This is a genomic window from Deinococcus sp. KSM4-11, assembly GCF_004801415.1.
Lineage (GTDB): Bacteria > Deinococcota > Deinococci > Deinococcales > Deinococcaceae > Deinococcus.
In genome coordinates, this window is record NZ_SSNX01000005.1 from 164,704 (window position 1) to 221,348 (window position 56,645).

The following is a 56,645-nucleotide window of genomic DNA, read 5'->3' on the forward strand; positions in this document are numbered from 1 at the left end:
GCGCAGGGCGTCAAGGGCGGCAACGTCAAGTCCTATAACCTCTACACCGACGCCGCCCTGGCCGTCCAGACGCGCCAGGCCGACTCCATGATCGTCGCCCGGCCGGTGGCCCTCCAGTTCCTCAAGACCTACCCCGACCTGATGATCACCGGCATGCTGAATAAGATCGACACCGGCCTCGCCATCCGCAAGGACTGCACCGACGTGCAGAACCGCGTGAACGCCGCCATCATCCAGATCCGGGGGAGCGGCGAGATGGACGCCCTGGTCGCCAAGTGGTTCAAGTAAGCCAGGAGTGAAGGGCGGGGCGGCGGGATTCGCCCGCCGCCCCGCCGGAAGCTCCGGCCCGCTCCCTTCGCCCGACCCCTGGTGACGCATGGATTTCAACCTGATCTGGCAGAACATCCCGTACCTGCTCCAGGGCGCGGCCATGACCCTCAAGATCACGGCGCTGGCGCTGGTGTTCGGGGTGCTGCTCGGCACCCTGGTGGCGCTGGCCCGGCTCTCGCCGCTGCGCTGGCTGGCTGGACTGGCACTGGCGTACATCGAGCTGATCCGGGGCACGCCCATGCTGGTGCAGATCTTCCTGATCTTCTTCGGCCTGCCGCAACTGCTGCAGCATCCCATCAACGAGTTCGCGGCGGGCGTGATCGCGTTCTCCATCAATTCCAGCGCGTACGTGGCGGAAATCGTCCGCAGCGGCATCCAGAGCATCGCACGCGGGCAGACCGAGGCGAGCCTGTCGCTGGGCTTCACACCCACGGACACGCTGCGCTACATCGTGCTGCCGCAGGCCTTCCGGCGGGTCGTGCCACCGCTGGTAAACGAGGCGATCAGCCTGCTGAAAAACTCGTCGCTGCTCTCCGCGATTGCCATCGTGGAACTCACGCGGGCGGCGCAGCTCGTGTCCAGCCGCACCTTCCGGCCCTTCGAGATGTTCCTGGCGATCAGCGTGATGTACCTGATCATGACCCTGACCCTGAGCTTCATTGCCAACCGTATCGAGAACCGGTGGCGGGTGGCATGACCCGACCCGCCGACCCCCACGCCGCTGACCCACAACTCCAGCCGCGCATCGGCCCCCGCCTGCGGGCCGCCCGCAAGGCCCGGGGTCTGACACTGGAACAGCTCGTCGCGCTGACCGGCCTGGACAAGTCCTTCCTGAGCCGCATGGAACGCGACCTGACCAGCGCGTCCGTGGCCTCGCTGGTGAACGTCTGCGCCGCGCTGGGCATCCGGCCCGGCACGCTGTTCGATCCGCCCACCGCCCATCTGATCCGCGCCGCCGACGCGCCGCCCGTGAACTTCGGCGGGCACGACGTGCACGAGGTGCTGCTCTCGCAGGGCCTGGGCGGCGAGCTGATGGTGCTGCGCAGCACCATCGACCCCGGCGGCTACGGCGGCGAGGAACTGTACACCCTGGACGCCGACGTGTCCTTCGTGACGGTGCTCAGCGGCCAGCTGGAAGTGATGGTCGAGGACGCCCACTACTTTCTCGGGGCGGGCGACAGCCTGACGCTCTCGTCGCGCATTCCGCACAACTGGCGCAACCCCACCCGGACGGCCACCGAGGTCATCTGGATCACCAGTCCCCACCCATGATGGAGGCCCCATGACCCCAGCCGACAGCCCGGCCACCGATCCGATCATCCAGATCAGCGGCCTGAACAAGTGGTTCGGCGCGCTGCACGTCCTCAGGGATGTGAACCTGACCGTGGCGGCGGGGCAGAAGGTCGTGGTGCTCGGCCCGTCCGGCAGCGGCAAGAGCACCCTGATCCGCTGCATCAACAAACTGGAGGCCTTCCAGCAGGGCGAGATCACCGTGGACGGCCATCACCTGAGCACCCTGAGGCGCCTGGAACCCGTCCGGCGCGAGGTCGGCATGGTGTTCCAGCAGTTAAACCTGTTTCCACACATGACCGTGCTGCGCAACGTGATGCTCGCGCCCATCAAACTGCGCGGGCTGAGCGAAGCCGAGGCCAGGGACCGCGCCATGACACTGCTGCGCCGCGTGGGCATCGAGGAGCAGGCCGACAAGCATGCCGCGCAGCTCTCGGGGGGGCAGCAGCAGCGGGTCGCCATTGCCCGCGCCCTGGCGATGGAGCCCAAGATCATGCTCTTCGACGAGCCCACCAGTGCCCTCGACCCCGAGATGGTGGGCGAGGTGCTGGACGTGATGCGGGGCCTCGCGACCGGCGGCATGACCATGCTGGTCGTCACGCACGAGATGGGCTTCGCCCGCGACGTCGCGGACCGCGTGCTGTTCATGGACCGGGGCGAGGTGCTGGAGGACGCCCCGCCCGCCGAGTTCTTCCGCCAGCCGAAGCTGGAACGCACCCGCACCTTCCTGCAACGGGTGGCGCACCACTGAGGGCCGATCCCGCCCACGAGGTTTACGTCATGCCCCATTACGAACCCGCCGATTCCTTCGAGACGCCGCGCTTCACCGGCGTGCGCACCTTCATGCGCCTGCCGCACGTGACCGACCTGGACGGCGTGGATTTCGCGGTGATCGGCACGCCCTTCGACACGGGCGCGTCCTACCGCGTGGGCGCGCGTTTCGGCCCGGCCGCGATCCGCGCCGCCAGCGCCCTCCAGCGGCCCTTCAACGCCGCGCAGAAGATCCGCGTGTTCGACCACCTGTCCGGCGTGGACTACGGCGACCTGCCGACCGTGCCCGGCCAGATCGAGGCGTCGTACGGGCGGATCGTGGCCGCGCTGACGCCCATCGTGCAGGCCGGGGTCACGCCGGTGCTGCTGGGCGGGGACCACAGCGTCACGCTGGCGCATCTGCGGGCGGTCTCGGCCGTGCACGGGCCGCTCGCACTGGTGCACTTCGACTCGCACAGCGATACGTGGGACAGCTACTTCGGCTTCCAGTACAACCACGGCACGTCCTTCAAGCGCGCGGCCGAGGAGGGCATCCTCGATCCGGCGGCCAGCATCCAGATCGGCATGCGCGGCCCGCTGTATGCCCCTGAGGATCTGGAGGTAGCCCGAAATCTGGGCTTCGAGGTCATCGACGGCTACGAGCTGCCCGCCTTCACGCCCGAAGCCCTGGCGCAGCGCGTGCGGGCGCGGGTGGGGACGCGCCCGGTGTTCCTGACCTTCGACGTGGATTTCGTCGATCCGGCCTTCGCGCCCGGCACCGGCACACCGGAAGTCGGCGGCCCGACCAGCCGGCAGGCGCTCGACTATCTGCGGGCGCTGCACAGTGCGGGTTCGGGCGGCCTGAACCTCGTCGGCTGCGACGTGGTCGAAGTCCTGCCCGCCTACGACCACGGCGAGGTCACGGCGCTGCTGGCCGCCACCGTCGCCTATGAACTCATCACGTTGCTCGCGCTGAACAAACGGGATGGCCGCGCATGACCCCTGTCCTGAAAAGCGTCCAGACTACCCTCACCGAGGGCGTGATCGAACTGGGTGTGGGCCACCCCACGCTGGACATGCTGCCGCTGACGTTCATGCAGCAGGCCGCCGCGCACCGGTTCGCGCAGGGCGATCCGTCGTTCCTGCAATACGGCGCCGAGTGGGGCGACGGCTTCCTGCGCACCGAACTGGCCGCGTTCCTGACCGGCCAGTACGCCTTTCCCGTCGACCCGGAGGAACTGTTCATCTCCGGCGGGGTGTCGCAGGCGCTCGACCTGATCTGCGCCATGTTCACGCAGCCGGGCGACGCGATCATCGTCGAAGACCCCACGTACTTCCTGGCGCTGGACATCTTCCGCAACCACCGCCTGAGGATCGTGGCCGCGCCCGTGGACGCACACGGCCTGGAGGTGGACGCCCTGGCTGCGCTGGTGGCCGCGCACCGCCCGCGCCTGGTGTACACCATCCCTACCCACCAGAACCCGACCGGCGCGACCCTGAGTGCTGAACGTCGTCTACAGCTCGTGAATCTCGCGCAGGAGCACGACTTCCTGGTCGTCGCCGACGAGGTCTATCACCTCCTGACCTACGGCGATCTGCCCCCGCCGTCGCTGGCGGCGCATGTGGGCACCGGGCAGGTCATCAGCCTGGGGTCGTTCAGCAAGATCCTCGCGCCTGGCACGCGTCTGGGCTGGATCAGCGCGCGGGCCGATCGGCTGGAGGTGCTCGCCCGCAACGGCATGGTCGCCAGCGGCGGGGGGTTCAGTCCGCTGGGCAGCGCCCTGATCCGCAGCATGATCGAACTGGGCCTGCTGCCCCGGTACATTCAGGGCCTGCGCGACACCTTCCGCGTCCGCGCCGCTGCCCTGACGGACGCGCTGCGGGCCCTGCCGGTCACGTTCCTGCCGCCGCAGGGCGGGTATTTCGTGTGGCTCACGCTGCCCGGCGGCCTGGACAGTGCCGCGCTGCTGGACGGCGCCGTTCCGCAGGGCGTGCGCTTCCAGCCGGGCAATCGCTTCAGCCCGGAGCACACGCAGGCCGACAAGATCCGGCTGTGCTTCGCGTACTACGCCGAGGACGACCTGCGCGAGGGCGTCCGGCGGCTCGGTCAGGCGCTCAGGGCCGGCGTCTGACAAGCTGTGCTCAGCCATGACGACTGACCTGCCCTACCTGAACCTCCGCGAGATGGAGGTGGCCGCCGCCAGCGTCCTCTCCCCGGCCGCGCTCGCGTACTACGTGGGCGGCGCGAATGACGAGGTCACGCTGCGCGCCAACCGCGAGGGGTACGCGGCCCTGCGCCTGCGGCCCCGCATGCTGGTGGACGTCACGGCCATCGACCTCCGGACGACCGTGCTGGGCCTGCCGCTGGACTTTCCGGTCGGGATCGCTCCGTGCGCCCTGCACGGCCTGGTCCATCCGGACGCCGAGGTCGCCACCGCCCGCGCCGCCGCCAGCGTGGGCAGCGTCATGACCCTGAGTACCATGAGCCACCGTCCCCTGGAGGACGTCGCGCAGGCCGCCCCGGAGCGGCTGTGGTTCCAGCTGTACCTGTACCACGACCGCGAGGTGAGCCGCGCCCTGATCCAGCGTGCCCAGGCCAGTGGCGCCCGCGCCCTGGTGCTCACCGTGGACGCCCCCTACCTGGGCCGCCGCGAGGCGATCCTCCGCACGCCCGTGCATATCGCGCCCGGCACGGTGCTGCCGAATGTCGGCCCGCGCACCCCCGGCAGCGAGGGAGTAGACGACCTGAGCTACTTCAACACGCTCCTCGACAAGGGCCTGTCCTGGGCAGATCTGGCGTGGCTGCGCGCCCAGACCACGCTGCCCATCGTCCTCAAGGGCCTGCTGACCGCTGAGGACGCCGCCCTGGCCGTGGAGCACGGGTGTCACGTGTGGGTGAGCAACCATGGGGGCCGTCAGCTGGACACCGCCGTGACCGCGCTGGAGGCCCTGCCGGAGATCGTGGACGCCGTGGCAGGCCGCGCCGAGATCTACCTCGACGGTGGCGTGACGCGCGGCACCGATGTCCTCAAGTCGCTGGCGCTGGGCGCGAAGGCCGTGTTCATCGCGCGGCCCGCGCTGTATGGGCTGGCGCTGGGAGGCGAGGCCGGCGTGCGGCACACGCTGGAACTGCTGCGCGGGGAACTGCGGCTGGCGATGGCCCTGTGCGGCAAGGTCCAGATCAGCGACCTGGGGCCGGACCTGATCTTCCCGCACTGACCCGCTCAGGGATGAACGGCCTCGGCGTCCGCCGTCCCGGTCGCCTCGCGCTGCCAGCGGTGGATCAGTTCCAGCGCCTGCAGGGGCGTCAGGCGCGACACGTCCAGCGTGGCGAGTTCCTGCACCAGCCGGCGGTCGTCGCCGCCCGCGTTCAGGGCGGTGAGCAGCCGTCCCGCGCGGGTCGTGACGTTCCCCGGCAGCCCGGCCAGCCGCGCGACCTCCACGCCGTAACTGTGCCGCGCCGCGCCGGGCACGACCTGGTGGTAGAAGGTCAGGCCCACGCCGCCATCCGTGCGGGCATCCTCCTCGGCGGCCACGTGCAGGTTCACCACGCCCGGCAGCTCGGATTCCAGCCGGGTCAGCTCGAAGTAGTGCGTGGCGAACAGCGTGTGCGCCCGGGTCACGTGCAGGTGCTCCAGCGCCGCCTGCGCGATGGCGAGACCGTCCAGCGTGCTGGTGCCGCGCCCGACCTCGTCGAGGATGACCAAGCTGCGCGCGGTCGCGCCGTGCAGGATGGCGGCCAGCTCGCTCATCTCGACCATGAACGTCGAGCGCCCACCGGCGAGGTCGTCGCTCGCCCCGATGCGAGTATGGATGGCGTCGTACACGGGCATGCTGGCGTGGTCGGCGGGTACGAACGAGCCGATCTGGTGCAGCAGCGCGCAGATGGCCACGGTGCGCAGGTAGGTGCTCTTGCCCGCCATGTTCGGCCCGGTCAGCAGCAGCAGGAAACGGCCGCCGTCCAGCGCCGCGTCGTTCGGCACGAATTTCCCGCCGGTCGACCGCTCGACGACCGGATGCCGCGCCTGCGTCAGCGCCAGCTCGGTCTCCGGCACCGTCTGTGGCCGCCTCCACGAGCAGTCCACCGCCAGTTCCGCCAGCGCAGCGAGCACGTCCAGTTCCGAGAGCGCCCCGGCGGCCTCCGCGAGCGCCTCGGCATGCGCGGCCAGCGAGTCGCGCAGTTCCGTGAACACCTCGACCTCCAGCCGCGAGGCCGCCGCGTCCAGCCGGGCGATCTCGCGCTCGCGCTCGCGCAGATCCGGGCGGGTGAAGCGGGCGCGATCCTTGAGCGTGGCCACCTGTCGGTAGTCGGGCGGCACCTTGCCCAGATGCGGCCCGGTCACTTCCAGGTAATACCCGAACACCGAGTTGAAGCCCACCTTCAGCGACCCGATGCCGGTGCGTTTGCGCTCGCTCGTTTCCAGTTCCGCCAGCCACGCCCGGTGCGACAGGGCGCTGCCCCGAACCTCGTCCAGTTCGGCGGAAAAGCCGTCGCGGATCAGGCCGCCGTCGCCCAGCCGCAGCGGCGGATCGTCCACCAGCGCGGCGCGGATGCGCGTCACCACGTCGGGCAGCCCGTCCAGCCGCGCCCGGATGCCGCCCAGCAGGCCGCCCTGCCCGTCCAGCAGCCGGGTCGCCTCGGGCAGCAGTTCCAGTGTGCGGGCCAGCGCCGCCACCTCGCGCGGCGTGGCCCGGCGGGTCGCCACGCGCGCCGCAAGCCGCTCCAGATCGTGGGCGCGGTACAGCAGCGAGCGCACTCCGCCCCGCAGGTCGGCCGCGCGGGTCAGGGCCTCCACGCCGTCCTGCCGGGCACGGATGCTCAGCTCGTCGAGCAGAGGCGCCCGCAGCCACGCCCGCAATCTCCTCCGGCCACCCGCCGTGCGCGTCTGGCACAGGATGTCCATCAGAGTCATGCCCTGCGGCGACTGCGGCGTGAACACCTCCAGCGCCCGCAGCGCCGAATCTGCGAGCCGCATGTGCGCGCCCGGCTCGAAGCGCACCACGCGGCGCACCATGCCCAGCTGCCCCTGGAGGGTCACGCGGGCGTACCCGGCCACCGCTCCGCAGGCCCGCACCAGCGCCGGGGTGGACAGCGTTCCCGGCACCTCGCCCAGGGTCGTGCCCAGCTCCGTGCGGCAGCCGTCCTCGTCGAAGTTCGCTGGTGAGAGCATCACGGGAAAGCGGGCCTGGAAGTCGGCGAGCAGCGCCGCGTTTCCCGCCAGTTCGGGCGCCAGCAGCACCTCGCGTGCTCGCCAGCGCGACAGCTCGTCGTACAGCGCCAGCCGGGTGTGAAAGGCCGCGCAGCGGAACTCCCCGGTGCTCACGTCCAGCAGGGCCAGCGCGTAGCCGTCGCCGGTCGCCACGGCCGCCAGGTAGTTCTCGTCCACGCCCAAGTGCCGTTCCTCGGTCACGGTGCCCGGCGTGAGCAGCTGCGTGACCTTGCGGTCGACCAGCCCGGTGCCCGCCTCCTCGACCTGATCGGCCACGGCCACGCAGACGCCCGCTGCCAGCAGCTTCTCCACGTTCCCGTCCAGCGCCCGCAGGGGAATTCCGGCCATCGGCGTGCTGAAGTCCTTGCTGCTCTTGTGAGTCAGGGTCAGTCCCAGCAGCCGCGCGGCCCGCTCGGCGTCCTCCCCGAAGGTCTCGTAGAAATCGCCCACCTGAAACAGCAGCAGCGCGTGCGGGAGCTGAGAAGCCACCTCGTCGCGCATGGCCACGTACTGCTCCAGCATGGGCGGCAGGGCCCCGCTGCCGGTGCCTTTCAGGACGCTCTGCGCTCGCTGGGGCCGCATAGGCGAGAAGGATAGCGCACGCGTTACGCCACCAGCGGAATACGCTGGACATTCAGGGCCACGAACCGCGACACGTCGGCCCGCTAGGAGCCGCCATGACGCACGAGTCTTTCCAGCGCGTTGTCCCCATGCTGACCTATGAACACGGCGCCGCCGCGATGGACTGGCTGATTCAGGCGTTTGGCTTCACGGAGGGAACGCGCCTGCTGGGCGATGCCGGGCGACTCCTGCACGGCGAGGTGCTGGCCGGCGGCAGCCGCATCATGCTCGCGGACGGCCCGGACGGATATCAGTCGCCCGCCACCCTGCGCGAACGGTACGGCCCGGCGCAGCAGTGGCTGGACGTCCCCTGGATCGTCAATGGCGTCCTGGTCTATGTGCCGGATCTCGACGGACACGCCCGGCGTGCCGCGCAGGCCGGCGCGGTGATCCTCTCGGGCATCGAGGAGGGCCCGCCCGGTCGCCGGTACCGCGCCGCCGACGTGGAGGGCCAGCGCTGGTATTTCTTCGAGGAGCTGCCCGCCACGTCCTGAGCGTCCGTGAACCCCAGCCCAGCCGGCAGCGCTCAGATGCTCCGCACGGCTCCCCGCGCGGCGCTGGTCGTCATGCTGGCGTAGGCGCGCAGGGCGGCCGTGATCTTGCGCGCCCTGGGCTCCGCCGGATGCCAGCCGTCCTCGTCGCGTTTCTGACGGCGGGCGGCGAGTTCGGCGTCGCTGACCGCGAGGTGGATCGTGCGGCCCGGAATGTCGATCTCGATGGTGTCGCCCGTGTGCACCAGGCCGATCGTGCCGCCCTCGGCCGCTTCCGGCGACACGTGCCCGATGGACAGGCCCGACGAGCCGCCGCTGAAGCGCCCGTCGGTCACCAGGGCACAGGCCTTGCCGAGGCCCCTCGACTTCAGGTAGCTGGTGGGGTAGAGCATCTCCTGCATGCCGGGGCCGCCGCGTGGCCCCTCGTAGCGGATCAGGACGACGTCGCCTTCCTTCACGTCGCCGCCCAGGATGCCGTCGACGGCCGCGTCCTGGGATTCGAACACGCGGGCCGTGCCGGTGAAGGTCAGGTTGCTGTCGTCCACGCCCGCCGTCTTGACGATGCAGCCGTCCTCCGCGAGGTTGCCGTACAGCACGGCCAGCCCGCCGTCCTGCGAGAACGCGTGCTCGGCCGTGCGGATCACGCCCTTCTCGCGGTCGGTGTCCAGCGCTGTGTACCGCCGCGCCTGCGAGAACGCCAGCTGCGTGGGAATGCCGCCGGGCGCGGCGCGGTAGAAGGTGTGCGTCTGCTCGTCCTCCGTGCGCGACACGTCCCAGCGTCCCAGCGCCTCCTCCAGGCTGTCGGCGTGGACGGACTTCACGTTCCGGTTCAGCAGGTCCGCTTTCTCCAGTTGCCCCAGGATTGCCATGATGCCTCCGGCGCGGTGCACGTCCTCCATGTGGACGTCGCTTTTCGCGGGCGCGACCTTACACAGCACCGGCACCCGGCGCGACAGGCGGTCGATGTCCGCCATGGTGAAGTCCACGCCCGCCTCGTGCGCGGCGGCCAGCAGGTGCAGCACGGTGTTGGTGGAGCCGCCCATGGCGATGTCCAGCGTCATGGCGTTCTCGAAGGCTTCGAAGGTGGCGATGTTTCGCGGCAGGACGCCCTCGTCGTCGCCCTCGTAGTGGCGCTTGGCCAGATCCACGATCAGGTGCCCAGCCCGCTTGAACAGGTGCTGCCGGTCGGCGTGCGTGGCGAGCACCGAGCCGTTCCCCGGCAGCGACAGCCCCAGCGCCTCGGTCAGGCAGTTCATGGAGTTCGCCGTGAACATCCCCGAGCACGACCCGCAGGTGGGGCACGCGCTCCGCTCCACGGCCAGCACCTCCTCGTCGCTCACGGCGTCGTCGGCGGCCATGACCATCGCGTCCACCAGATCCAGGGAATGCTGCGTGTCTTTCAGCAGGATTTTCCCCGCTTCCATCGGTCCGCCCGACACGAACACGACCGGGATGTTCAGGCGTAGGGCGGCCATCAGCATGCCCGGCGTGATCTTGTCGCAGTTGCTGATGCACACCATCGCGTCGGCGCAGTGGGCGTTCACCATGTACTCCACGCTGTCCGCGATGAGCTCCCGGCTGGGCAGCGAGTACAGCATGCCGTCGTGGCCCATGGCGATCCCGTCATCGACGGCGATGGTGTTGAATTCCTTCGCCACGCCGCCCGCCGCCTCAATCTCCCGCGCGACCAGTTGCCCCAGATCCTTCAGGTGGACATGGCCCGGCACGAACTGCGTGAACGAGTTCACCACCGCGATGATCGGCTTCTGGAAGTCCCCTTCCTGCATTCCCGTCGCGCGCCACAGGGCGCGGGCACCCGCCATGTTGCGGCCTTCAGTCGTCGTTCTCGAGCGGTAAGTCGGCATAACGTCCCGATTGTGCCCCAGCCTGAACGGCGCGTGATCCAGGCGTAGAGACAAACGGCGGCCCCTTTCCCTGAACCGAGTTCCAGCTCCCAGACGCCGCGCCCGCCCGGCGCCTACCATCCGGGCATGTCGTACGATCCCCGCATGGCCTACGATCCTTCCCGCCTCCTGTCCGACGGCGACGTGCAGGCCCGCAAAGCGCCGGGCTGGTGGGGTGACGACGGCCGGCTATGGCGGGAGTACACCTTCGACACCTACAAGTCGGGCGTGGAGTTCGCCGTGAAGGTTGCCGCACAGGCCGAGGCGCAGAACCACCACCCGGACATCCTGATCGGGTACCGCAAGGTGAAGGTCAGCTACTTCACGCACGATGCGGGCGGCATTACCGATCTGGATATCGCGGGTTCGGCCGCCGTGAACGCCCTGTACGGCGAATGAGTGCCGACCTCCCCGAAGCCCACCCGGACTGGGACGGCCTGATTCCCGAACGGCGGCACGAACTCCTGCTGACCGTCGGCCCGGATGATCTGGACGAACTCGACCACGTCAATAACGTCGTGTACCTCGCGTGGTGCGAGCTGGTCGCCCGCGCGCACGCCTCGCGCCTGGGCCTGGACACACCCGCCCTGGCCACGCTGGGAGCCGTGCCGGTCGCGCGTCAGCACCGCATCACGTACCACGTGCCCGCCGTGCTGGGCGACCGCGCCCGGGTGCGCACCCTCCTGACCGAGAGCGCCGGATTGCGCTCCGTGCGCCTCTACACCATTGACCGCGCGAACGACGACGATCCACCCGAAGGGGTGCGGCTGGCCGAATGCCGCACCGACTGGGTCTGGGTCGATCCGGCGTCCGGGCGGCCCAAACGCACACCAGGCGAGGTGCTTCAGCGCTTCGGCTTCGCGGCCCGCTGAGCCCTCAGGTGGTGGCCGTACCGGCCGGGAGCAGGATGGCCCGTGCCGGAGCCCCGTCCGCGCCGTGCAGGGGGAGGGGCAGGCACACCAGGGTGTAGTCGCCCCCCGGCACGGCACTCAGGTTCAGGCCCTCCAGGATGAAGGTTCCGGTCTCGCGGCACACGGCATGGGCGTCCAGGGTCTTGCTCTCCAGCGGATCGACGCTGGGCGAGTCCGTGCCAATCAGACGCACGCCGCGCCGGGCCAACCCGACGACCAGGGCAGGGGAGAGGGCCACGAAGTCGCCGGGAAAGGTCATCCAGTGCGCGGGCTGGCCAGTATGGAGCAGCAGCCGGGGGGGAAGCACGTCTGGAAGGTCATCCAGAACGTGGGCGGGCACGAGGCCGTCTTCCGCCGCGCCACGGACGTCGATCACGCGGCACGGCCCGATCCACACGTCCAGCGGGAGCTCATGCAGCCGGGCGCCCGCCGCGTCGTAATGCCAGGGGGCGTCCACGTGCGTGCCGGTGTGGGTGCTGGTCCTCAGGATGCCGGTGTTTACGGTGTCGCCGCCTGCCATCCGCAGGCCCGGCTCCACCACGAAAGGAGCGTCGCCGGGCCAGTTCGGGTGTCCGGGCGTCAGCGTGCGGGAGATATCGAGAGGGAACGATGGCGTCATGTGTCCATCATCGCCGGTGGACGCCTCGTGAGGGAAACCGCGCTGCTCAATAAAAATCGTCTTATCTCAAGCAGATTGAGCTCAGGATGATGCACTCGGTTCAGGAATTCGTCGGCTTCTTCCTGCTCCATACGTGATCCAGCATATTGCGCGTGTCCTGACCGTCACCCACAATACCTTCATGAGATTGCGGACGCTGGGTGGGCTGTCCGTGGAGGGCATGACCTTCAGGCGCGAGAAGGTGCTGCTCCTCCTGGCCTATCTGTGTGTCGAGGGCCCCCAGGCGCGCCGACGGCTGGCGGAACTGTTCTGGCCGGACGCCGCGAACCCCATGAACTCGCTCGCGCAGCACCTCGTGCACCTGCGGAGCCTGCCGGGCGCCCTGCGCGAGGACGGCGGGCGCGTCAGCTCCGGCATCACCTGCGACGCCTGCCTGCTTCGCGAGGCCGTACGCGACGGCCGCCCCGCCGACGCTGTCCAGCAGTACGGGGGGGCCTTCCTGGACGCCCTGACCATCCCGCTCGGCCCGGATCTGGAGGAATGGCTGTTCGATACCCGTGAGGCCCTGGCCCGCGAAACGCGCGGAGCCCTGATCGCCCTCGCGGGCAACGCGGCCGCGCACGGAAACGCCCCGCAGGCCGCCGACCTCGCCGCCCGCGCCCTGCTGCTCGATGGAGCGCCCCCCGCCGACGAGCTGGAACTCCCGAAACTGTGGTACCTGCTGTCGCTGACTGGGCATCCGCTCTCCGCGCAGATGGAACGCGAGGCCCGCGACCTGGGCCTGCCCCTGCAACCCCCGCCCACCACACCTACCACCCCGTTCGTGGGTCGTGAAGCCCAGCTGGAGGCCCTCGCGCACCTGCCGCCCGGTCATATCGCCTGGGTCAGCGGCCACGCCGGGATGGGCAAGACCGCCCTGCTGGACGCCCTGGCCCGCACCGGCGGCTGGACGGCCCTGCACGGTCGTCCGGACGCACCGTACCGCACCCTGGAACCCCTGACGCGCACCCCGCCCGGCAGCACCCTGATGGCGCTGGGCCTGCTGAGAGACCGGCACCTGCGCGTCGCCATCGATGCATGGGACACCGTAGACGCTGCCACGCAGCACGTCATCGAGGAAGCGGCCCGGCAGCGGCCCGGCGCGGCGATCGTGATCACGGCCCGCCTGCACCCCCCCTTCGAGGTGGATCTGCACCTTCAACTGGACGTGCTGAGCGCTGCCGACCTGCGTGAACATCCGGGCGTGTACGACCTCACCGAGGGGCACCCCACCCTGGTCGCCGCCGCCCTGCGTGGCCAGCCGCTCGATGTGCGGCAGGGGGCCCGCGTGCGTGCCCTGCCCGCCCAGGTGCGCGACACCTACCTCATGCTGGCCTTGCAGGATGCGCCGGATCTGCGCGCCACCCGCAAGGCCACCGGCCTGAGCGCCGATACCTTCGCCCTGACCCTGTCACACCTCACACAGGAGGGCCTGACGGCCGAGGGCGGGCACGTGTACGCCGCCGCCGCCGCCCGCGACCTGCTGGAACAGGTGCCCGTGCACGCCAAACTGCTGCACCTGAAACTTGCCCGCGCGCTGGGGGGCCCGGCCGGGTGGCCCCACTACGCCGCCGCCCGAGACCTGTGGGAAGACATCGACGAGGAGGGCGCCGCGCGGGCCGCGGGCCTGCGCGCCGCAGACCAGCTCCGGCGCGGCTATCCCGGTCTGGCCGTCGAGATTCTCGATGGCTTCGCCGACCGCGCGGATCTCGCGGTGCCGCACGCCTGGGCACTGGTGGGCGTGGGCCGCTACACCGACGCCCTGAAACGCCTGGACGCCCTGACGGTACCGGCGAAGCACACCCCGGAGGCGCTGGCGGCCCGCGCTACGGTGCTCGTGCGGCTGGGCCGGGACGCCGAGGCCCTGGACCTGGCCCGGCAGATCACCGGCAGTGGCCCCGAGGCGGCGCGGGCCGCCAGCGTGATCGCCCACGCCGCCCGCAGCCGAGAGGACTGGGAGGAAGCCCGCCGCCACAGCCAGATCGCCGCCGACCTGTGGCGATTGGAAGGAGAAGAGGAGCAGCACGTGACGGAACTGGGCCTGGTCGCCTGGGCCCGCTCGTACCTGGACGTCACGCCGGATGAGGCGTTCCGGGACGTGCTGCCCAGGGCGGAACGCTTCCTGAACGTGCGCGGCACCATTCTGCTGAACTACGCCAAGCGCCTGCTGGATCTGGGCGTGTTCGGCCGGTCCGGCGCGCTGCTGGAGCGGGCGAGCATGGACCTCGAACGATCCGGCGATGTCCTCGGCTACGCGCAGGCGTTGATCAACCGGGGCGTGGTGTCGCACCTGGCCGGACAGCTGCCCGAAGCGGCCGAAATGTACCGGCAGGCCATCGACCAGCTGCGCGGCACCGGGAGCGTCCGCACCATGGGACTGGCCCTGAGCAACCTCAGCGAGATCGAAAGTGACCTCAGCGCCTTCGAGGATGTGCTGGGCCTGCTGCTGCGGGCCGATCAGACCGATCTGGTCATGCAGATCCGCCGCAGTGCGCGCCTCACCGACACCGGTCAGGGACAGGCTTTCCAGTCCTGAGGCCTGCCGGATCAGCGGAACCGTCGGCCCCGATCATGTCGTGATCATGGCCCGCGCGTCACCCTGAGCGCCGGAGGATCAACCATGAGGCAATTTCTCGAAGCGTGCCGGTTCGTCCTGGCGTGGAGCGGCCGGGGCCTCCTGGCCGCCGTCCTGCTGGCCCTGCACGTCGGCGCTGCGGCCCAGCCCGCCCGCACGTTCCCTGGCAGTCCGTTCGCCGTGTTCCCGCCCATCGCGTCGGCGGGCGAGCGCGTCTGGCTGATCGGCCACGGCCTGGAGGGCACCCGCGTCGTCTGGGTCGGGGGGCACGCGGCGAAGCTCACGGCCGACACGCCCGCCGGCTGGTACGCGTTCCAGGTGCCGGAGAGCGTACCGGGCGGCTTCCAGGGGGTCAGCGTGCAGGGACCGGCGCGGCCGGGCAGCCCTCTTCTGTCCATCATGCCCAGGGTGTCCAGCGACGACCTGCCGGCCCAGGCCCTCACGGCGTACCTGCGGGCAGACGCCCAGCCCGGCTTTCAGGCGCGCTACACCGCCAGGGTCGAGCGGCTGGCCGAGGCCTGCGCCCGGCTCTGCCCCGCCGAACTGACCGAGACACTCAGGGCCATGACCCGCCTGGAGTTCCGCGCCTTGACGCCCCTCTCCGATCCCGCCGGGCCGACGTCCCCACGCACCCCTCCGGTGCACCTGCCGGCCCTGCGTTCCCTTCCCTCTGTGCTGCCTGCGACGGCCCAGGCGCTGGCCGTCTCGGGGCTCGACCGCGTGCTGAAGGCGCCGAACGCCAGTACTCCAGCTCTGGGTGGCGAGGGCCTGTGCTCCCAGCTGGCGGGCGACGTCGACATCAGCACCCTGCCGCCGGGCACTGAGGGCCGCGTGATTGCCCTGCTGAACCTGCTGTTCTGGGGTGACCTGGGCATCGACCCCATCGCGGGCGGTCACCCGACGGCCACGGCGCCCATCCCCTTCCAGGGCGATCCACCCCTCCAGATGCTTGAAGATCCCAAGGTGCTCGGCCCGCTGGGCCGGGGCGGGCAGGGCGTCACGATTCACGTGCTGGACACCGCCAGTCCGTCCGGCGATCCGTTCACGATGACCAACATCAACTACTACAACGAGGTCTACCCGACCCGTCCCGGTCACGGTTCCATCGTCGGAGCCATCGCGCAGGCGGTGGCCCCGGACGCGAAGGTGGTTCTGAGCCCGGTGTGCACCCTGGACGGTGGGCAGACCTGCCGCACCCTGGCAGTCGTCCGTGCTCTGTGCGAGGTCGCCCGGGAGGCCCGGCAGGGCGGGAAACACGTCGTGAACCTCAGCCTGGGCGGGCCATATCCGTCGCTGGGCGTGCTGCTGGCCCTGCGTGACCTGGCCACCCAGGGCGTGCCCACCGCCGCGTCGTACGGGAACCGCGACGACTGCCACAGCCTGGAACCCGGCGACCGGTGCAGCCACTACCCGGCCGACTGGTCAGGCACGTTTGCGCTGTCGGCCCAGCCGGATTCGCCCACCATGCTGCTCAGCGTGGCCGGGTGGGACGTGGCGACCAGGGAATACGCCACGTACAACCGCACGACCGTGATTCCCTGGGCGCAGACCGCCCTGCCCAGCGTGCTGGCCCCCGGCGAATTCTGGTTCCAGCCGCCCGGGACGACCGAGTCCATGCCCTACTTCGGCACGTCCTTCGCAGCACCTGTGGTATCGGGTCTGCTGGCGAACTGGCTGTCGTGCAGGACAGGGGTGCCATACATGCCCCTCATCACCCGGATCGATCCCGTGACCAGTCCGACGCCACTGCCCGCGAACGTCCTAAAGGCCTGCCCCTGACCGGACGAACTGGAGCGGGCAACCGCCCCATTGTTGCAGCTTGTTAAGCGTCTGGTCATTTTCGCTTGATTCCTCATATGGGGGCCGCACTACAATGCTCCATGAGACTGCTTACCCTGGGGGGACTGGCAGCCGACGGGCTTACGTACCGCCGGGAAAAGCCCCTCCTGCTCCTCGCCTACCTTGCCCTGGAAGGCACCCAGACGCGCAAGCACCTGGCCGAACTGTTCTGGCCCGAGGCCGCGAACCCCATGAATTCCCTGGCCCAGAACCTGATTCGCCTGCGACCCCTGGGGAGCGTGGTGCGCGAGAACGACAAGTGGGTGGAACCCCAGATCGAGTGCGATGCCACGGACTTCCGTACGCATCACAAGGCGGGACGCACGCGTGAGGCCACCGCGACGTACCGGGGCGCCTTCCTGGACGGCATCCGTGAGGGTCTGAACGCCGACCTGGAAGAATGGCTGCTCGACACCCGCACTGCCCTGGGCGCTGAAGCCCGCGCCGCGCACCTGACGCTGGCCGAACATCACCACGCCCGGAACGAGCCCGCCGACGCTGCCCGCCACGCTGAACTGGCGTACGGCACGCCTGGCGCTGATCCCATCGATCCGGAAGACCTGCCGCGCGTGTGGCGGCTGCTGGGCCGTCCCGACCACCCGCTGGCCGTAACCCTGCGCCGCGACGCCGTCGAGCTGGGCCTGAGCCTGCCCACCACGCCCCAGCCCGCCCCGGCCGCCGTGACCATCCTGGGCCGACAGACTGAACTGGAACGGCTGGCCGCCCTGAAACCCGGTCAGGTCGCGTGGATCAGCGGTCCCCCTGGTATCGGCAAGAGCGCCCTGTTGGGAGCCCTGGCCGCCCTGGGCGACTGGCGCATCCTGCCCGGCGTGAACGGCCTGCCGCTGGGCACCCTGGAACCCCTCAGCCCGCACCCGCTGGGCAGCACCGCCGACGCCCTGAATACCCTGCGCGATACCCGCCTGAAGGTCGCCATCGACGGCTGGGAGGACTGTGACGACACCACGCGCGCCGCCCTGACCCTGGCCGCCCGCCAGCATCCCGGTGCGACCCTGGTGATCGCCGCCCGGCAACCGCCCGCCGTGCCCGTTGAACAGCACCTGCCGCTGCACCCGCTGAGCGAACTGGAACTGAACGCGCACCCCGGCGCGCACGCCGCCACGGGCGGGCACCCCACCCTGCTCAATGCCTTCCTGAGCGGCACGCCCGCCGACCGCTCGCTTGACGCCCACCTGACCCACCTGGGCCCCACGCCGCGCCGGCTGTTCCTGGCCCTGGCGGCGCAGGACACCCCGCACCTGAACGCTACCCGCGCCGCCCTGAACCTGAGCGCGGGCGAACTGGCCGGCACGCTGGATCAGCTCACCCGCGAGGGCCTGACCACGCCCACGGGCACCATCCGCGCCACCACGCCCGCCCGCGACCTGCTGGACGCGCAGCCGCTGGACACGGCGCTGCTGCACCTGCACCTGGCCCGCGCCCATCCGAAGGACAGCGCGTGGCCCCACTGGCTGAAGGCGAAAGACTTGTGGGAGACAACTGACGAGCAAGCGTGTGCCACAGCGGCGCACTGGTATGCGAAACAGGAGATGAAACGCGGGTATCCAGCGAAGGCGGCGAGAACGCTGGAAGTAGCGCCGCGCAGTATGAAAATCATAGTTTCACAGGCGTGGTCGTTAATTCACGCCGGTAGATTTAGAGAGGTAGGCCCGATGCTAGAAGGATATCCAGACTATTCAGACTTGATGGGCGTAAAAGGTATGTCGCTCGTCTTGTTAGGGAAAAACTTGGAAGCCTCCGCTGCTATTAGTCGGATAGAGTTGAAGCTTGACATGAATCACGCGATCTATGAAGAGGTGTTAGGTCATATTGCGAGACGCTGCCAAGACAATGCTAAAGCTAAGATTCACTATGCTAAAAGCCTAGAGTTATGGAGATTGAATGGTATGGAGAACGAAGCGTGTATTGTAGAAAGTATATTGAGATTTTCATACCTTAATACCTTTGACGAAGCGCAAAAATTCTTCGAAGATTTTAATATGAGATCAAATAACAGCTGTGTTCAAGCTGTTATTAAAAATAACTTCGGCAGATTGTTGATTGAGTATGAAAAATATGAGGAGTCGGAACCCGTTCTTAAATCGGCAGTCGATAAATTCGACGAGATCGATAACTTATATGGATTATCTATAGCGTTAAATAATTTAGGTATGCAATTTCATCATCGCTCCTATTATAAAATGGCGTTAGAATGTTATCAAAAGTCGTTTTTGAAAGCCGTAGAGATTGGTGATATAAGGCAATATGCAATATTACTAAGGACTATTGCAGAAATAAAGAATGAAAAATTCACTCTTCAGATGATAAACGACATCCTTGGCGAAAGTGGGAACCGGCCCTTAGCAGATGAAATCTGGAATAATATAATCGAAGGAGGCCCAAAAGCTTAAAGCGAACTCGATAAGATTATTACAGTCTCTCGTATTTGGCATTATACTATTAAACATTGCTTCAAGCTGCGCACAGGTTGGTGCGAGCAGTATTGTGTTAAACGGCCCTACGCTTATAGATCCACTGTCAGGTATAACATATAGCGTTCCTCAAAATTCAAGACTGAATATATCTACGGATGCCACTGGCGTGTTTATCATAATAAATGGAAAAAAATCCGTATATCGCCTAATGCGGGTGCCAACACGTATATGTTAAATAACGAGGATTTAAAAAAACTTGACTTCGGTCAACTTTATAGTGGTGGAGTGAATTTAGGCTTTTTAGGTAAATCGTCTAGCCAGGATTTGAACAACAACCTCATAGTTGATGAAAATAATATAGTTACATTTCCTTTCTCAAAATTTAATTTTAAAGATGGAGATAAGATATTATTTGGAAATAACGAATATATACTTCAGAAGAATGTATCCGGCAAATACTGGTATGCTAAGTTGAAAGACGAAGATCTAGCGATTGCTCAAGGTTTTTATGATCCTAAGAGCAAGGAGCAATTAGGAACGAAAAGCGTTGTCGAGTATATCGATCGACATAGATTTGAAATCATTATAGTTTCAGACAAAAGAATTACCAAGCTAGAAGACATTGCTGCGATCGCCGGTGTCGACGTAGGGAAGCTGAAAGATGCCTTTATCGATTTTCCTGCCTCTCTAAAACTTGACGGCAATAATGGTGATGTGTGCGGTAAATTTTTATATGTTTTGCATAACGTACCAGGCTCAGTTGTAAGGCTGATGCCGTTAGCCGAAATCGTTTCGGATTATATAACTAATCCTACAGCGAGTGGTTATCCTAATCCAACGGGGAGCACCTATCCAAACCCCTCAGAAGATTATGAAAAGGCGGATAAGACAAATAAAATCACCTTTGCGGATGACGTAGCCAAAAGATCTTCAAAAAAACTGCAATTCGATATAATAAAATGGAAAAACGATTATTCTAAACTCGATAAAGGTAGTGTAATTATAGACTTACTGGATACTTCTACAAATTATATCGATAATTATTCATATCCCGCTTGGGATACGTTTAACGGTGCAAAGGAGCAAAGAGAGGTTCCTGGCCATGGCTCCGCAATTGCTCAGTTGATTTGGACAAACATCTCACCGAGTTTGAAAATTAATTTCGAAAGGGTATGCGACCGTAATATATGTGACGCAAAGAGTCTAATTACTGCTGTTTGTAGCGTCCAGCAAGCAGCACAAAGAGACAAAGGCAACGGTATATATCATATTATAAACCTTAGTCTGGGGAACAATGTCGCTGCTGGCACCCAATTGCTAACCTACGCATTGATGGATGCCTCCAAAATGGGTGTTGCAACCGTCCTTTCAAATGGCAATACTGAATCCTGCAAGTACACTCCAGCGAATCAAGTTTGCCTGCAATACCCCGGTGATAGTCTAACCAACACAGCTATAGCGTCACAATGGCCTAACGTATACATCGTCGGCTCATCGTTTAATGACCAAGAAGCCCACTTCAATCGAAATTACGACAAGCGATTAGGGAATAATATTACACGCAATCCGGATGTCTACGTTCCTGGAGTTTTATTCCAAGAACAGGATACAAAGTATAAGAATAGCGACCTGATGATGCGTTCTGGAACATCATTTGCCACGGGATTGATGTCTGGATATCTAGCGTTATGGAAGCAATGTCCAAACAACATTAGCAAAGATTGGCCTATGTCGAACGGCGGACTGTACGGCTATAATTCAACGCCCATACTAAACTTGGAAGTTATGTTTAAAAATTGCAGCTAGTAAATATCGTTTAAGAAACTACACACTAATCTCAGCGAACCTCGCGTTCTCCTGAATGAACAGCTTGCGCGGTCCCACTTCTATACCCATCAGGTTCTCGAAGACTTCGTTGGCGACAATGAGGTCTTCGATTCCTACGCGCTTCAGCGCCCGCGTCTCGGGGTTCATGGTGGTGTCCCAGAGCTGGTCGGCGTTCATCTCGCCCAAGCCCTTGAAGCGCTGGATGTCGTACTTCTTGCCTTCCTTGGTGGCCTGGGCCACGGCGACCTTGAGGGCGTCGTTGTCGTACAGGTACGTGCCCTTCTTCTCGCGGCCGACCATGATGCGGTACAGGGGGGGCTGGGCAATGTACAGGTACCCAGCTTCGACGACGGGGCGCATGTAGCGGTAGAAGAACGTCAGCAGGAGGGTGGCGATGTGCCCGCCGTCCATGTCGGCGTCGGTCATGATGATGATCTTGTGGTACCGCAGGTTGCTCAGGTCGAAGTGCATGCGGTCGCCGGTGCCCTCGACGCCTGCGCCGATGGCGGCGATCAGCGCGCGGATCTCGGCGTTCTTCAGGATCTTGTTCAGCTCGGCCTTCTCGACGTTCAGGATCTTGCCGCGCAGGGGCAGGATGGCCTGGAAGCGGCGTTCGCGTCCGCCCTTGGCGGAGCCACCGGCGGAGATGCCTTCCACGATGAACATCTCGGACTCGGCCGGATCCTGGCTGGAGCAGTCGGCCAGCTTGCCGGGCAGGTCGTCGTTCTCCAGGGGGTTGCTGCGGCGCACGATGTCGCGGGCCTTACGGGCGGCCTCGCGGGCGCGGGCGGCCTCGGCGGCTTTCTCCACAATGGTCTTGCCGACTTTGGGGTTCTCTTCGAGGAACTCGGCGAACTTCTCGCCCACGACCGCGTTCACGGCGGTCTGCGCCTCGCTGTTCAGCAGCTTGACCTTGGCCTGCGATTCGAATTGCGGTTCGCCCAGCTTGACGCTCACCACGCAGTAGATGCCTTCCAGCAGGTCGTCGCCGGTGGGCACCGGGTTGCCGGACTTGATGAGGTTCTTATCCTTGGCGTACTTGTTCAGGATGCGGGTGTACGCGGTCTTGAAGCCGGTCAGGGGCGTACCACCATCACGGGTGCGGATCATGTTGGCGTACGTCAGGATGTTGTCGCTGGCATAGGTGTTCGCGTGGATGAACGCCACCTCGACTTCCACGTCGGCGGCCTTGCCTCGCATGACGATGGGCTGGTCGTACAGCAGTTTGGTGTCGTCGGTGACCAGCGCGCGGGCGAAGTTGGCGATGCCGCCCTGCTCGAAGAAGGTCTCCTCGCGCACCTCGCCGCCGTGCAGGCCGGTGCGTTCGTCACGGATCACAATCTTCAGGCCGGTCAGGTACGCCAGTTCGCGCAGGCGGTTGCGGATGCGGTCGTAGTTGAACTGGTTGTCGAATTCCTTGAAGACCGTGGGATCCGGCTGGAACCAGACCTTGGTGGCCCACTTCACGTCGCTGGGCGTGTCGCCGGTCACGTGCAGCGGCTCGACCAGGGTGCCCTGCTCGAAGCGGACGTGATGGAGTTTGCCGTGCTTGTTCACCGTCACGTCGAGGAAGGTGCTCAGGGCGTTCACGACGGTGGAACCCACGCCGTGCAGGCCGCCGGAGACCTTGTACGCGCCCTGGCCGAATTTGCCGCCGGCGTGCAGTTCGCTGTAGATGACCTCGATGGCGGGACGGCCCTTGCTCTTCATGATGTCCACGGGCACGCCGCGGCCGTCGTCGGTCACGGTGGTGCTGCCGTCGGCGTGCAGGATGACGTGAATCTCGGTGGCGAAGCCCGCGAGGCCCTCGTCGATGCCGTTGTCAATGATCTCGGTGAGGAGCTGGTGGTAGCCGTCGATGCCTGTACCGCCCTGAACGTACATGCCGGGCCGTTTGCGGACGGCGTCCATGCCCTCGAGCACGGAGATATCGGCGGCGGTGTAGTCGGCGTTGGGTTGGGTGTTCGTGCCGATCTCCTCCACGAGGGTGGTCTCGGTGCTGTCGATGTTCTTCTCGTCCAGTTGGGTCATGGAACTCCTGCATCGCGGCCCGCCGGGGCGGGTACGGTAGAAAGGGAAAGTGGTGGAGATGGTGCGCTGACGCGCCGTCCAACGTCTGTCCAGTATACTACCTCAGTTGAAACCGGTCAAATAAATTACGTTGTGAACAGAAATCAATAGACCGGGTTCAGAAGACTGGAATGCCGTCTGCATCACGGTCTATCGGCTTCCCCGTGGCGGTCGGGGAGGGATGTCACCGCCTCCTCCCTCCGTCAGCCGTCAGAATGTGAGATGCATGTCCCGTCCCGCTGCCCTCCTCACCGCCCTGATCGGTTCGACCCTGACCGTCGCGCAGGCCGCGCCCGAGTGCACTCTGCCCGTTGGGCCACTGCCCACCCGTACCCGCGCGGTGTTCGTGCTGGACACCAGCGGCAGCATGCGCGGCCTGGGCGACGGCAAGGCCAACATCTTCGGACGGGTCACGGCGGCCATCAACACCTACGTGCGCGCCACCCGGCCGGATCACGTGGAGCTGCTGACCTTCGACAGCGGCGTCCGCTCGCGCCAGGACTTCGGAGCGCCCGCCGGCACCGCCCGCTGGAATGCTGCGCTCGCGGCCCTGCACGCCGACGGCACGAACACGCACCTGTACCGCAGCCTGCACGCCGCCCTCAGCCCACTGGGCGCCGAAGGCACGTACCTGACCACGGTATTCGTCCTCACGGACGGCATCGATAACGACCCGCAGCAGGCCTTCACGCCCGAGCAGGCGCTCGCGGCGTTCGGTGGGCGCGGACCGCTCGACCGCCTGCATTACGTTGCGCTGGGCACCGACATTCCGCCCGCCGCCCGCCGCGCCCTGATCGCCAGCACTTACGCCGACGGCCAGACCATGCCCGTGAACACCGTGCCCGACCTGATCCGCATCGGCCACGGCGGGGGCCTGATCACGGTGACGGACGCCGCGCACGTCCGCGTGCCCTTCGCCGACACCCAGACCCTGAGCGTGGGCACCGACCCGTCCAGCCGCCGGGTTCAGCTCGGCTTCCCGGCGGCGCAGGCCGGACTCGTGGGCCTGACGGTGCCAGGCGCCCTGCCCTACGGCGCCCCCGCCCTGCTGTGCGCCGCGCCCGTCGCGCTGAACGGCGCGGTCGCTCCACGGCCGGTGCGCGTGCTGGTGCGTCTTAACCTGCCCGGCGCGCTGGGGCTGCACCTCCTGAATCCTGGGGCCGACCGCCGTCTGGCTGCCGGTGAGGACGTCGTTCTGCGGTACCACGCGCCGGGTGGCCTGCACCTGGATGGCCTGAAACTCCTCGACCTGCCCGCTGGCCTGCGCGGCGAGATCGAGCACCAGCCCGATTCGCGGGATGTGGCCGTGAAGCTCACGAACACCGGACTGACGGCGGGCACCACCGCCCGTCCGATGCTGCTCCTGCCCGGCGGCATGGCGATGACCCTGCCGACCGTGCAGGGGGACGCCGGTGGGCGCGTCCCCGATGCGCTGCCGACGGCCACCCTCCACCGCACGACCGCCCCGCTGCCGAGCCTGCCGCGCTGGTTGGCCTGGCTGCTGCTCGGGGTGCTGGTGCTCGCAGGCGGATTCGCTGCCCTGCGGTGGCGCCGCCGCTCGGCGTCCAGGCCACGGGCGAAGACCGGCGTATCGCCCGCTCCGGTCGCCTTTGCGGACGTGCCGAGCGTCGAGGGCATCGAGTACAGCGAGGACCGGCTGCTGGCCCTGGTCGGCGTGAATGGCGACGTGACGGGCGTGTCTACCCCCCTCGACGGCCCCTTCGACGTGGGCCACCTGGCGCGCGTCCCGCACCTGAGCGGCCTGCGCTTCGAGCAGCACCGCCACGGCCTGCGCAGCGTGCAGATCCCGGACGATCTGGAGGTCAGCCAGGGAGCCCGACTGCTCCGCAGCGGGGACATCGTGCGGCCCGGCACGCTGCTCGGGGTGGCCGTGGCCCGGCCCGCCCGCGCGCCGACAGTGCCGCTCGGTTCCCTGTCGGGCCTGGGCCTGCCGCTCACGCTCCGCGCCCAGGGGCACACCCTGCACGCGGCCGGACCGTATGGGGAGCATGCGGTCACGCTGCACCCCGGCATCACGGATCTCGGCGACGCGCTGGAGGCTCCGGCGGTGCGCGGCCTGCGCCTCGCGGTGACGGGCAGCAGCGTCCTGCTGGCGGAACTTCCGGCCAGCCTGGGCCTGCGCCGCCCCGGCGAGGCCGAGTCCATTACGCCGGGCACGGCCCTGAGCAGCCTGCTGACCCTCGACCTGCCGGATGTCGACGATCCGGGCGGGAGCACGCCGCGCTAGGCTGCCCCTATGGAGTGGCTGCGGCACGTTCACGGGTTCCAGATCGTCGGGTTTCCTCTTCCCCTGTTTCCCACGCCTGTCGCGCTGGCCACGCTGATCCTGTTTCTGTGGAGTATCGGCCCGGCCGTGAAGGGGCAGGTTCGGCTGGGTTTCCTGGTGTGGCTGCGGATCGCCTGGGCGGCCTTTCTGATCCCGGCGGTGATCGGCGTGATCCTCGCGCTGGGCGGGCTGAAGGTACCCAGCGCCACCGACGCGGGCAGCGGCGTCACCAAGTACGGTTACCCGGTCGATCCGAGCCGGGACGCCGAACACTGGATGTACGCGGCGTTCACGCTGCTCACCCTGTACGTGATCGAGGTGCTGGTGAAAGGCCGCATGATCGAACACCGGGTGGGCCTGAAGTACCTGCCGCTGGCCACGCTGTTCCTGTACGGCTGCGCGTACATGATCGGTCGGGTCGCCGTGTTCCCAGGCAGCACGCCCGGCACCTGAGACCGCAGCGGAACGGGGACGGGCACCGAGAGCTGTTCCTCCGCCGTCGCGCAGGTCGCTGTCCATGGCGCTCACTGGCCCGCAGCCAGCGGACTCACGACCTGGACATGAACGTCGGATCGCTTGCCCGATCAGCCGACCTCCGGGCAGAGGACGACCGCCTGGAGCCGTCCTGGTGGGCCTTCACACTGCGGGTGCGCCCCCGGACTGTGTAGACCTGCGCTGGACTGTCGATCTGCCGGGCCTCATGCTCTGGTGACAGGCGGATGCTTCCCTGTTTCACGATGCTGCGACGTCTTCTGCTCCTTCCCCTGCTGCTCGCGGCCCTGACCGCGCCCGGCCTCACCGCTGCCGGGGCGGCATCTGCGGCGCGCACCGTGACCGTGCAGCGCGGCGATACCCTCCCGCGCATCGCGGCCCGCAGTGGCGTTAGCGTGGCCCGGCTGCGCGCCCTGAACGGCCTGAAAGGTGACGCCCTGATCCGCGGGCAGGTATTGCGCCTCGGGCCGGTTTCCACGACCAGACCGGCCGCGCCGCAGGGCCTGTACACCGTGAAGCGGGGAGACTGGCTGAGCAAGATCGCTCAGCGCTACGGCGTCACGGTGGCGGCGCTCCTCAAGGCCAACACGCTGCGTACGGCGGTCATCACGCCCGGCCAGAAACTGATCGTGCCCGCCCGCACCCAGCCCCTCCCTGCGCACGCTGCCCACCCCGCCGCGCGGCCTACCACCGAGATCCGCACGCTGTACACGTACATCCGCATGGGTGTGGGCGACACTCCGGTCGCGCTCGCCGCCCGCTACCACCTGAGCGTGAACAGCCTGCGCCGCCTGAACGGCCTGACCTCGTACCGGCAGATGGTGGCCGGCAGCAAACTGCTGGTGCCCACCCGCGTGCCCGTGCCCATTCCGCCCCGGCCGCTGCACCAGCCCGTGACCTTCAAAACCCTCAGGCCCCTGGGCGTGCCGGTGCAGATCATCAGCGTGGACCTGCGGTACCGCTCCACGCTGATCGCGCCCGTGCTGCCCAGCGCGCACCTCGTGTTCGGCAGCGGAGCACGGGTCGGCCAGCTGGCCCGCACCAGCCACGCGCAGGCGCTGATCAACGGCTCGTACTTCCATCCCTCGAGCTTCGCGCCCGCCGGGGACATCGTCATGCAGGGCCGCATGCTCACGTGGGGCCGGATTCCCATGGCGCTGGCCATCACCCCGGACAACCGCGCCACCATCCGCGCCAGCACCACTCCGCTGCTGCGCCGTCCGCTGGACACCAGCTGGGCCGGCATGGAAACCGTGATCGCCACCGGGCCGCGCATCCTGGCCGGCGGGAAACTGACCATCGGGTACAACGCCGCGTTCCGCGACCCCGCCCTGTTCGGCCGCGCCGCCCGGAGCGCCGTGGGACTGGTCAGCAACCGTGATCTGGTGCTGGTCAGCACCCACACCCGCCTGACGACGACCGAGATGGGCAAGCTGATGGCCCGCCTGGGCATCAAGGACGCGCTGCTGCTCGACGGCGGCAGCTCGGCCGGGATCGCCTGGAACGGCTCACCGGTACTGGAGAGCGTCCGCAAGGTCAGCTACGGCATCGGCGTGTTTACCGACTACACCGGGCGCCGTTACCTGCGCTGAGTCCGGGGCGCAGGACAGCGCCGGAACGACCGGGCTGTCCGCGCGCTTACTCGGCCCAGATCCATTCCTTGGCGACCGGCATCTGCGAACTCACCCGGATGACCGTCCGGTCGCCGTCCACCACGCTCAGGTACTGACCATGCGCGGCGTCGTAGAACACGTGCGCCAGCCCATCACGGCCGGTGACGCCCACGCCCTGCGCGATCAGGCCGGCCTGCGCCAGGCGGTCGCAGACCTCGGCCAGGCTGCCTGGCAGCGCGTACAGCGATCCCGGTTGCGCCTGCGAGAGCATGACCAGCACCCCCGTGTCGGGGGTCTGGGCCCCGGCCACGCCGAGCAGCAGACTGCCGACCAGCAGGGCGTGGGCGATCCAGATGGACTTGGGGGTGGTCGTGGGCCGTGCGGGTTCGTTGTTCATGTCGTGCCTCCTGCCGCGCGTCCGCGCTGGCACGGTCAGGGTGCACTGTGCCCCGTGACCGACCGTTGACCGCCGCGTGACCGGCCGGCCCGGCCCTGTACCATGCGGGGATGATGTGTCCCATCCATGACGCCCGTTCCCCGTCCGCGCCGGAGCGCGCGTGAAGCCCGAGCAGCTGCAGTCCCAGATCACGCGCGTGCTCAGTGACGCCATCTCCGGCCTGCGTGATCCGCGCGTACCGATGATCGTGACCGTGGAGCGCGTGACCGTGACCACCGATTACGGCCTGGCCCGCGTGTACGTGAGTGCCATGACCGGCGACGTCGATGATCTGGTCGAGGCGCTGAACCACGCGCGTGGGCACCTGCAACGCCAGGTGGCCGAGCATGTCCGGCTGCGGCGCACGCCCACCCTGGAATTCCACGCGGCCAGCGAGTCCCGCTGGTGACCGGCCCCGCGCCTGCCGTGGAGGCCCGCACGGTTCTGGCCGTCCGTTACGCCGAGACGGACATGATGGGCGTCGTCCATCACGCCGTGTACCCCGTGTGGTTCGAGGTCGGCCGCACCGACCTGATGCTCGCGCTGGGCTTGCCGTACACGCAGATCGAGGCGCGCGGCTACTACCTGATGCTCTCCGGGTTGAGCGTCGAGTACCGCCGGGCCGCGAAGTACGGCGACAGCGTGACCATCCTCACGCGGGCGGCGCAGGTCCGCAGCCGCACCATTACCTTCTCGTACGCGGTCTACCGGGCCGAGGAGCTGCTCGCGACCGGCGAGACCCGCCATATCGCCACGGATCACGCGTACCGGCCGGCGCGGCTACCGGACGACGTGCAGGCCGCCCTGTCCGTGGGAACCCGCTAGCGCTACACTGCCCGGCACATGAGCCACCTGTCGCGCACCCTGCCGATCAAGCGCGCCGCGCACGTCTACCTCGTCCAGAACGGGCAGCTGCTGTTGGTCGAGGAACGCATGGACGACGGCAGCATCTTCTACGGTCTGCCCGGCGGCAAGGCCCATGCGGGCGAGACCCTGGGCGACGCCGCCGTGCGGCAGGTGCTGCACGAGACCGGCCTGAGCGTCACGGACCTCGCCTTCGTAAGTCTGCTGGAGGGCGAACTGCTGACCGGCACCCGCAACGAGTGCTACGCGACCTTCGCGCGCTTCACGGCCGAGTTCAGCGGTGACCTGGCCCCCACCGATCCGGAGGTCGTGGGGCTGAAATGGGTGCCCTTCGAGCAGGTCGAGGCGCTGGTGCGCTACGGCCCGCCCCCGGAGGTCGAGGAACGCAATCCGCTGATCTGGGTGCCCACGCGCGATTTCCTGCGCGGGCAGCCGCGCGCGTACTACCCCATCTGAGATGTCCCGCCCCCTTGGGTGGACGCGGCTCGTCCTGACGGTGGGGGTGCTGGGCAGCGTGCCCGTGGCGGCCCACAGCGTCCAGATCCCGGCCCTGCCGGGAAGTCCCAGGGTGCCCGTGTTGCCCCTGAAGGAGGCGCCTCCCCGTGCCGCGCTGCCGGCTCCCGAGCCTATCGGCGACAGCATCTACCCGGCACTGGGGCAGCGGGGCCTGGACGTCCTGCACTACGACGTCACGCTGCACATCGACCGACCAGGTACGCGTGGGCTGCGTGGCGTGGCGCTGCTTACCCTCACCAGCACCCGCCCCCTGGACACCGTCAGCCTGGATTTCCTGGGGCCGACCGTGCAGGACGTGCGCTGGAACGGCCGACCGGTGCCGTGGCAGCAGGATGAAACCGCCGCCAAACTGCGCCTGAGTCCACCCACGCCGCTGCGGCCGGGTCAGGAAGCGCAGGTCACCGTGAGGTACGCCGGACAGGCGGGCGTGCGGCAGGATCAGGAACTGGGGCTGGATCTGGGCTGGGTGCCGGTCACAGATACGGCCGGGCGGCCCCTGTCGAACTACACCCTGAGCGAGCCCGACGGCACGCGCACCTTCCTGCCGGTGAACGATCATCCGTCGGACCCGGCGACCTTCACGCTGCACGTGACGGTGCCGCGCGGGTACATAGTCGCGGCCAGCGGCCTGCGCGGCACGGAACGTGTGGTCGACGAGGGCTGGGAGTACACCTTCGACCAGGCGCAGCCGATCCCCACCTACGCGCTGGGACTCCAGGTGAACCACTTCCAGCGCGTGGATTCTCCCGCCGTACCCGTCGGCCCGGGTGGCGCGGCCGTGCTGCGGCGCGACTACTTCCCGGACGACACGACCGACGCGGTACGCCGGCCGTACGCGCAGGTGGGGGAGATGCTGCGCGTCCTGTCCGGCTGGTTCGGGCCCTTTCCCTTCCCAGTACACGGCGCGGCCGTGATCACCCCGCGTGTGCCGGCGCTGGAGACGGCCACGCTGCTCACCATGCCCGTCGCGTCCAGTTTCGAGCGCGTGATCGTGCACGAGAGCGCCCACCAGTGGTTCGGCGACACGGTGGTGCTCGGCGACTGGGCCGACGTCTGGCTGAACGAGGGCTTCGCCACGTACGCCGAACTGCTGTGGCTGGAGGCCCAGGGCGACGATCCGGCGGGCATTGCCGCCACGTGGTACGAGCGCCTGCGGGATCAGGGCAGTCGACCGCTGGTGGCGACCAGCGAGGCCCAGCTCTTCGACCAGAGCGCGTACCTGCGGGGCGCGCTGGCCCTGCACGCGCTGCGGGCCGCCGTGGGCGATCCGGCCTTCCGGGGGTTCCTGCAGGGCTACGTGCGGGAATTCAACCGCCGGCCGGTGCGGACTCCGGACCTGCTGGGGTTTGCGGCCCGGTCGCTGGGGCCGGTGGCGGCCATGGTGCTGCGTACGTGGGTGGAGTCGCCGACCCTGCCCCCGCTGCCAGCGCTGAGAGCCCCACGCTAAGTGGGCCTCTGTCCAAACACTGAATAAAGGTGAGGAACGTCACAGCTCATCGAGTGCGGTGGTACGCTCGCCGCATGTGGCCATTCGGAAAGAGTACCGCTGACCGTGTCAAGGACGCCCTCAACGAGCAGCCCCGCCTCAAGGATCTGGGACTCCAGGTCACGGAACAGGGCGGCACCGTGTCGATCACGGGCATGGTGCCGAACGACCGGTACATCACCCTGGTCAAGGTCGTCGCAGAGGGGATCAACGGCGTGAAGTCCGTGGACACCAGCGGCGTGAGCGTCGAGCAGGAGGCCGCTGCGCCCGCCCAGGCCGCGCCTGCTACGCCCGCGCCCAGCGTGGAGGCGCCCGCCACGGAAATCCCGCCGAGCATGCCCGGCAGCGTCAGCACGGGCAACATGAACGCCCGTCCCAGTGCTGGTCAGGTCGGTGCAGCCCCGGCCAGAGCGCAGGTCAGCGACGCCGAGATCAAGGAGATCGAGGACTCCAGCGCGGTCGCCAAGGCGGTGCTGCACGCCATCCGGGGGAACGGTGAACTCTCCGACGATCCCATTGACGTCCTGCAGAGCGGCAAGTCCATAATCTTGCGCGGCGTGGTGGACAACGACCATGAACTGCGCCTGCTGGAGCAGACGGCGCGCGGCGTGAGCGGCGTGGCCGCCGTGGACATCAGCGGCGTGAAGGTCGCACAGGGCGCCAAGGAACTCGTGAAGGAGAAGGACACCTCCACGGGAGACACTGTGTACACCGTGCAGCCGGGCGACAGCCTCAGCGCCATCGCACAGAAGTACTACGGCGACGCCATGGAGTACAAGAAGATTGCGCACTACAACAACATCAGCAACCCTGACCTGATCCACCCCGGCGACAAACTCAAGATTCCGGGCTGACCTTCCCCGCTGTCCACGCGCGCGTTCCGCCTTTGGTGGGACGCGTTGCCCGTGCGCGGCGCGTACGCTTCGTCGCATGATGGTGCCCATGGAGAGCGTGGCGCAGGCGGATCCGGCCCGGCCGGAGTCGCTGCTGGCCGAGCTGCGGACTCCGCGCACGTGGCGCACGGCGCTGTATCTGCTGCTGGCGTTGCCTGCTGGGGCGTTGTCGTTCGGCCTGCTGGTCGGTGGGGTGGTGGGCGGGGTGCTGACCGTGCCGCTGCTGATCGGGGCGGGCGTGCTGCTGGGGAGCCTGTGGCTGGTGGGCGTGCTGGGCGACCTGCATCGCCTGCTGGCCGGCCTGCTGGGCGTGCGCTTCGCGCGGCCCCTGCCGCCCCCGTCCGGGGGCCTGTTCGCGTGGCTGCGGGCCACGCTGGCCGATCCGGTCACGTACCGAACACTGCTGTTCCAGCTGATCCAGCTGCCGCTGGCGGCGCTGTGTTGGGTGGTTCTGGGCGCGCTGGTGACCGTGATCGTGCTGGGCGTGGGGTCGCCGCTGTGGCTGATCGATCCGGCCGCGTGGCCGGTCGTGTGGGGCGACCGCACCGTTACCCCCAGTCTGAGCGCGGTGGTGGGCCTGGAACTGCTGGGCGTGGGCGGCCTGCTGGTCACGGCGGGCGTGATCGACCTGTTCGGGCGGATGTGGACGCGGCTGTCGGTGGCGCTGCTGTCCCGCGATCCGGGGGCAGAGGCGGCCCGGCGCGAGGTGGTCGCGCTGCGCCGCGCCGCTGGCCGGGTCGCGCTGGGCGACGACCTGCACGCCACGCTGCTCGACCTGACCGTGCAGGCCCGGACGGCGAGCACCGCCGACGCGGTCATCCTGCTCGGGGCCGACGGAACGCTGGTGGCCGGCAGTGGCCGCTGGCCGGACGCGCTGCTGGGCCTTCCGGACCGCCTGCCGGGGCCGGGCGCGGCCGACGTGCGCCGCGCGCCGGACGGCACCCTGCTGGCGACCCTGCCGGTCACGCTGCCGGTGATGGCGGGCGGCCCGGAGGGCGGTGTGCTGCGCGCCCGCTACGCTCCCGGCGTGCGCCCCGGCAGCGAGGAACTGGCATTTTTGTTGAGCATCGCGGATCACGTGGGCACGGCCCTGCACGCGGCGCAACTGATCGAGCGGGCGGGGGCACGCGCCGGGGAACTGGAACGCGCCCGCCTGGCCCGCGAACTGCATGACAGCGTGGCACAGGCGCTGTACGGCATCACCCTGGGGGCCAAGACCGCGCGCGCCACCCTGGAGTCGGATCCGGCGCGCACGCGGCAGAGCCTGGAATACACCATCCGGCTGGCCGAAGGTGGGGTCTCGGAGATGAAGGCCCTGCTGTTCAGCCTGCGTCCGGACGCGCTGGAGGAGGGTGGGCTGGTTGCCGCGCTGCAACAGCACGCGCACGCCCTGGAAACCCGGCATGGTCTGACCGTGCATTCGGACCTGCGGGCCGAGCCGCCCCTCGCGCCGGACGCGCAGGCCGTCGCGTACCGGGTGGCGCAGGAAGCCATGCACAACGTGGTCAAGCACGCCCGCGCCACGCAGGTCTGGCTGGAGCTGCGGGTGGTGCCGGGCAGCGAGGTCGTCCTGACGGTGCGCGATGACGGGCGCGGCTTTGATCCGCAGGCCCTGTTGCCGGGCACCCTGGGCCAGCGCAGCATGCGCGAGCGGGCGGCGGGCGCGGGCGGCACCCTGAGCGTGCACAGCGGGGCGGGCGAGGGCACCACGGTCACGCTGCACCTGCCCACAGATCACCGGGCCGCGCCGGGGAGGGGCGCATGACCGTCAGCCCGCCCCCCAGGCCGCTGCCGCCCGTGCTCGGACGCATGGCCGCCGGACTGCTGATCGCCGGGGTGGGCGCGCTGGTCGCGTGGCCGGGCCTGAGTTTCAGTCCCACGCCGGGCATGGCCGCCCTGAGCACTCCGCTCAGCCTGCTGCTGGACGGCCCGCAGCCGCATGACCTGCCAGACTCGGCCAGCGTGCACCTGCGTGGCGACCGGGTGGACATGCGGGTCAGTGCGCTGGACGCCGGCAGTCCCTGGCTGCTGCGCGGCACGGCCCTGCACCGGGGCCGCAACCCGGTCACGCTGGACAGCGAACGGACGGGCACGCAACTGAACGCCACGCTCTCGCTGCGGGTGCAGAACATCGACCGGGGAGGCGTGGTCGTGAGCGGCCCGGAACCGCTGCAACACCGCGTGACCCTGGGCCTGTCGCGGCAGTTGCCCCTGTCCCTGTCGGCCCAGACCGGCAGCGGCGATCAGCTGTTCGACCTCACGCCGCTGCGGGTGCGGGCCCTGAGCCTGCGCACGGGCAGCGGCGCCCAGGAGGTCACCCTGCCGGGCCGCTCTGCCGGGCCGCTCTCGCTGGTGAGCGCCAGCGGTGACATCACGGTGCTCGCCCCGGAAGGCGCCAGCCCGGAGGCGCTGCGGGCCAACACGCAGAGCGGCGACCTGAGCCTGAACCTCGCGGGCGCACGCACCCTTGCGCTGGGGGCGGGCGCGCTGAGCGGGGACGTGCGCCTGACCCTGCCACAGTCCTTCGCGCGCGGCACCATCACCACATCCAGCGGAGACGTGACCGTCACGGCCCCCGCGTCACTGGGCGCAGGAAATCTCGACATCCGCACGCAGAGCGGCGACGTGACCTTGCGGGTGCCGCCCGCCCTGCTCGTCCGGGTGCGCTTCACGGACCGCGATACCGTGATCCTGCCGCCCGGCACCCCGACCGCCACCGCCCCGCAGCTGGACGTGTTCATCGACACGGGGAACGGGACGGTGCACCTTCAGCGGCCCGACGGCATCGACCTGCCGCTGCCCGAAGCGGCCGCGATCCCCACTCCGGCGGCGCGCTCGGTTCCAGCTCCCTCCACCGATTCCAGTGCCACGTCCGCTCCGGCATCCCCCTCCGAGGAGACCCCATGACCACCCCCACTGCCAGTGCCCCTCCCGTTCGCGTCCTGCTCGTCGATGACCACGCGGTGGTGCGCCAGGGGCTCCGCCTGTTCCTGGGCCTCGATCCGCGCATCGAGGTGGTCGGTGAGGCCTCCAACGGGGAGGAGGCCCTACAGGAGGCCGACGCCCTGATCCCGGACGTGATCGTGATGGATCTGATGATGCCGGTCATGGACGGCATCGCCGCTACCCGCGCGCTGCGCCACCGCCTGCCGGACACCGAGATCATCGCCCTGACCAGCACCTTGGAGGAGCACAAGGTGAACGGCGCGATCGAGGCGGGCGCGATCAGCTACATGCTCAAGGACGCCAGTTCCGACACGCTGGCCGACGCCATCCACGCGGCCGCGCGGGGCGAGGTGCGCCTGCACCCCGAGGCGGCCAAGCGCCTCATCCGGGATTTCCGGGGCGGCGAGATGCGCGAGACCCTGACGCCCAAGGAGACCATCGTGCTGCAACTCATCGCGCACGGCTTCTCGAACCGCGATATCGCCACCGACCAGGGCGTGTCCGAGGCGACGGTCAAGACGCACGTGAGCCGTCTGCTGGGCAAGCTGGGGCTGGAGAGCCGCACGCAGGCCGCGCTGTATGCCCTGAAATACGGCATAGCCAGCCTGGACGGCGTGGATCTGTAATCAAGGTGGTAGCCGCTCCCTGATTCCACTATAGTAGACATATGACCACCATAGTGGATGAAGCGGCGGCCCAACTTGCCCAACGCCTGCGCTTGGAACGGGACGTGCGGGGCTGGTCGCTGGCCGACCTCGCCGAGCGATCTGGCGTGGCGAGGGCCACCATCAGCAAGATTGAGCGTGGCGAGATGAGCCCCACCGCCGCGCTGCTCGTGCGGCTGGCCGGTGCCTTCGACCTGACGCTGGCGGGCCTGCTCCTGCGGGCCGAGGCGGGCGAGGGCCGACTGACGCGCGCCGCCGACCAGCCGGTGTGGCGGGATCCCGCCACCGGGTACACGCGCACGCAGGTGTTCATGCGCCCGGATCACCCGGTCGAGGTCGTGCAGGTCGTGATGCCGCCCGGCCAGCGCGCCGACCTGCCGGCGTCCTCGTACGCGCGGATCCGGCAGGTCGTGTGGATCCTGACCGGCTCGCTGGTCATCACCGAGGGCAGTGAGCGCCATGAACTCGGCGCTGGCGACAGCCTGGGCTTCGGCCCGCCCGCCGACGTCACCTTCGCCAACGAAACGGACTCGCCCTGCACCTACGCCGTCGTCCTCGCCCGGAGCTGACCATGACCGACCTGAAGATCGAACCGCTCACCTCCAGCGCCCTGGACGCGCTCACGGATCTGCTCGTCGAGACGGTCGCGCACGGCGGCTCCGTCAGCTTCATGCACCCCCTTCCGCCCGCCGAGGCCCGCGCGTTCTGGCAGGGCTCGCTGGACGCCGCCACGCGGGGTGGCCGAGTCCTGTACGGCGCGTGGGACGGCGACACGCTGGTCAGCACCGTCACCCTGCTCCTCGAGTTCCCCCCTAACCAGCCGCACCGGGCCGAGATTGCCAAGATGATGACCCGCACGGCCTACCGGGGCCGAGGCGCCGCCACCGCCCTGTTGCGCGAGGCCGAGGCCGAGGCCATCCGCCGGGGCCGCACCCTGCTCGTGCTGGACACCTCCGTGGACGGCGGGGCCGCGACACTGTACGGGCGCGCAGGCTACACCCTGGTCGGCGAGATCCCCGACTTCGCGCTCACTCCGGACGGTCGCCTGAACGGCACGCTGATCTACTACAAGCGGCTCCCACGCTGAACGAGGCGCGGGCAGCGGGGAGGACACCTCCGCTGCCCGCGCCCGATCGTTCCCTCAGCCCAGGTCGTCCAGCGTGGCGGCCAGGTCTTTTTTCACGCAGGTGAACATCGGCGTATCGCGCAGGGTGTACATGCTCGCCTCGGTGTAGCGCAGGCGGTGCACCAAATCAACGAACTCCTGCGGGTAATCGCTGTCGAAGCTGACCACGAACTCCTGATCGTCAATGCCGTACGAGTAACTGGTGTTGATCCGCACGCCCTTGAACGGGGTCGACGCATAGATGTGCTCGTCCATCATGCCCTGGCGCGAGTGCGGCGTCAGGTCGTACCACGGCCGGGTCTTGATGAACGGATAGATGAACAGGAACTGCCCCTGCCCCGGCAGCACCTCCAGACCGTGCCCGCTGCCCTCGACGCGGTTCACGTACTGGCTGCGTTTGTTCATCGAGACGAAGTTGAAGGGCTGGCTCAGGTACCCCATCAGCCGCGTGCGGTTCAGCCGCGCCTGCGCGTCCTGGAAGTCGCGCACGTCGAAGGCGATACGCCACAGCATGAAGTCCACGTCGCTGCGCACGCCCACCAGCGAGTAGGGCCGCAGGATTAGGCCCTTCTCGGCCGGCGCGTCCGAGACCCAGCCGTTCGCGGCCGCCAGGAACTCGGCCTTGAGGTCGTCCCGTTCGGCCTGGGGCAGCCGCCGGAACGCCGGATCGAGCTTAAAGAAGGCGTAATTCAGGAACTGCCGCGTGGAGCGGTCGGCTTCCTTCTGCGTGACCTGCCCGCTGGGATCGAGGTCGACCATCATCTTCGGCCGACCCCCGGCGGGGCGGCCTCCGCTGGCCGGCGCCTCACTCTCGGGCGCGGTGGTAGGTGGCTCGCCGCGGTCGGGGCGACCGCTCACTGTGCCACCACCTCGCCGCGCAGGTCGTGCTCCATGCCGAAATTCGCGGCGTACAGCGCCTGGATGGCGTCGTACTCCGTGTCCGTCAGAGGGGCGGCGTCGAAGGTCTGCGCATACTCCTCCAGGTTCTGCGCGGAGTAGATGTTCGGGAGCACGCTCGCCATGACCGGGGAGCGCAGCGCGAACTGGATCGCGAGCTGCCCGATGGTCCGGCCCTGGCCCTGCACGAACTGGGCGTCCAACTGCTCGACCTTCTTCAGGCCGTCCTCCATCCACGCCTTGCGCCGCGCATTGGTGGTCATCCGCCAGTTGCGGTGATCCCCCGGCTCGAACTCGGTGTCCAGCGTCATGTAGCCCTCCAGCAGTCCGGAGGCGTGCGGCACGCGGGCTACCACGCCCACCCCGGCCTGCTCCGCGACCTTCAGGATCGGGTCGCCCAGCACCTGCTCCAGCAGGTTGTAGATGATCTGCGTCGGTGCGCGGCGATCCCGGACGCTGCTGACCCCCTCCTCGATCTGACGTTCGTTCAACGCCGGTCCCAGCGCGGTGCCATACGCGCGGATCAGGCCCTCACCCTTTGCCTTTTCCAGTTCCGCCCACAGGTCATCGGCCAGCGCGGAACCGGGCTGGATCGCGTCCATGCGCGGGTTGTGCAACTGGTAGTAGTCGATGTAATCCGTGCCCAGACGCGTCAGGCTGCCTTCCAGTGCGCGGCGCAGATGGGCGGGCGACCAGTCGTGCGGCCGCTCCTGCTGTCCGGGCCGATCCGGGTGGTTGTAGATGTCGTAGCCGAACTTCGTGCCGATCACGATCTTCTCGCGCACGTCACCCAGGGCCTCGCGCTGGAGTTCCTCGGCGTGGCCCGAGGCGTACGTATCGGCGTTGTCGAAGAAGGTCACGCCCAAATCGAAGGCGCGACGGAGCAGGTTCTTGCCCATCTGCTCGTCCTTCACGCCCCACCACGTCGTCCCGACCGTCCACACCCCAAAGCCGACCGCACTGACGGTCAGGTCGGTGCCCTGCAAATTGCGGTAATCCATAGACGCACTATTCCACCGTTCCCGTGGGATGGATGGCCCCACGCTCACGACCACATGTGAGGACTCCTGTGAACTAATGAACATCAACCCACCCACCTGGGCCACCTGATGACCAAGTGGCTGTCATAGTGAACTCACAGCCCTCACATCCTCGGCCTTGTCCGCTCTCGCCCATTCCTAGGAGACGTATGACCCGACCCCCCGCCCACCTCCCTCTCGCTCTGCTCTTTACGGGCCTGCTGGCCGCGTGCAGCCAAACGCCGGCCCCCAGTACGGACGAAGCCCTGCCGCCGGGGAGTCCCTACGCGAACGGCGCGTCCTACCCGTGGAGTGACCGCCTGGAAGCGCCCGTCGCCGATCCCTACGCCGCCGGGCGTGATTACCCCTGGACGTCCCCCACCGCGTCCAGCGTGCTGGACGCCCAGGGCCTGAACAGCGGGGTGAACTATCTCAGTGATCTGCCCTGGACGTCGGCCAGCAACTTCTGGGGCCCCGTGGCCCGCGACAGGAGCAACGGCGAGCAGGATGTCAATGACGGCCACACCCTCACCCTCGGTGGCCAGACCTTCGCCAAGGGCCTCGGGGTGCACGCCGACAGCACCATCAAATATGCGCTGAATGCCCAGTGCAGCACCTTCAGCGCCTCCATCGGCATCGACGACGAGGTCGGCAAGCTCGGACGGGCGAGCTTCCAGGTGCTCGGGGACGGCAAGGTGCTCGCCACCAGCGCGGAGCTCACCGGAACGGACAGTGCGAAAGCACTGTCCGTGAACGTGTCGGGCGTGAAGGAACTGACCCTGAACGTGCTCAAGGGCGCGACGACCTACTACGACCATGCCGACTGGGCCGATGCGAAGGTGACGTGTCAGGCATTGGAACCCAGTGGGACGGTGTATGTGAGCGACCTGGCGTACACCTCGGCCACGAATGGCTGGGGGCCGGTCGAGATCGACCGCAGCAACGGCGAACAGAAACAGTTCGATGGCAGGCCGCTCACGGTCAACGGCGACGTCTTTGCCAAAGGACTGGGAGTGCACTCCGGCTCGGCGATCACCTACGGCCTGGGCGGCGCGTGTCAGGCTTTCGTGTCCGGCATCGCTATAGACGATGAAACCCAGGGCCGCGGCACGGTCATGTTTCAGGTGTACGGCGATGGCCGCAAGCTCTTTGAGAGCCCCACGCTGGGCGGCAACTTCGGCACTCCACTGAACCGCGTGGCCGTCGACCTCACCGGGGTTCAGCAGCTCCGGCTGGTCGTGACGGATGCCGGCGATGGGAAGAGTTTCGACCATGCCGACTGGGTTGACGCAAAACTCGCCTGCACGCCAGCCGGGACGTCGGGGGCCACCGATCCAGCCTTCGGCACGAACGGGCACGCCAACGTGGGCAGTGTGGACAGCGTGGTGGAGCCCGGTAATTCTGTGGTGCTCCTGGGCAAAGACTTCAGCGTGAAACGCCTGTCCTCTGCAGGCACCGTGAGTGCGGCTGGTGCAGTCAGCGTACCTGGCGGCACCGCCTCTGCTATCGCCCGACAGGCGAACGGGAACCTCGTGGCGGTCGGGCAGGCGAACAACATGGTCGTGGTCGTCCGGTACCTGCCCACTCTTCAGCCCGACCCCAGCTTCGGCACGGGCGGTGTGAAGGTGATGCAGTACGGAGTCATGGTGAATGACGTCCCGGCAGCATCGAGTGCCCGGGACGTCACGGTTCAGGCGGATGGGAAAGTTGTTCTGGTCGGGACATCCACCGAGTCGTACCTCGACTATGACGTTCCAGGCTCGACACTCGACTATTTGATCGCCCGCCTGAACGTGGACGGTCTCCCCGATCCGACGTTTGGCCAGGACGGGAAGTTTACCCTTTCAAGTAGTTCTTACACCGATTGCCTGCCAAAGGAGCTGGACGACCTTATGACCGCTGTGGCTGTACAGGCCGACGGCAGGATTGTGGCGGCCGGGAATTCCGATTGTGTGGGAGGCTATGTCCCGACCGTTCTGAGGCTGACTGCGGACGGGAAGCTCGATCCCACATTCTCCGGCGATGGCATCGCGTTCGCTTCTCCTCAGGGTGACAACGGCTACGGCGACTTCACGCGGGCGCTGCTGGTCCAGCCGGACGGGAAGATCGTGATCGGAGGAGCCACCCAGCGGTTCCAGACCACCGCGTTCATCGGGCGACTGACGGCGGCCGGAGAACCTGACGGCGGCCTGGTCTTCCAGATCGCTGACAACTTCTATGATGTCGGTTCTGTGTATAGCCTGGCCCGCCAGAACGACGGCAAGATCGTCTTTGGAGCGCTGTCGCCCAACCTCAGGCACCTGGGCCGCCTGAACGCGGATCTCACCCTGGATACCTCGTTTGGCGGCCTGGGCACCGGCTACCTGTACCTGGATACAGCCGTCACGTCCGTGAATATTGACCCTGTCGGGCGGATCGTAGCCAGCGGAACGACTGATACGGTGCGTGTCCTGCCCTGACCGTCCTGAGTGTTCTGACGCTATACCCTCCACGTATGCTCAAGCACGTCTCTTTCCTTAGCGGCGACCTGCCCGCCACGCTGGCCTTCTATGAGCGGCTGGGCGGCGTGATCGAGAAGGACGTGACGACCTCTGAGGGCTACCGGCGGGCCGTGATCCGGCTGGGCGAGGGCCGGGTGCAGTTCTTCCAGATCGCGCACGAGGTTCCCATGCCGCACACGCACTGGGCCGAGCACCTCGCGCTTCACGTGTCGGGGCTCGCGTCGCTGCTTTCCGACCTGCGCGCTTCCGGCGTGACTATTACCCGTGATCTTCAGCCCAGCCCTGGCGGGAGGGATATGGCGTTTGTGCTCGATCCGGACGGGCGTCAGGTGGAACTGCTGGAGGCCGGCGCGTAGGCCGCTACGGTCCGTCGGTGTAGATGCGGCTGGGGTAGTAGTACTTCTGCAGGAGCAGTTTGCCCAGCGCCACGGTCGGCACGGCCAGCAGCGCGCCCGCGAACCCGAGCAGCGCCACGCCGACCAGAATGGCGAGCAGCACGGTAATAGGGTGCAAGTCCGTGGTGCGGCTCAGGATGTACGGACTGAGGAAGTTCCCCTCGATCTGGTTGGCCGCCACGAACACCACGATCACCAGCACGGCCTTGAGCACGCCACCGGGCAGGGTGAGGGCCAGCAGCAGCGCAGGCGTGGCCCCGATGATCGGGCCAAGGTAGGGCACGATGTTGAAGGCCCCCGCCAGGAAGCCGATGGCGGCGGCGCTGGGAATCCCGACGATGGTCAGGCCCAGCCACACGAAAACCCCGATGAACGCGGCGATCAGCAGTTGCCCGCGCACGTACCCGCCGACGGACGTCCCGACCAGATCCGAGAGTTCCAGCACGCGCGGCTGCCACGGGCGGGGAAAGATGCCCAGGAGGGTGGAGTTCACGCGCGAGTAGTCGAGCATCAGGTACACGCTGAGCAGCAGGATCAGCAGCACCTGCCCCACCACGCCACCGATCGACACAAGGCTGCTGAACAGCGTGCCGGTCGACGACAGGGCATTCTGCAGGATAGGCACGATGTTCTTGCCCAGGTTCTCCACGTAGGTCTGGGCCGCCTGTACGATCTTCTCGCGCGCTCCCGTCAGGCCGCTCACGCCGCGACTGGTCAGCCACTGCGTGAGGTGGTCGAAGGTGTCTCCGGCCGACCCGATCAGATCCGGGAGTTTCTGGAGGAGTTGCACGAGCTGCGTACTGACGGTGACCAGGAGCGCTCCCGCCAGGGTGAACACTCCCAGGAAGATCAGCACCACGAAGAACACGCCCAGACCCCGCTTGAGTCGTCCGCGCTCCAGCCACACCAGCAGGGGATTGGCGAGGTACGCGATCAGAAAGGCCACGGCGAAGTCCACCAGCACAGACCGGATCTCCCCGGCCAGCCGCCACGCCAGGAAAATGGCGCCCAGGAACACGAGTAACCTGACCCACGGGTAATTCCAGGCATGCTGGAAGGCAGTGGGAGAGCGCTCTGTGCGCAGCGATCGGGAGGAGTTGGGGGTCGGCGCACTCACAGTGGCTTCACTGTAAGGGACGTCCGTGGGGCCGCTCCGGAGGATTGCCAGCAGATAAAGGTGAGCAGGGCGGGCAGGCCAGGCCACCCGGTGTGATCACGCGAGGCTCAGTACGCCCGGGTCACGACCTGTCCGTTCTGGCCCATGGGGGTGGCCGCCGCCCCGTTCACACTGACCCGCACGCCGCCGGCGTTCCCGGTGCGGATCACGACGCCTTTGGGAAAGCCCTTGACGCTCCCGGCTGGGGGCGTGCCCTGGTACAGCACGACCCCGCCAGGCCCAGTCACGCGCGTCCAGGACGGCGCGGCGAAGGTGACGCTGACGGCCGCGCGTGGCGCGGTGGAGGTCGTGGACGTGCTGGCGGCGGCCGGTGTGGCGGCGGTCGGCGTCACGGTGGGGGTGCTGCCGGGTCGGTTCAGGTCGGCCAGGCTGCTGCGTCCGGTGCCTGTGGCAGGCAGGGTGGCCCGCAGGTTGCGGCCCTGCTCAAGGCTGATGGACTGTTTCAGGGGCTGACGTCCGGTGAGTTCCACGCGCAGTTCCGCCCGGTCGCGCCGGTCGATGGGGAAGGCGTTCAGGGGCGTGGTGCCCAGGTCGCGGTTGTCGAGATACACGCGGGCGCCGCTCGGCACGCTCTTGACCGTGAGTTTCACGGTGGTCGGAGCAGGGGCAGGCGCCGGTTTGGGGGTCGTGACGGCGGCCGGCGTGGGAGCGGGCGTGGTCGCCGGGGTGGGTGCTGGAACGGTGGCCAGCGGCGCGGGTTTCATGTAGGTGCTGTACGCGTAGTACCCGCCTGCCCCGAGGACGATCACGGCGGTGAGCAGCCCGGCCAGCAGGGCGGGATTCAGACCGGTCGCGCGTTCGCCGGAGGGAACGCCGCGCAGGCTCTGGGCGACTTCCGGGGTGGGGGGCACACTGCGGTCGAATTCCGCGATCAGGGGTGTGGGGTCGAGATTCAGTTCACGGGCGTACCGTTGCAGATACGAACGGGCAAAGGTGCGTTCAGGCAGCAGGGCCGTGTTGCCTTCCTCCAGGGCACGGAGGTAGTCGCCGCGGATCTTGGTGCGCATGGAAAGTTCCTGGGTGCTGAGTCCCAGGGCCTCGCGGGCTTGTTTCAGCGTGCTGCCGAAGCTCATGATGCCTACCTTAACCTTTTTGCCCGTGCCCGGTCGGCCGGGCATGTGGGCAACGCAGGGCCGTTGTCCAGACGGAGCGACCGGTGAGCGGGCCTCCAGGGTTTCCCTGGCCCTGCTTTCAAGTGGGGTTCGTCAGCGCTGTGCGTCAGACGTCACCTACGGCGCCCTGCCGGATCACCCGCGTGCCGTCCGGACTCAGCCGTCGTAGGGCCGTCCGAGCGCTTTGGGCGCCCGGCTGCGACCCGTGAGGATCAGGGCCAGGATGGTGATCAGGTACGGCAGGGCACTGACCAGCGTGGGGGGCAGCAGATCCGTGCCGCCTAGCGCGATCGACAGGGCCTGGAGGAAACCGAACAGCACCGTGGCCCCCAGCACGCCCAGAGGCTTCCACTGCCCGAAGATCAGGGCCGCAAGCGCGATGAAGCCCCCGCCGGCGCTGATGTTGCGCACGTACGAGTCGAGATTCCCGATGCTCAGGAACACCCCGGCGGTGCCGGCCAGCACGCCCGACAGGATCACGGCCGAGTAGCGCATGCGCCGCACGTTGATGCCCATGCTGGCCGCCGCGCCCGGCTGCTCCCCGGTGGCGCGCAGCCGCAGGCCGTAGGGCGTGCGGTACAGCACGTACCACGTCAGGGCCACGACCAGGAACGCGAAGTACACGGGGGGCGAGAAGCGCAACTCGCCCACGCCCCACAGCGGCAGGCCCTGGTTGAGCTTGGGACTCTCGGTGGACGTCTGGTACAGCGCGGTCAGGATCACGGCGGGCACGCCGGAGGCGAGCAGGTTGATGGCCGTGCCGCTGATCACCTGATCGGCGCGGTACTTGATGCTCAGCACCGCGTGAATCCACGCGATCAGGCCGCCGACGATCATGCCGGCCAGCCAGCCGAACCAGGGGGCCAGGGCGCCCAGGCTGGGCTCCAGGATCTTGGCACTGACGGCGCCGGCCAGCGCCCCGAAGATGATCAATCCGTCCAGGGCGATGTTCACCACGCCGCTGCGCTCGCTGAACAGGCCGCCGAGGGCCGTGAGCAGCAGCGGCACCACCGATCGGATGAACGTCGCCAGGAAGGCGGTGGTCAGGAGTTGCGCGAACAGACCTTCCATCAGCGGCCTCCTTCCCGGGTGATGTCCTCACTCGCCTGCCCGACATTCGGGCTGGGCGTGGCCCGCTCATGGGCCGCCTGCTCCGGCGTGAGCTGCGCGCCTGGGGGTGGGCCGCCTGCCCCTGCGGCCAGGAGCTGCGGGGGCGGCGGATCGATGAGCCGGCGGCTCAGGAAGCCCCCGGCGGCAATGAACAGCACGATCAGGGCCTTGAGCACCGTCACGATGTCGCGGTTCACGTTCTCCAGCTGCCGGGACACTTCCAGGCCGCCCGTGTCTACCGTGCCGAACAGCAGGCTGGACACGACCACGCCCGCCGGGGTGTTCTGGCCCATCAGGGCCACGGCGATCCCGTCGAAGCCGACGTTCACCGGCATGTTGCCCTTCAGGCGGTACTCGTCGAGCGCGCCGCCGTTCACGTAGTGCAGTCCGGCCAGCCCCGCGAACATCCCAGCGATGGTCATGGCCAGTACCGTGCCGCGGGCCACACTGATCCCGCCGTACTCGGCGGCCTTGGGCGAGAGGCCCACCGCGCGCAGGGCGTAGCCGGTCGCGGTGCGCCACATCAGCGTGCCGAAGAAGACCACGCACACCAGCGCGATCAGGAACGACGCGTTGAGCTGTGACCCGGCGATGTTGACGGGAATCCCGATCCGCCATGTCAGCGCGCCGAGCACCACGGCGGCCACCAGGGCCAGCAGCGTCCGGCGCGTCTTCAGCAACGCCCGCGCCACGAAGAAGGCCACGACCGCGACCAGCAGCCCGATGCTGATGGCCGTCTGCCCGCCGGAACCCACGTTCAGGAGTTGCAGCATGGTGGGCAGCCGCGCGCCCGGCTGGAGCAGTTCACTGCGCGCCTCGAAGCCCTCGGCCTTGAGGCCCAGGTGGTACGTGCGGCCCAGGAAGGGAAAGGTGTCGGTGCCGATCAGGAAGATGAACACCGCCGAGGCGATGTAATTGAGCATGATGGTGTTGATGACCTCGCTGGACCCGAAGCGGGCCTTCAGCAGGCCAGGGATCGCGCCCCACAGGGCCCCGAAGGCCCCGGCTGCAATGATTGACAGCGGCAGCAGGCCCCAGCCGAGCCAGTGCGGGCCATACACGCCAGCCAGCATCGCGCCGACCGCGCCCATGGTCAGCTGACCGGGCCCGCCGATGTTGAACAGGCCCGTGCGGAACGCGAAGGCCACGCTCAGGCCGGTGAAGATCAGTGGCGTGGCCAGTTTCAACGAGTCGAGCAGCGGGTTCAGACTGGTGATCGGCGCGAACAGCGAGGAGTACACGAAGTACACCAGATCGCTCTTGGCCAGCCAGCCGCCCGTGAGGCCCAGGGGTTTCCCACTCAGGTTCACGGCGGGCTGCACGACCAGCACCACGACCGCGCCCACCGCGATGGCCAGGGTGATGGCGCTGACCGGTACCAGCAGACCGCGCAGGCGGTTGTAGCGCTCATGCCACCACGCGCGCGCGTCCAGGCCCGCTCCGGCCGCGATCAGGCCGCCCAGCAGCGGCAGGAACAGCCCCAGGTTCATGCCGCCGCCCGCGTAGAAGTTCCGAAGCTGCCGTTTGGCCCCGGCGCGCAGGGTCGTGTCGGCCATCACCCGGCTCACCTGCTCGTTCAGGGTCGAGTCCAGCCGCAGGACAGCCACCCCGGCCAGCACGAAGGCCAGCAGCGCCGTGATCCACAGCCACGGCGCGCGCCTCAGGGCCCCGACCACGGTGGCGACCAGCAGTGCCAGCGTGGCCCACCCCAGGCCCAGGATGATCCCGGTGGGGGGCAGGGGGGCCTGCTGGTACGAGGACAGATTCAGGACGCGGCCGCTCAGATGCAGCAACACGGCGTCCGCGTCCGTGCCGCCCCGGCCCAGGCTCGCCAGCGGGAACAGGAGCATGCCGGCGGCCGCCACGGCGGCGGCGATCAGCGCGATACGCGCGCTGTCCCCGGACGGGCGAAAGTCAGGAACGGTGGTCACGTCGCCATTGTAAGGGGCCGCCCTGGTCCCGGCGAGTTCCGGTGACGGCGTGCAGGTGCGGGGCTGCTATGCTCCCGGATGCTATGGAACGTACGTTTGCCATGATCAAGCCCGACGGTGTCCGCCGGGGCCTCACGCCCGAGATTCTCGCCCGCATCGCCCGCAAGGGCTACCGCGTGGTCGGCCTGAAACTGATGGTGATTCCGCGCGCCACGGCCGAGTCCCACTACGCCGAGCACAAGGAGCGGCCCTTCTTCGGGGAACTCGTGGAGTTCATCACGGGCGGACCGGTCGTCGCCATCGCGCTGGAAGGGGAGAACGCCATCTCCGGCTGGCGCGGCATGATGGGCGCCACGAACCCGGCGAACGCGGCGCCCGGCACCATCCGCGCGGACTTCGCCACGACCACCGGCGAGAACGTCACACACGGCAGCGACAGCCCGGACAGCGCCGCGCGGGAACTGGGGCTGTTCTTCCAGAGCGGTGAACTGCTGGCGTGAAGCCTTCACGAACGGCCGCGCCCATATCCGCCGGCGGGTGAATCCGAACGGTGAGGCGTCCAGGGCGGCGCCCACGCGCTCGCTGTGGCGGGCCGGTGACCTCCGCAGGTTCGGCGGCCGGGGGGGCCTCCCCCCCTGGACGCCCAGCTGGACGGCGAATGCAAGGTTCCTGTGACGCCTGGCTCCCTAGCATCGCGCTGAGGTCATGTCGAGGCGGATCACACCACTTCAGGAATTGTTGCTGCGCAGTCAGCAGTCCATCGTGTATTCGGGGAGCGCCGCGTACATCCTGTATGCCCTGCTGACCTCCGTCATCGATCCGCCCGGCAGCTTTCCCGTGGCCTACCAGATCCCCAAATACTGGGCGGCCCTGTGCGCGCTGGCGACCATCGTGGCGGTCGCCTCGGCCCCGCACCGCCTGAAGCAGGTGTACCTGACCACGACCATCGCGTACGTGGTCGTCGCGCTGGTCGAGGTGCCGCGCGCCGTTGCTTCCGGCGAGCTGCCGCTGCACCTGGCCCTGTGGCTCACGCTGAATGTCCTGGTGTCCTTCGTGGTCTTCGGGGCGCGGCAGGGCGCAGTTCTGAACGCGGCCAGTCTCTGTGCGCTGCTGGGCGTGCTCCTGGCCCACGGGCCGCTGGCCGCAACGCCGCTCGCCGACTGGGTGACGGCGGCCATCGTCATGGGCGTGACCGGCCTGGGCGCGTTCATCCTGATGACCTTCATCGAGAACAACCTGCTCCAGCACGAGCAGGACAGCGAGAAACTCCGCGCCGCCCGACAGGATGCCGTGACCGACGTGTACGGACGCGGCGCGATCGAGGAAGAGCTGCAGTACGCCATGGAGCACGCCCAGCGCATCAATTCGCCCATGAGCATCATCGTGACCGACATCGACCACTTCAAACTGGTCAACGACCAGCACGGGCACGCCTTCGGCGACGACGTCCTGCGGGCGGTGGGCAAGCGACTGCGCCGCAACGTCGGCGGAATCGGCGGCATGGTCGGTCGCTGGGGCGGCGAGGAATTCATCGTGGTGCTGCCCGGCGTGGCGAAACCCGACGCCCTGGTGCTGGCCGAACGCCTGCGCCGCGAGATCGGCGACACACCCCTGGCCGGGCTGCCGGTCACGGCGAGTTTCGGCGTGTCATCGTACCGGGGCACCGGCGACACGCCGGATCAGCTGTTCGGCCGGGCCGATATGGCCATGTACGAGGCCAAACGCGCCGGCCGGAACGCCGTGCGCTGAAGAGCGCTACCTGAAGGCGTTCAGCAGGGCCGGTTCCCGCTGGGCGGCGTAGCCGCGCGTCAGCAGGTGCAGGCCGGCACCCGACTGGAGCACCAGCACGTCCTTCAGGCCGGAACTGGCGGCCGGGCGCAGGCCGACGCCTTGTGGAGTCGTGACCGTCCGGGCGCCCGCGCCGGCGGCGTCCTGCGCGCTGAACTTCGGCTGCTGGATGACCAGATCCCAGGCCTGGGCGCGCGAATCGCCATCGTAGGTGATGGTCATCGCGGCGGCGTCCAGCGGAGGATGGGTCGTCCACACGACCCGGCGCAGGCCCCCGGCGATCCGGTCGCGCTGATCCGCCTGGGCGTCGTAGGAGCCGTTCGCGGCGAAGACCAGCCGCTGCTCCAGGGTGTCTGCGGCCGGACTGCGGTGGCATGCTCCCAGCAGCAGCGCGGCGACCAGCAGGGGGGCGGAACGCAGCATGCGCGCACCATACGGCCACGGTGCTCGGCGTGCCATGTGCAAACATCCCGGCATGGACGCCCACCGCCTGAGTCTGACCGTGACCGGCGCGTTGCTGCTGCTGCTCCTGGCGCTGGGCCTGAGCCTGCAACTCGGCTACCGGCGGAACGCGGCCCGCTGGCCGCACCACGCGCTGTACTTCGCCGTGGTGGCCGGAACAGGGCTGGCTGCGCTGCTCACCCTGACCGCTGGCCGCCGGTGGTGGGCACTGCTGCCCGCGCTGGTGCTGCTGCTGGGCATGCCGCGAACCCGTCCCGGCCGGTCTGCCCACTGGCGGCTGGCCCTGGCGGCGGCCCTGGCCTACGCGCTGGGCAGCTGGGGAGCGTGGTAGGCCGTCCGGTGGGAGGGCTGCTAGCCTGACGGCATGGAACTCATCGAGGGGATGCTGGCCCGGCGCACCACCAACGGCCCCTTCCGCCCGGATCCGGTCAGCCGCGAGCACCAGCACGCGCTCATGCGGGTGGCGCAGGCGGCCCCGAGTCACTTCAACTCTCAGCCGTGGCGCTTCGTGCTCGTCGAGCACCCGGACACCATCGCGCGGGTCGCGCAGCTCAGCGGCGACAGCATGACCGAGCTGATCGAGGCCGGCGTGTTCTTCGAGCGCTACCGCCGGTACTTCCGCTTCAGCGCCCAGGAGATGGACGAGCGGCGCGACGGCATCCACATCGACCACCTGCCGGGACCGCTGCGGCCCTTCACGCGGCAGATCTTCAGCGACGCGGGCCTGAAGCTCATGCGGCAGCTCGGCGTGCCGAAAAAACTTGGCGAGGACAACCGCCGGCTGGTCGCCGGGAGCCCGCTGCTGCTGGCGGCGCTGCTCGACAAGACCGAGTACCGGCCCGGCGAGCTGTCCGGCTTCTACTCGGTGTTCGGGCTGGGCGCGGCCATCGAGAACATCTGGAATGCGGTGGGAGTCCTCGGCATGGGCATCCAGTTCATCTCCACCCCCATGGAGATTCCCCGCCAGTGGCAGGCCATGCAGCAGCTCCTGCGCGTGCCCGACGGTCTGGAACTCATGGCCGTGTACCGCCTGGGCTACCTGCCGGACGATCACGCACGGCCCAGCATCGACTGGAGCAGCCGCCACCGCAAGCGGTTGGAGCAGTTCGTGTTCCGCGAGACCTGCGACGTGCCCGAAGCGGAGCCCGCCCCGTGACGCCCCTGCGCCTGCTGCACGTTGGCCTGGGCGGCTGGGGACGCTCGTGGATGACCGTCACGGCCGCCGAGCAGGGTGTAGAGGTCGTGGGTCTCGTCGATGGCAGTGCGGCGGCCCTCGACCTCGCGCAGGCCCAGGCGACCACGCCCACCTTCGCCTCGCTGGACGACGCGCTGCGCCACACTGACGCGCAGGCCGTCCTGGTAACCACGAACGCCGTGGGACACGCGCCCGTGGCCCTCGCGGCGCTGGAGGCGGGCCTGCCGGTGCTGATCGAGAAGCCCTTCGCTACCACCGTCGAGGAGGCCCGCGCCGTCGTGGACGCTGCCGCCGCGAGAGGGCTGCCGCTGATGGTCAGCCAGAACTACCGCTTTCACCCGGCCGCGCAGGCCGCCGCCGCCTGGGTGCACGCCGCGCCCTATGGCGAGGTCGGCGCGGTGGAGGTCGAGTTCCGCCGCGACAGCGCCCGCACGGCCGCCAGCGCGCACCACCTGCTGCCGCACCCGCTGCTGCTCGACATGGCCATCCACCACTTCGACCTGATGCGCTTCGTGCTGGGCCGCGAGGCGTTCAGCATCGACTGTCACGCCTTCAACCCGCCGTGGAGTCCCTTCCGCGATCCGGCCTCCGCGTTCGCCACCCTGGAGTTCCAGGGGGGCGTGGCCGTCAGTTACCGGGGCACCTGGGCCAGTTCCGGCGTCAAGACGCCCTGGGCCGGCGAGTGGCGGCTCGACGCGCGGAACGCCGAACTGACGTGGACGGGCCGCGATGACCCGCCCGCCGACCGCGCCACCGTCCGACCCGTCGGCAAGCGGCCCCGCGCGCTGCCGTTGCCGCCAGTGGCGCACCTCGACCGGGCGGGCGCCCTGGCAGAATTCGTCCAGGCTGTCCGGGACGGGCGCGAACCGCACAGCAGCGGGCGCGACAACCTCGGCAGCCTCGCGCTGGCCCTGGCCGCCATCCGTTCCGCACAGGAACGCCGGATCGTCCTGCTGTCCGAACTGCTGGACGGGTAACGGCGTCCGGGATCGGAGCGTGAAGGGACGGTCAGCAGGCGGGGGGAGCAGGCGGCAGGGCGCGGGTGCAGAATGCCGCCGGAGGATGTACCCATGACCGACACCACCTCAACCCTGAACGCCGCGCAGAGCGGCACCTTCCAGATCGGCGGCGACCTCAGCGTGAACCGGCTGGGCTACGGGGCCATGCGGATCACCGGCACCGGCATCTGGGGCGACCCCGCCGATCCCCAGGCGGCCCTCGCCACGCTGCGCCGCCTGCCGGAACTGGGCGTGAACTTCATTGACACCGCCGACAGCTACGGCCCGGCCGTCAGCGAGGAACTGATCCGCCAGGCGCTGCACCCCTACGACACGGTCGTGATCGCCACCAAGGGCGGCCTGACCCGCACCGGCCCGGACGTCTGGATTCCCGTGGGCCGCCCCGAGTACCTCAAGCAGCAGGCCTACATCAGCCGCCGCCGTCTGGGCGTCGAACGCATCGACCTGTGGCAACTGCACCGCATCGACTCCAAGGTGCCCGCCGACGAGCAGTTCGGCGCGATCCGGGAACTGATCGACGAGGGCGTCATCCGCCACGCGGGCCTGTCGGAGGTCAGCGTCGCCGAGATCGAGGCCGCGCGCAAGGTGTTCCCGGTGTCCACCGTGCAGAACCTCTACAACCTCGTAAACCGCAAGAGCGAGGACGTCGTGGACTACTGCGCCCGCGAGAACATCGGCTTCATTCCCTGGTTCCCGCTGGCCGCCGGCAGTCTCGCCAAGGACGGCAGCGTCCTGAGCGACGTCGCAGGGCGCCTGAACGCCAGTCCCTCGCAGGTCGCCCTGGCGTGGGTGCTCAAGCGCAGCCCCGTCATGCTGCCCATCCCCGGCACCGGCAAGGTGGGGCACCTTGAAGAGAACGTCGCCGCCGCCAGCCTGACCCTGACCGACGAGGACTTCCGGAAGCTCGACGAGGTCGGGAAGGCCGAGTGGCACAAGGAAAGCCAGCAGCCGCGCTGAACCGTCACGTCCTCAGCCCCTCCGCGCCCTGGCCGGAGGGGCTGCTTCGTGTGGGCGGTGAGCATAAGGAGGTCTGAATGCGCGGGTACGCATCCCGTCAGCTCCCGGACGGCAGAATGCCCGGCATGACCTTTCCCCCCGTACCGGTCGTGCGCGCCCTGGTGACCGGCACGCCGCCACACCCGACCCCGCAGGCCGAGATCCGCGAGGCGGCCCGCACGCTGTTCCCGCGCATGGCCGCGCGCCCACACATGCTCGACGTGTTCGACAACGCGCAGATCGACACGCGCGCCCTGGCCCGCCCGCTGGAGTGGTACCTGCACCCGCGCGGCTTCGGTGAGAAGAACGACGTATTCCTCCAAGAGGCCCGCACGCTGATCCGGCGGCTGGCCGCCGAGGCGCTCGCTCAGGCCCAGGTCGCGCCCGGTGACGTGGACGCGGTGGTCGTTGTGAACACCAGCGGCCTGAGCACGCCCAGCCTGGACGCCGACCTGATCGGTGCCCTGGGTCTCAACCGGCATGCGGCGCGGCTGCCCGTGTGGGGCCTGGGCTGCGCGGGCGGCGCGGCTGGACTGGCCCGCGCGGCGGATCTGGTGCGCGCGGGCTTCCGGCGGGTGCTGTACGTGGCGGTGGAACTGTGCTCCCTGACCCTGGTGAAGGGCGACGAGTCGAAGAGTAACTTTGTGGGCACCGCCCTGTTCTCGGATGGGGGGGCGGCCCTCGTGGTCACCGCGCCGGACGTGCCCGGCCCGCCGCCGCTGGCCGCGATCCACGGCGCGTATTCCACGCTGATCGAGCACAGCGAGGACATCATGGGCTGGGACATCGTGGACGACGGCCTGAAGGTGCGCTTCTCCCGCGACATCCCCACCCTGGTGCGCGGCATGATGCAGGAGAACGTGCAGGAGGCGCTCACGGCACACGGCTGGTGTCGCGAGCAGGTGCAGACCTACGTGGTGCATCCCGGCGGCGTGAAGGTGCTGGGAGCCTACGAGGAGGCGCTGGCACTGCCGGACGGGGCGCTCGATGCCAGCCGCCGCGTGTTGCGCGACTACGGCAACATGAGCAGCGTGACCGTGCTGTTCGTGCTACACGAGACCCTGAAAGCAGCGCCGACTGGCCGTGCGCTGCTCAGTGCGATGGGGCCGGGGTTCAGCGCGGAGCACGTCCTGCTGGAGTTTCCCGGAACGTAGCAGAGGGGCGAGTCTCGCTGGACTCGCCCCGAATGCAGATCAGGCTGGCCTACGCGCCCTGGTTGCCGTCCACCGTCTTGTCGGGATCGGTCGCCGCGCCGCTGGCGGGCAGACCGTCCTTCATGCCGCCGTAGGTGCTGGGATTCGCGTCCTGGCCGGTGTTCGCGGCCGCGCGGGGATCGGTCGTGGAACTCACCTGCTGGGCGGTACTGGTCGTGTCACCCGCGTCGGCGTTCGCATCGCTGGCGTCGGGATAGATGCCCTGCGTGGCCGGGTCGCCGGGGTTCTTCTCGGTGCCGGTGTTCCACTGCGACTGGTCGTTGATGGTGTCCTGCGAGACGTTCGCGTGGGCCTCGCTGCCCGGTTTGCCTTCTCCCATGATCCAGCCTCCCTGCCCCCCCGAGGGGGCGCGTGTTGTGCGTGCAAGGACAGCGTACCGCCACCCCAGTTGGCTTTCGGTCGGTGGGCGTTTACAAGAACTTGCGGCTTGAGGCCGCCGGTGCAGGGTGGGAGCTGCGGGGAGTCAGGGGCTGTCGCCGCTGCCGTCCTGTCCTCCAAAGGTCATCTCCAGGCCGTCGGCGAGCTGGTTGCGTTCGGCGGCGGTCAGGCGTGCGGCCGGATGCAGGGGCAGGTACGAACGGTCGGGCATGCTGCCGCCGCGGACGGCCTTCGCGGCCTCGTCGGACTGGCGCCCAAACCCCTGGGCGTTGATGTTGAACCGCTCACGGCCCTCGGTCACGTGCCGCTGGAGCAGCCATGAGACCGGCGCGACGTTCGAGTACCACGGCCACACGGTGGCGTTGCTGTGACAGTCGGCGCAGGCCCGCACGAACAGCGCCTTGGTGTCCGGGTCGCTCCACGGCGGTGTGGCGGCAACCGGCGGATTGCTGTGGGCATGTCCGTACGGCACGAACTGGATCAGCACGAACACGGCCACGAGGCCCAGCAGGAGCCGGGGCAGCAGCCGCTGGCGGGTGGTCAGGCGCATGGAGCTCCTTCCGTGCAGGTGAACATCGCTGGATTCCCGCATCTCCCGGGCATGCCCGGCTGACACTTCGTGGTGTTCCAGGAGAGGGTCACAGCCGGTACGTCAGGAGGCGCAGGCCCATGAACACCACGAACACCGTGCCCCCCTCGTGGGCCACTACGCCCAGCGGCAGCGGCACCTTTCCGGCCACTGCCAGGGGCGCGACGATCAGGATGATCCCGAACGCGAATGCGAGGTTGGTGATGACGGTACGCCGCGCCGCGCGGGCCAGCCGCACCGCGCCTGCGAGTTTGCCCAGGTCGTTCTGCATCAGCACGACGTCTGCACTCTCGATGGCCACGTCGGTGCCGCTGGCCACGGCCACCCCCAGGTCGGCGCGTGCCAGGGCGGGCGCGTCGTTCACGCCGTCCCCGACCATCGCGACCGGGCCGGGCAGTTCCCCGATGATGCGGAGCTTGTCCTCGGGGAGCAGTTCGGCGCGGAATTCGGTGAGGCCCAGGCTGGCCGCGACCGTCTGGGCGACCTCCTGCTTGTCGCCGGTGAGCATGACGGGGTGCGCGATTCCGCTGCTCCGCAGGCCCTGGATGGCCTGGGCGATCCCAGGCCGCAGCGCGTCTGCGACGCCCATGATGCCCAGCACGGCGCTGCCGCGCCCGATGATCACTGTGGAACTGCCCTCGCCGTTCAGGGTCGTGAGGGCCGCCCGCTGCCCGGCGCTCAGCACGGCGTTCTCGCGCTGCGCGAGCCGCAGGTTGCCCGCCCAGACCTTCTGACCCTGCTCGTCGACCGCCTCGATTCCGTGACCGGGAATGGCCTGCGCGTCCTGCACGTGCTCTGGCGCGGCGTGGCGCTCGCGGGCGGCCGTCACGATCGCCTGCGCGATGGGATGCTCGCTGTGCCCTTCCAGCCCGGCGGCCAGGGCAAGCGTCGCCCCCTCATCGTCCGCGACGATCTGCGTGAGGGTCATCTTGGCCTGGGTCAGGGTGCCAGTCTTGTCGAAGGCGACGGTCTGCACGCCGGCCAGTGCGTCCAGCGCCGCCGAACTCTTGAACAGCACGCCGTGCCGCGCGGCGGCGGCCATGGCGGAGAGCATCACGGCGGGCGTCGAGATCACGACCGCGCAGGGCGAGGCGACCACCATGAACGTCATCGCGCGGTACCACGCCTGATCGACGGGCAGCGTGAAGCCATACCGCAGCAGCGCATATACCAGCGGCACGCTGAGCAGCACGATCAGCGCGTACGGGCTCTCCCAGCGCTCGGTGACGCTCTCCGTGCGGCTCTTCTGCGTCTGCGCTTCCTCCATCAGCGACACCAGCCGGGCCAGGGTGCTCTCGCCGGCGGGGCGCGTGACCTCGGCCTCGACGCTGCCGTTCAGGTTCACGGTGCCCGAGGCCAGGGCCGCGCCGGGGGCCTTGTCGATGGGCACGCTCTCGCCGGTGATGGGACTCTCGTCCACGCTGGTGGTTCCCCTTGTCACGCGGGCATCGGCGGCGATCCGCTCACCGGGTTTCACGACCAGCACGTCGCCAATCCTGATCTCGCCCAGCTGGCACCACTTCTCCACGCCGTCCCGGCGGACGGTCGCACCTTCCGGGTTCAGGTTCATCAGGGCCTGGATGGCGCTGGACGTGCGGCCCATTGCCCAGTCCTGGAGGGTGTTGCTCAGCGAGAACAGGAACAGCAGAATCGCGCCGTCTGCCGCCTGTCCGATGCTCGCGGCCCCCAGGGCGGCCAGCACCATCAGCAGGTCCACGTCCAGTTTCTTCTCGACGAACAGCGAGTGCAGCGCCTCGCGCCCGGCGGGAATGCCGCCCGCGAGGTACGCGACGAGGTACCCGCCCCACATGACGGCGGGGACGTGCAGGAGGTATTCCCCGGCCAGACCGATCAGGAGGCCCAGCAGGGTCAGGCCGGTCAGGGTGACGGCCGCGCGGAGTTGGGGAGTCAGGACGAACCGCCTGGAGGCTGGAGCCTCGGCGCGGGGAAGGTGGGCAGGGGTGGAGGTGGTCAAGGGAACTCCTGGGTGAGAAAGGATATCATTAATAGGAATGATTCTCAGTAAGGAGATTCTACTCTGCCCATCCCCCGGACTCAACGCATTAACCGGAGTGGAGAAGTCGGGAATTGTGGCCCCGTGTGCGGTAGCCGGACGCAGCCCAGTTCGCATGTGCCTGTGCTCAGCGTGCCGACGGCAGGTAGGCCGGGCCATGCTCCCTCGCATCCCACACGGCGTCCAGATCAGGCAATGCCAGCCATTGCCCTGCAAGTGTCTCCCTAAGCGTCTGAAAGTCCGGCACGACCCCTGTGCAGACGAAGATCAGCGTCAGTCCCTTGCCAGCGCCACCTGTACCGACGGCACCTCCAGGTAAACGAGCCGCACCAACTCTGTCCGGTCAGGACTCTCGTGCTTCCACCGCCACCAGCGGCAGGTCGTTTGCCCGCGCGAGCGTCAGCCAGTGCGCGGTTGGATGCCGCGCGATGACCGACCCAGCATCGGGTCCGATGACCTCGGCCCAGCGCTGCGCGAAGCGGGCTTCCAGGGGCGCAGCGGCCACCCAGCCGTCGGCCGTGCGGTACAGGCGGTAGATGTTCTGCGCGCCCGACAGCATGCCGCCCGGCGCGGTCAGGCCCACCGTGAACGGCTGCGCGGCGAAGCGGGCGGC

At 68.2% G+C, this 56,645-nt stretch carries 52 protein-coding genes (2 of these 52 only partly in view); 36 read left to right on the forward strand and 16 right to left on the reverse strand.

Annotation, left to right across the window (positions count from 1 at the left end):
• The 7 genes from E7T09_RS14925 to E7T09_RS14955 form a co-directional block, all read left to right on the forward strand.
• Positions 1–288: the end of a basic amino acid ABC transporter substrate-binding protein gene (locus E7T09_RS14925; protein ID WP_136389986.1), read on the forward strand. It extends 456 nt beyond the left edge of the window; 288 of the gene's 744 nt are visible here — the last part of the coding sequence; the start codon falls outside the window, past its left edge; the stop codon is at positions 286–288.
• 88 nt (positions 289–376) lie between these two features.
• A complete protein-coding gene (locus tag E7T09_RS14930) occupies positions 377–1,027 on the forward strand; it encodes an amino acid ABC transporter permease (protein ID WP_136389987.1) in 651 nt (216 codons plus the stop codon).
• Complete coding sequence (locus tag E7T09_RS14935) at positions 1,024–1,602, forward strand: helix-turn-helix domain-containing protein (RefSeq protein ID WP_136389988.1); 579 nt, start codon at positions 1,024–1,026, stop codon at positions 1,600–1,602. Before E7T09_RS14930 ends, E7T09_RS14935 begins: the two co-directional genes overlap by 4 nt.
• A 10-nt stretch (positions 1,603–1,612) precedes the next feature.
• Positions 1,613–2,371 (forward strand): amino acid ABC transporter ATP-binding protein, encoded by a 759-nt coding sequence (locus E7T09_RS14940; protein ID WP_136389989.1) that lies wholly within the window; start codon positions 1,613–1,615, stop codon positions 2,369–2,371.
• A 29-nt stretch (positions 2,372–2,400) separates the two neighbouring features.
• Positions 2,401–3,369, forward strand: a complete 969-nt coding sequence (speB, locus tag E7T09_RS14945; protein ID WP_136389990.1) for an agmatinase — start codon at positions 2,401–2,403, stop codon at positions 3,367–3,369.
• A complete protein-coding gene (locus E7T09_RS14950; protein WP_136389991.1) occupies positions 3,366–4,502 on the forward strand; it encodes a PLP-dependent aminotransferase family protein in 1,137 nt (378 codons plus the stop codon). Before speB ends, E7T09_RS14950 begins: the two co-directional genes overlap by 4 nt.
• Positions 4,503–4,518: 16 nt before the next feature.
• Positions 4,519–5,589, forward strand: a complete 1,071-nt coding sequence (locus E7T09_RS14955) for an alpha-hydroxy acid oxidase (protein ID WP_136389992.1) — start codon at positions 4,519–4,521, stop codon at positions 5,587–5,589.
• A 5-nt stretch (positions 5,590–5,594) separates the two neighbouring features.
• Here the strand turns inward: E7T09_RS14955 and mutS are convergent, their stop codons facing one another.
• A complete protein-coding gene (gene mutS, locus E7T09_RS14960; RefSeq protein WP_240741811.1) occupies positions 5,595–8,162 on the reverse strand; it encodes a DNA mismatch repair protein MutS in 2,568 nt (855 codons plus the stop codon).
• 95 nt (positions 8,163–8,257) lie between these two features.
• On the opposite strand from mutS, the gene E7T09_RS14965 reads away from it, so the two are divergent.
• Entirely contained in the window at positions 8,258–8,695 is a 438-nt protein-coding gene (locus E7T09_RS14965; RefSeq protein WP_136389993.1) for a glyoxalase/bleomycin resistance/extradiol dioxygenase family protein, read from the forward strand.
• Between the two features lie 32 nt (positions 8,696–8,727).
• Here E7T09_RS14965 and ilvD read toward each other — a convergent pair whose 3' ends face one another.
• Positions 8,728–10,557 (reverse strand): dihydroxy-acid dehydratase, encoded by a 1,830-nt coding sequence (gene ilvD, locus E7T09_RS14970; protein WP_136389994.1) that lies wholly within the window; start codon positions 10,555–10,557, stop codon positions 8,728–8,730.
• Positions 10,558–10,683: 126 nt separating this feature from the next.
• On the opposite strand from ilvD, the gene E7T09_RS14975 reads away from it, so the two are divergent.
• Positions 10,684–10,995 (forward strand): 4a-hydroxytetrahydrobiopterin dehydratase, encoded by a 312-nt coding sequence (locus tag E7T09_RS14975; protein ID WP_136389995.1) that lies wholly within the window; start codon positions 10,684–10,686, stop codon positions 10,993–10,995.
• Complete coding sequence (locus E7T09_RS14980) at positions 10,992–11,468, forward strand: thioesterase family protein (protein ID WP_136389996.1); 477 nt, start codon at positions 10,992–10,994, stop codon at positions 11,466–11,468. The genes E7T09_RS14975 and E7T09_RS14980 overlap by 4 nt, the downstream gene beginning before the upstream one ends.
• Positions 11,469–11,472: 4 nt before the next feature.
• Here the strand turns inward: E7T09_RS14980 and E7T09_RS14985 are convergent, their stop codons facing one another.
• Positions 11,473–12,126, reverse strand: coding sequence for a cyclase family protein (locus E7T09_RS14985; protein WP_136389997.1), 654 nt, complete (start codon positions 12,124–12,126; stop codon positions 11,473–11,475).
• A gap of 181 nt (positions 12,127–12,307) precedes the next feature.
• Between E7T09_RS14985 and E7T09_RS14990 the strand changes: the two genes are divergently transcribed.
• From E7T09_RS14990 to E7T09_RS15005, 4 genes are all read left to right on the forward strand, one after another.
• Positions 12,308–14,701: a hypothetical protein gene (locus E7T09_RS14990; RefSeq protein ID WP_136389998.1), complete on the forward strand. Its 2,394-nt coding sequence runs from the start codon at positions 12,308–12,310 to the stop codon at positions 14,699–14,701.
• Between the two features lie 84 nt (positions 14,702–14,785).
• Positions 14,786–16,519, forward strand: a complete 1,734-nt coding sequence (locus tag E7T09_RS14995; protein ID WP_136389999.1) for a S8 family serine peptidase — start codon at positions 14,786–14,788, stop codon at positions 16,517–16,519.
• Between the two features lie 101 nt (positions 16,520–16,620).
• Positions 16,621–18,990: a hypothetical protein gene (locus tag E7T09_RS15000; protein ID WP_136390000.1), complete on the forward strand. Its 2,370-nt coding sequence runs from the start codon at positions 16,621–16,623 to the stop codon at positions 18,988–18,990.
• Positions 18,991–19,242: 252 nt separating this feature from the next.
• Positions 19,243–20,820 carry a S8/S53 family peptidase gene (locus E7T09_RS15005; protein WP_136390001.1) on the forward strand — a complete coding sequence of 526 codons (1,578 nt, stop codon included), beginning with the start codon at positions 19,243–19,245 and terminating at the stop codon, positions 20,818–20,820.
• 18 nt (positions 20,821–20,838) lie between these two features.
• On the opposite strand, the gene E7T09_RS15010 is transcribed toward E7T09_RS15005, so the two are convergent.
• Positions 20,839–22,872, reverse strand: coding sequence for a DNA gyrase subunit B (locus tag E7T09_RS15010; protein ID WP_255578434.1), 2,034 nt, complete (start codon positions 22,870–22,872; stop codon positions 20,839–20,841).
• Between the two features lie 265 nt (positions 22,873–23,137).
• Between E7T09_RS15010 and E7T09_RS15015 the strand changes: the two genes are divergently transcribed.
• The 3 genes from E7T09_RS15015 to E7T09_RS15025 all read left to right on the forward strand — a co-directional run bounded on the left by E7T09_RS15015 (position 23,138) and on the right by E7T09_RS15025 (position 27,282).
• Complete coding sequence (locus E7T09_RS15015; RefSeq protein WP_136390002.1) at positions 23,138–25,159, forward strand: vWA domain-containing protein; 2,022 nt, start codon at positions 23,138–23,140, stop codon at positions 25,157–25,159.
• Between the two features lie 9 nt (positions 25,160–25,168).
• The gene (locus E7T09_RS15020) at positions 25,169–25,651 is read left to right on the forward strand and encodes a hypothetical protein (protein WP_136390003.1); all 483 of its coding nucleotides are present in this window, start codon (positions 25,169–25,171) and stop codon (positions 25,649–25,651) included.
• 284 nt (positions 25,652–25,935) lie between these two features.
• Positions 25,936–27,282 (forward strand): LysM peptidoglycan-binding domain-containing protein, encoded by a 1,347-nt coding sequence (locus E7T09_RS15025; protein ID WP_136390004.1) that lies wholly within the window; start codon positions 25,936–25,938, stop codon positions 27,280–27,282.
• A gap of 46 nt (positions 27,283–27,328) precedes the next feature.
• Here E7T09_RS15025 and E7T09_RS15030 read toward each other — a convergent pair whose 3' ends face one another.
• Positions 27,329–27,700, reverse strand: coding sequence for a hypothetical protein (locus E7T09_RS15030; RefSeq protein WP_136390005.1), 372 nt, complete (start codon positions 27,698–27,700; stop codon positions 27,329–27,331).
• A gap of 160 nt (positions 27,701–27,860) precedes the next feature.
• Here E7T09_RS15030 and rbfA point away from each other — a divergent pair, with 160 nt between their 5' ends.
• The 10 genes from rbfA (at position 27,861) to E7T09_RS15080 (ending at position 36,196) form a co-directional block, all read left to right on the forward strand.
• Entirely contained in the window at positions 27,861–28,148 is a 288-nt protein-coding gene (gene rbfA, locus E7T09_RS15035) for a 30S ribosome-binding factor RbfA (RefSeq protein WP_136390006.1), read from the forward strand.
• Positions 28,142–28,564, forward strand: coding sequence for a thioesterase family protein (locus tag E7T09_RS15040; RefSeq protein WP_136390007.1), 423 nt, complete (start codon positions 28,142–28,144; stop codon positions 28,562–28,564). Before rbfA ends, E7T09_RS15040 begins: the two co-directional genes overlap by 7 nt.
• A gap of 18 nt (positions 28,565–28,582) precedes the next feature.
• Positions 28,583–29,059 (forward strand): NUDIX domain-containing protein, encoded by a 477-nt coding sequence (locus tag E7T09_RS15045; protein ID WP_136390008.1) that lies wholly within the window; start codon positions 28,583–28,585, stop codon positions 29,057–29,059.
• Position 29,060: 1 nt separating this feature from the next.
• A complete protein-coding gene (locus E7T09_RS15050; RefSeq protein ID WP_136390009.1) occupies positions 29,061–30,566 on the forward strand; it encodes a M1 family metallopeptidase in 1,506 nt (501 codons plus the stop codon).
• Between the two features lie 74 nt (positions 30,567–30,640).
• Positions 30,641–31,459: a BON domain-containing protein gene (locus E7T09_RS15055; protein ID WP_136390010.1), complete on the forward strand. Its 819-nt coding sequence runs from the start codon at positions 30,641–30,643 to the stop codon at positions 31,457–31,459.
• Positions 31,460–31,535: 76 nt separating this feature from the next.
• A complete protein-coding gene (locus E7T09_RS15060; protein WP_136390011.1) occupies positions 31,536–33,263 on the forward strand; it encodes a sensor histidine kinase in 1,728 nt (575 codons plus the stop codon).
• Positions 33,260–34,405 carry a DUF4097 family beta strand repeat-containing protein gene (locus E7T09_RS15065; RefSeq protein ID WP_136390012.1) on the forward strand — a complete coding sequence of 382 codons (1,146 nt, stop codon included), beginning with the start codon at positions 33,260–33,262 and terminating at the stop codon, positions 34,403–34,405. Before E7T09_RS15060 ends, E7T09_RS15065 begins: the two co-directional genes overlap by 4 nt.
• Positions 34,402–35,070 (forward strand): response regulator transcription factor, encoded by a 669-nt coding sequence (locus E7T09_RS15070; RefSeq protein ID WP_136390013.1) that lies wholly within the window; start codon positions 34,402–34,404, stop codon positions 35,068–35,070. The genes E7T09_RS15065 and E7T09_RS15070 overlap by 4 nt, the downstream gene beginning before the upstream one ends.
• A 41-nt stretch (positions 35,071–35,111) precedes the next feature.
• A complete protein-coding gene (locus tag E7T09_RS15075) occupies positions 35,112–35,678 on the forward strand; it encodes an XRE family transcriptional regulator (protein WP_136390014.1) in 567 nt (188 codons plus the stop codon).
• Positions 35,679–35,680: 2 nt separating this feature from the next.
• Positions 35,681–36,196 (forward strand): GNAT family N-acetyltransferase, encoded by a 516-nt coding sequence (locus E7T09_RS15080; RefSeq protein ID WP_136390015.1) that lies wholly within the window; start codon positions 35,681–35,683, stop codon positions 36,194–36,196.
• Between the two features lie 54 nt (positions 36,197–36,250).
• Here the strand turns inward: E7T09_RS15080 and E7T09_RS15085 are convergent, their stop codons facing one another.
• A complete protein-coding gene (locus E7T09_RS15085; protein WP_136390141.1) occupies positions 36,251–36,997 on the reverse strand; it encodes a chlorite dismutase family protein in 747 nt (248 codons plus the stop codon).
• A gap of 92 nt (positions 36,998–37,089) precedes the next feature.
• The gene (locus E7T09_RS15090) at positions 37,090–38,133 is read right to left on the reverse strand and encodes an aldo/keto reductase (RefSeq protein ID WP_136390016.1); all 1,044 of its coding nucleotides are present in this window, start codon (positions 38,131–38,133) and stop codon (positions 37,090–37,092) included.
• Between the two features lie 188 nt (positions 38,134–38,321).
• Between E7T09_RS15090 and E7T09_RS15095 the strand changes: the two genes are divergently transcribed.
• Both E7T09_RS15095 and E7T09_RS15100 read left to right on the forward strand, forming a co-directional pair.
• Positions 38,322–40,610, forward strand: coding sequence for an NPCBM/NEW2 domain-containing protein (locus tag E7T09_RS15095; protein ID WP_136390017.1), 2,289 nt, complete (start codon positions 38,322–38,324; stop codon positions 40,608–40,610).
• A 35-nt stretch (positions 40,611–40,645) separates the two neighbouring features.
• Entirely contained in the window at positions 40,646–41,008 is a 363-nt protein-coding gene (locus E7T09_RS15100) for a VOC family protein (RefSeq protein WP_136390018.1), read from the forward strand.
• Between the two features lie 4 nt (positions 41,009–41,012).
• Here E7T09_RS15100 and E7T09_RS15105 read toward each other — a convergent pair whose 3' ends face one another.
• The 4 genes from E7T09_RS15105 to E7T09_RS15120 form a co-directional block, all read right to left on the reverse strand.
• Positions 41,013–42,164, reverse strand: a complete 1,152-nt coding sequence (locus E7T09_RS15105; RefSeq protein ID WP_240741812.1) for an AI-2E family transporter — start codon at positions 42,162–42,164, stop codon at positions 41,013–41,015.
• A 107-nt stretch (positions 42,165–42,271) separates the two neighbouring features.
• Positions 42,272–43,297, reverse strand: a complete 1,026-nt coding sequence (locus E7T09_RS15110) for a helix-turn-helix domain-containing protein (protein WP_136390019.1) — start codon at positions 43,295–43,297, stop codon at positions 42,272–42,274.
• A 195-nt stretch (positions 43,298–43,492) separates the two neighbouring features.
• Positions 43,493–44,407 carry an ABC transporter permease gene (locus tag E7T09_RS15115; RefSeq protein ID WP_136390020.1) on the reverse strand — a complete coding sequence of 305 codons (915 nt, stop codon included), beginning with the start codon at positions 44,405–44,407 and terminating at the stop codon, positions 43,493–43,495.
• Positions 44,407–46,377: an ABC transporter permease gene (locus E7T09_RS15120; protein WP_240741813.1), complete on the reverse strand. Its 1,971-nt coding sequence runs from the start codon at positions 46,375–46,377 to the stop codon at positions 44,407–44,409. Before E7T09_RS15120 ends, E7T09_RS15115 begins: the two co-directional genes overlap by 1 nt.
• An 83-nt stretch (positions 46,378–46,460) precedes the next feature.
• On the opposite strand from E7T09_RS15120, the gene ndk reads away from it, so the two are divergent.
• Positions 46,461–46,877 (forward strand): nucleoside-diphosphate kinase, encoded by a 417-nt coding sequence (gene ndk, locus E7T09_RS15125; protein ID WP_136390021.1) that lies wholly within the window; start codon positions 46,461–46,463, stop codon positions 46,875–46,877.
• Between the two features lie 205 nt (positions 46,878–47,082).
• Complete coding sequence (locus E7T09_RS22110; RefSeq protein ID WP_205747025.1) at positions 47,083–48,126, forward strand: GGDEF domain-containing protein; 1,044 nt, start codon at positions 47,083–47,085, stop codon at positions 48,124–48,126.
• Between the two features lie 6 nt (positions 48,127–48,132).
• Here E7T09_RS22110 and E7T09_RS15135 read toward each other — a convergent pair whose 3' ends face one another.
• On the reverse strand, positions 48,133–48,588 hold the full coding sequence (locus E7T09_RS15135) for a hypothetical protein (RefSeq protein WP_240741814.1): 456 nt from the start codon (positions 48,586–48,588) through the stop codon (positions 48,133–48,135).
• Between the two features lie 34 nt (positions 48,589–48,622).
• Here E7T09_RS15135 and E7T09_RS15140 point away from each other — a divergent pair, with 34 nt between their 5' ends.
• From E7T09_RS15140 to E7T09_RS15160, 5 genes are all read left to right on the forward strand, one after another.
• Complete coding sequence (locus E7T09_RS15140) at positions 48,623–48,958, forward strand: hypothetical protein (protein ID WP_240741815.1); 336 nt, start codon at positions 48,623–48,625, stop codon at positions 48,956–48,958.
• 33 nt (positions 48,959–48,991) lie between these two features.
• Positions 48,992–49,783 carry a nitroreductase family protein gene (locus E7T09_RS15145; RefSeq protein WP_136390024.1) on the forward strand — a complete coding sequence of 264 codons (792 nt, stop codon included), beginning with the start codon at positions 48,992–48,994 and terminating at the stop codon, positions 49,781–49,783.
• Positions 49,780–50,799, forward strand: a complete 1,020-nt coding sequence (locus tag E7T09_RS15150) for a Gfo/Idh/MocA family protein (RefSeq protein WP_136390025.1) — start codon at positions 49,780–49,782, stop codon at positions 50,797–50,799. The genes E7T09_RS15145 and E7T09_RS15150 overlap by 4 nt, the downstream gene beginning before the upstream one ends.
• A gap of 93 nt (positions 50,800–50,892) precedes the next feature.
• Entirely contained in the window at positions 50,893–51,798 is a 906-nt protein-coding gene (locus tag E7T09_RS15155) for an aldo/keto reductase (RefSeq protein WP_168734863.1), read from the forward strand.
• A gap of 125 nt (positions 51,799–51,923) precedes the next feature.
• Positions 51,924–52,991, forward strand: coding sequence for a type III polyketide synthase (locus E7T09_RS15160; RefSeq protein ID WP_370293984.1), 1,068 nt, complete (start codon positions 51,924–51,926; stop codon positions 52,989–52,991).
• A 49-nt stretch (positions 52,992–53,040) separates the two neighbouring features.
• Here the strand turns inward: E7T09_RS15160 and E7T09_RS15165 are convergent, their stop codons facing one another.
• The 4 genes from E7T09_RS15165 to E7T09_RS15185 form a co-directional block, all read right to left on the reverse strand.
• Positions 53,041–53,370 (reverse strand): hypothetical protein, encoded by a 330-nt coding sequence (locus E7T09_RS15165; protein ID WP_136390027.1) that lies wholly within the window; start codon positions 53,368–53,370, stop codon positions 53,041–53,043.
• A gap of 144 nt (positions 53,371–53,514) precedes the next feature.
• The gene (locus E7T09_RS15170) at positions 53,515–53,979 is read right to left on the reverse strand and encodes a heme-binding domain-containing protein (protein ID WP_136390028.1); all 465 of its coding nucleotides are present in this window, start codon (positions 53,977–53,979) and stop codon (positions 53,515–53,517) included.
• Positions 53,980–54,067: 88 nt separating this feature from the next.
• On the reverse strand, positions 54,068–55,993 hold the full coding sequence (locus tag E7T09_RS15180; RefSeq protein ID WP_205747026.1) for a cation-translocating P-type ATPase: 1,926 nt from the start codon (positions 55,991–55,993) through the stop codon (positions 54,068–54,070).
• A gap of 382 nt (positions 55,994–56,375) precedes the next feature.
• Positions 56,376–56,645: the 3' portion of a CoA transferase gene (locus E7T09_RS15185; protein ID WP_136390030.1), read on the reverse strand. 558 nt of this gene lie beyond the right edge of the window; only the last 270 of its 828 coding nucleotides appear in the window; the start codon falls outside the window, past its right edge; the stop codon is at positions 56,376–56,378.

Coding starts and splice junctions, on each gene's coding strand:
- E7T09_RS14930 (WP_136389987.1), top strand. CDS start 377: ATGGATTTCAACCTGATCTGGCAGAACATCCCGTACCTGCTCCAGGGC.
- E7T09_RS14935 (WP_136389988.1), top strand. CDS start 1,024: ATGACCCGACCCGCCGACCCCCACGCCGCTGACCCACAACTCCAGCCG.
- E7T09_RS14940 (WP_136389989.1), top strand. CDS start 1,613: ATGACCCCAGCCGACAGCCCGGCCACCGATCCGATCATCCAGATCAGC.
- speB (WP_136389990.1), top strand. CDS start 2,401: ATGCCCCATTACGAACCCGCCGATTCCTTCGAGACGCCGCGCTTCACC.
- E7T09_RS14950 (WP_136389991.1), top strand. CDS start 3,366: ATGACCCCTGTCCTGAAAAGCGTCCAGACTACCCTCACCGAGGGCGTG.
- E7T09_RS14955 (WP_136389992.1), top strand. CDS start 4,519: ATGACGACTGACCTGCCCTACCTGAACCTCCGCGAGATGGAGGTGGCC.
- mutS (WP_240741811.1), bottom strand. CDS start 8,162: ATGCGGCCCCAGCGAGCGCAGAGCGTCCTGAAAGGCACCGGCAGCGGG.
- E7T09_RS14965 (WP_136389993.1), top strand. CDS start 8,258: ATGACGCACGAGTCTTTCCAGCGCGTTGTCCCCATGCTGACCTATGAA.
- ilvD (WP_136389994.1), bottom strand. CDS start 10,557: ATGCCGACTTACCGCTCGAGAACGACGACTGAAGGCCGCAACATGGCG.
- E7T09_RS14975 (WP_136389995.1), top strand. CDS start 10,684: ATGTCGTACGATCCCCGCATGGCCTACGATCCTTCCCGCCTCCTGTCC.
- E7T09_RS14980 (WP_136389996.1), top strand. CDS start 10,992: ATGAGTGCCGACCTCCCCGAAGCCCACCCGGACTGGGACGGCCTGATT.
- E7T09_RS14985 (WP_136389997.1), bottom strand. CDS start 12,126: ATGACGCCATCGTTCCCTCTCGATATCTCCCGCACGCTGACGCCCGGA.
- E7T09_RS14990 (WP_136389998.1), top strand. CDS start 12,308: ATGAGATTGCGGACGCTGGGTGGGCTGTCCGTGGAGGGCATGACCTTC.
- E7T09_RS14995 (WP_136389999.1), top strand. CDS start 14,786: ATGAGGCAATTTCTCGAAGCGTGCCGGTTCGTCCTGGCGTGGAGCGGC.
- E7T09_RS15000 (WP_136390000.1), top strand. CDS start 16,621: ATGAGACTGCTTACCCTGGGGGGACTGGCAGCCGACGGGCTTACGTAC.
- E7T09_RS15005 (WP_136390001.1), top strand. CDS start 19,243: ATGTTAAATAACGAGGATTTAAAAAAACTTGACTTCGGTCAACTTTAT.
- E7T09_RS15010 (WP_255578434.1), bottom strand. CDS start 22,872: ATGACCCAACTGGACGAGAAGAACATCGACAGCACCGAGACCACCCTC.
- E7T09_RS15015 (WP_136390002.1), top strand. CDS start 23,138: ATGTCCCGTCCCGCTGCCCTCCTCACCGCCCTGATCGGTTCGACCCTG.
- E7T09_RS15020 (WP_136390003.1), top strand. CDS start 25,169: ATGGAGTGGCTGCGGCACGTTCACGGGTTCCAGATCGTCGGGTTTCCT.
- E7T09_RS15025 (WP_136390004.1), top strand. CDS start 25,936: ATGCTGCGACGTCTTCTGCTCCTTCCCCTGCTGCTCGCGGCCCTGACC.
- E7T09_RS15030 (WP_136390005.1), bottom strand. CDS start 27,700: ATGAACAACGAACCCGCACGGCCCACGACCACCCCCAAGTCCATCTGG.
- E7T09_RS15045 (WP_136390008.1), top strand. CDS start 28,583: ATGAGCCACCTGTCGCGCACCCTGCCGATCAAGCGCGCCGCGCACGTC.
- E7T09_RS15050 (WP_136390009.1), top strand. CDS start 29,061: ATGTCCCGCCCCCTTGGGTGGACGCGGCTCGTCCTGACGGTGGGGGTG.
- E7T09_RS15055 (WP_136390010.1), top strand. CDS start 30,641: ATGTGGCCATTCGGAAAGAGTACCGCTGACCGTGTCAAGGACGCCCTC.
- E7T09_RS15060 (WP_136390011.1), top strand. CDS start 31,536: ATGATGGTGCCCATGGAGAGCGTGGCGCAGGCGGATCCGGCCCGGCCG.
- E7T09_RS15065 (WP_136390012.1), top strand. CDS start 33,260: ATGACCGTCAGCCCGCCCCCCAGGCCGCTGCCGCCCGTGCTCGGACGC.
- E7T09_RS15070 (WP_136390013.1), top strand. CDS start 34,402: ATGACCACCCCCACTGCCAGTGCCCCTCCCGTTCGCGTCCTGCTCGTC.
- E7T09_RS15075 (WP_136390014.1), top strand. CDS start 35,112: ATGACCACCATAGTGGATGAAGCGGCGGCCCAACTTGCCCAACGCCTG.
- E7T09_RS15080 (WP_136390015.1), top strand. CDS start 35,681: ATGACCGACCTGAAGATCGAACCGCTCACCTCCAGCGCCCTGGACGCG.
- E7T09_RS15085 (WP_136390141.1), bottom strand. CDS start 36,997: ATGATGGTCGACCTCGATCCCAGCGGGCAGGTCACGCAGAAGGAAGCC.
- E7T09_RS15090 (WP_136390016.1), bottom strand. CDS start 38,133: ATGGATTACCGCAATTTGCAGGGCACCGACCTGACCGTCAGTGCGGTC.
- E7T09_RS15095 (WP_136390017.1), top strand. CDS start 38,322: ATGACCCGACCCCCCGCCCACCTCCCTCTCGCTCTGCTCTTTACGGGC.
- E7T09_RS15100 (WP_136390018.1), top strand. CDS start 40,646: ATGCTCAAGCACGTCTCTTTCCTTAGCGGCGACCTGCCCGCCACGCTG.
- E7T09_RS15110 (WP_136390019.1), bottom strand. CDS start 43,297: ATGAGCTTCGGCAGCACGCTGAAACAAGCCCGCGAGGCCCTGGGACTC.
- E7T09_RS15115 (WP_136390020.1), bottom strand. CDS start 44,407: ATGGAAGGTCTGTTCGCGCAACTCCTGACCACCGCCTTCCTGGCGACG.
- ndk (WP_136390021.1), top strand. CDS start 46,461: ATGGAACGTACGTTTGCCATGATCAAGCCCGACGGTGTCCGCCGGGGC.
- E7T09_RS22110 (WP_205747025.1), top strand. CDS start 47,083: ATGTCGAGGCGGATCACACCACTTCAGGAATTGTTGCTGCGCAGTCAG.
- E7T09_RS15135 (WP_240741814.1), bottom strand. CDS start 48,588: ATGCTGCGTTCCGCCCCCCTGCTGGTCGCCGCGCTGCTGCTGGGAGCA.
- E7T09_RS15140 (WP_240741815.1), top strand. CDS start 48,623: ATGTGCAAACATCCCGGCATGGACGCCCACCGCCTGAGTCTGACCGTG.
- E7T09_RS15145 (WP_136390024.1), top strand. CDS start 48,992: ATGGAACTCATCGAGGGGATGCTGGCCCGGCGCACCACCAACGGCCCC.
- E7T09_RS15155 (WP_168734863.1), top strand. CDS start 50,893: ATGACCGACACCACCTCAACCCTGAACGCCGCGCAGAGCGGCACCTTC.
- E7T09_RS15160 (WP_370293984.1), top strand. CDS start 51,924: ATGACCTTTCCCCCCGTACCGGTCGTGCGCGCCCTGGTGACCGGCACG.
- E7T09_RS15165 (WP_136390027.1), bottom strand. CDS start 53,370: ATGGGAGAAGGCAAACCGGGCAGCGAGGCCCACGCGAACGTCTCGCAG.
- E7T09_RS15170 (WP_136390028.1), bottom strand. CDS start 53,979: ATGCGCCTGACCACCCGCCAGCGGCTGCTGCCCCGGCTCCTGCTGGGC.